Genomic DNA, 57,671 nt, shown 5'->3' with positions numbered 1-57,671 from the left:
AAATAATCCATTATCTTTTTATTTCCTTGTGCCGCTCTAATAAAGAAACCACTAAAGAATGTTCCAAGTCCTAATGCATTAGTCATAAGTTCCATATTTGAAGATGCAAGCGCTCCATCTACTTGTGAATTAGATACTACAAGTACTACTGCTGGGGCATTAAAGAATAATCTATCCCCTTTTTTCGGATCAACTTTACAATCTTCATACATTTGTACCCACATCTCTGCATAAGTTTTAATCTTCATAGTCTCTTCTGTTAAGTTATTAAGTATTCCTTGTCCCATTTGGCTTAAACTTTCTAAAGTCATTTCTCTTAAATTATCAATTCCATCTTTTATAACTATATAAGATACATCTTGACTATTACTTCCTGTTTGAGTAAATCTACCTGCTTCAATAATTTTTAGAAGTTTTTCATTTTCTACATCTTTATTTTTAAAATTTCTTATACTTCTTCTATACTTGATAAAATTAAGTAAATTATCTTCATCTATTTCAAACGCTTCTTTATTATAGTCTTTCACGTCATCCATATTATATTCATCTGTTGATACTGCATTTTTAGGACAAACTGCTATGCAATGACCGCATTTAAAACATGTAATATTATTTATATTAGCTTTCCCATCAACTAGGTTTATATCTCTTACTATACAATCATTAATACATAAACTACATCCAATACATTTTTCTTTATCTACTTTCATCATAATATATTCCCCCATTTTCTTTTGACATAACTATAAATAAATTTTATAATTATTTATCATATTAAATTAAATCCAAAATTTCATATTGTGATTATATCATTATAAAATAACATATGTCTAATTGATAATTTTCATAAAACTATAACTAATAGTTATAGTTTTTATATGATTACTATAACCTTAAAACGTACTATACTTTTGCTACATTAATTTTCTTTTATAATTCCATTAGCTAATAAGTTTTTAAACTGTCTTGTAAATTTAAATTAGATTAACTAATCTTATAAATATAATCATATACTTTACCTTAAGGAGAATAAAATGAACTTACAACAACTAGAATACTTTAAAATAATTGCTGAAGTCGAAAATTTTACAAAAGCCTCTAATTTACTTTCAGTAAGTCAACCTGCATTAAGTAAGGCAATTTCAAAACTCGAGGAAGAATTGGGAGTTCCTTTATTCGAAAAAAGTGGACGTAACATTAAACTAACAAGGTTTGGAAAAATGTTTTTATCTCATACAAAAACTGCATTACTTGAAATAAATAAAGGTATAAAAGAATTAAAAGAAATAACTAATTCTAATACTGATAGTATTTCTATATCTTCTACATCTAGTGTAGGTACATATTTTATGCCTTTTATAATAAGTAATTTTTTAAATGAAAATCCAAATACTAAATTTCAATTTAATCATGAATCAGCAAAAATATAATATGTGATTTGAAATCTGGAAAAATAGATTTAGGATTTTATGAGTGTATAGAACATATTAATATACCTTCTGAAATTGAATCAATTCCTATAAGAAAAGAAGAATATGTATTAATAGTTCCTAAAAATCATTATCTTTCAAATAAATCTGAAGTATCTTTAAAAGAATTAGAAAATGAGTCCTTTGTTGCTTTTTGCATAGATAGTAAAGATAAGATGATTTCATACTCTGAATTCTTAGGTTATATTCCTAAAATATCAATAAGACCTAGTGAAGCAAGTATGCTAGAAGGTTTAGTTGCGGCAGGCGCTGGAATATCAATAGTTCCAAACACACCAATTATCAACACAAATTCTGTTTCTATCTTGAAGATAAAAGAAAAAATTAAAGATAAAACTATTTATATGGGATGGCTTAAAGATGCATATATGTCCCCTATAGCAAAAATATTTAAAGATTTTGTTATTTCAACTATTTAAAAGTTATAAAAGAATCTATAATGTTATTAAAACAGTTAATATAGATTCTTTTAACTTTTTAACTATATAACCTTAATTGTATTATAAAAAATTACTTTTACTAATATAATTTTCTATTCTTCTTATAAATTTATCACAATCACCTTTATTACTAAATGCTCTTTTAGAAATTATCGATATTAATCTACTTTCTTTTGTAACAAAAAAATAATTATTATATTCCTTTAAAACTAGGTCCTTACTCCAGTTTAATCCTACGCAAATATCCTTATTATAGGTATAAATCCCATTTTCATTTATAAATACAACCTGATAATTAGATTCTGATTCCTCATTATCTTTATTAATAAATAATTTTCTCATTAAAGTCTTCTTTATTAGCAAAGGAATACCAATCAGATTAAAAGTTGCTACAGCTAAAACTATTAATAGAAATATCATTTTTCTATTGTCAAAATAAGAAAGCATCAAATAAATAACAAATAAAGCTAAGCATTGCATTATTATAACTGGTAATATAACTTTAATTATTATGTTTATAATTCTTTTTTGAGAAAATAAATACTTTATGGATATTTTTATATCTTCAATATCTAAGTTAAATTTATTAGTATAAATATTTTTATCCCCTAACTTTGGATCAGAATTATTATCATCATTTTTGTTAATTTCTTCTATAAATTTATCGTGTTCGTTCAAATGATTTAATACGCTTAAAGGAATGTATATATTATTTTTATCATTTTTATATGAAATAATGATAAATAAATCATCTTCTTTTATATGGCTAATATTACTTACTTTAAACATTATACTTTCTGTAGATGAAAAATAACTAAATATATTATTCTTCAGTAAATTTAAATGTATAATCCATATTATCACCTCTCCTCCTTAATATCTAAATTCTATTTAATAATTTTATATATCCTTAATATACCTTTTTCAAAATAAATCCCTAAAAGTTCTATTTAAACTTCTATTTATTATTTAAAATATAAATAATAATTTTCTCCACCCCAAACTAAAGCTCTCATTAAAATAATAAATCGAATATTATAGTTCTAAATAAAATAGAAAAAGCAGTATATAACTTAACAAAACTATATACTACTTTTTTCATTAACTATTCAATTGTATGTCCTGAATTCTCTATACAAGCTCTTATTCCTTGTTGTGTAGCTGGTTTATTATACATAACTTCGACTGAACCTCTTGCCATATCAACACAAACTTGATTAACACCTTGAACTTTTTCTAATGAATTTTTTAATTGTGTTTTCATATTTTCATTAGCTATTCCACTAATATTACAATGTAATCTTTCCATATTATATCTCCTTTCAAAATTGATACAAATATAGTATGTTCATAATACATTAATATATATTCTATAACTCTTAACAATTAATATTTCACTATAATTTATACTATTGACATCTTATATTATTTCATTCAATATTATTAGAAATTAAGTTTATCTAGATAGTACTCTTGTCTACGAAAATTTCATAATACTACTTTTAATATTATTAATTTTTATGTTCTTTACTTTATGCTTCGTATACTATTTAAATCAGAACTACATAACACTTCTAGATTTTCAGATATTTTTTCTTCGGGCCAGTTCCACCACTCTAATTCTAAAAGATATTCTATTAACTCATCATAAAATCTTTTCTTTATAAATTTAGCAGGATTTCCGCCTACAATACTATATGAGTCAACATTTTTTGTAACAACTGAATTAGCAGCTATAATAGCTCCATCACCAATTTTAACACCTGTCATTATTGTTACATTTTGTCCTATCCAGACATCATTCCACACTATAGTATCACCCTTATAAGGTAAATCTTCTATTGCAGGAGTGGATTTTTCCTATCCATTACCCATAATGTTAAATGGATAGGTAGTTACACTATTCATTCTATGATTTGCACCATTCATAATAAATTCTACACCACTTGCAATAGCACAAAATTTTCCTATAACTAACTTATCACCAATAAACTCATAATGATGAGTTACATGCTTTTCAAAGTCTTCTCCTGAGAAATAATAATAATAATCTCCAACTTCAATATTAGAATTTTTTATGGTGTTTTTTATAAAACATATAGTTTTAATATTTGCATTTGGATATATATCATTTGGATTGGGCCCTAAATTTTTTCAACATAAAAACCTCCTTCTAAATATTCACCTCTTTGATTAATATTACATAAATTGTATAAGATTAATTTCCTAATGTAAATATGAATTATTATAAGATTATATTTATTAATTGATACTCAATCCAGTTATTGGTATAATTGTGGATAATTTAAGAAACTAAAATGAAAGGAGTACTTAATAATGAATTTGAGGTAGATAAAATTAATTCTTTTCTTAATGATTTAACAAAAGAATTTAAAAAACTTAATTATGCATCTTATAAGCCTTTCAGTATCCAACTTCAATATAATCCAAACTATAGAAAATATAGAAATCCAGAAATTATATTGTCAATATTAAATAAACTAATAGATTTTTCTATTATGCATAATTTAGTTACCGGCTGTAGCTCTTGTGGAGAAAATACTGAAGTATCTCCATTTTTACTAGGCACTACTGGTATTCCTTGTTGCAAAAACTGCCAATTAGAAATTAAAAATACTATAAGTGAAAATCAAAATAACATTCAAAATACAAATAATAATATAATCGGAGGAGTTGTAGGTGGATTTATAGGAGCTCTACTTGGTTCTATAGTTTTGATCTTAATATACCAAATGAATTATATAGCTGCAATTGCCGGACTAGCTATTGCTATATGTTGCATTAAAGGTTATTAGTTGCTTGGTGGAAAGCTTAATATAACAGGAGTTATTATCACCTCTATAATCACTATTATAATGGTATATTTAGCAAACCAGATTTCATTAGCTATAGATATTTATTCAGAATTTAAAGCATATTATGAAATAACATTTTTCGACGCATTAAAATCTGTTCCAGATTTTTTATCAGAACCTTCAATTAAAGTCGAGTTTATGAAAAATTTACTTATTGGTTATCTTTTAACATTTATAGGTTCAGCATCATATATAAAAAAGTCCTATAAAGATGCTAATTTTAAGATAAAAGCTGAAGAAATAGAGTTATAAAAATGTAAAATAAAGTAAGTCAAATTTATTATTTTTCATATAATAATATTGTTATTACTTTTTGGTTAGGTGATTATCATTAAACTCTACGACGGAATAAATATAAATGAATTACAATTACTTGGTAGTGGAACTCAAGGAAAAGTGTACAAAATAGATACAGAAAAGTGCATAAAAATTTTTAAAAAGAAACAATCTTGTAGGAATGAAATCCACACCTTACTTATGGCTCAAACAAATTCACATTTCCCTAAAATATACTCATATGGTGAAAAGCACATCATAAGAGAATATATAGATGGAACAGAGTTAAATAAATATTTGTTATCTCGTCCTCTTACATCAGATATCTCAAGTAAAATCATAGAGATTTATGAGGCCATGTATTCTATAGGATATACACGATTAGATTCTGCTTTATTCCATATATTTTTAACACCATTAAATGATGTTAAACTTATTGATACCGCAAAAGCAATGAAAAAGAAAACCGTATATCCTAAGTTAATTATTAAGGGATTAAACAATCTTGGCTACAAAGAAGATTTTTTAAATTTCGTTGAAACTGAAAGACCTGAGATTTATTCTAGATGGCTAAAATATTGTAAGTAAATCTAATGCTGTTTTGCATCCAATTATTATATATATTTTTCAGTAGTATATATTAGAGACGAATATATTAAAGTACCTGCAATAACATCTAAAAAAATAAATGAATTTTAAATAGAAATAAAGTAAGGCTGTTGAAACTCAACAGCCTTTTATTATATTTTATATATTTATTATGAATTCTTCATTATTACACTTTCAACTACATTTGCTGCAGTTTCGCAAGCATCACAACATCTTTCAAAATACTTGAAAGTATCTGTCCATGTCATTAATTCAATGGGATCTTTTGAAGTAGTATAAAGATTTCTTATACTCATAATATATAACTTATCTCCTTCTTCTTCTAATCCATTTATATTTACTATTAATTTCTGAATTTCTTGTGATTTTTTATAATTACGAAATTCTTTCATTAAACCTTTTAACTCATTACAATTTTTTATTATTACATTAGCAAAATCTAAAGCTTCTTTTCTCATAGAAGTAATATTAAACATGTATATTCTCGCTAAGATATCTTCTATAGCATCCGTTACATTATCAATTTCATGAGCTAATTCTGCAATATCTCCTCTTTCGATAGGTGTAATAAACTCCTTAAGTAATTTATCCATCATATCGTGTTTTTTTAAGTCTGCTGAATGCTCAATCTTGTGCATCTCTTCTATTTTATTTTCTATTTTATTTACCTCAAAGTTTAATAAAGTATCATAAAGTAAATTTGCTGCACTACATGAATAATCTACTAACTCAGATAACATTTCAAAATAATCATTTCCTTTTTTAGTTGCCATTTTTAATCCTACTCCTTTGTAGTTTTATTTTATTAAAAAATCCAAATGAAAAACTTCGCCATTAAAAATCCGATAATACCACAACCTGGGAAAGTAAGAACCCATGTCCAAACCATCTCTTTAACAACACCCCAGTTTACAGAACTTAATCTCTTTGCTGCCCCGACTCCCATTATTGAAGTTGTTTTAGTATGAGTTGTGCTTACAGGAATTCCTGTTACGGAAGAAATAAGAAGGCACCCTGCTGCCGCTACATCTGCTGAAAATCCTTGATATTGCTCCAATTTAACCATATCCATACCAACAGCTTTTATAATTTTATATCCTCCTATAGAAGTACCTAAAGCCATAACTAAAGAACAAACTATCATTAACCATACTGGTATAACAAAGCTTTCAACTCCACCTTGTCCATTTGCTAAGAATATTCCAAGCATAAATACGCCCATAAACTTTTGTCCATCTTGAGCTCCATGCATAAATGCCATTGCAGCTCCTCCACCAATTTGTGAATATTTAAAGAAACCGCTTGTTTTTCTACGATCAAACCCTTTAAATATAAATTCTATAATCTTAACTGTTACCCATCCCATTCCAAAACCTAATCCGGTAGAAAGTACTAGTCCATAAATTACTTTTATCCACTCGCCTCCATTAATTCCGCTAAATCCACCCTGAAGAGCAATTGCCGCCCCTGATATGCCAGCAATTAATGCATGGCTTTCGCTTGTAGGAATTCCAAAATACCAAGCAGTAGTTGCCCAAACTACTATAGCAAATAATGAAGCACATAAAGCAACCAATGCATCGCCAGAGTTTCCTCCAAAATCAACCATATTATAAATGGTCATTGCTACATTTGCATTTACCATTGTCATTACAAAAACACCTAGAAAATTAAAGATAGCTGCCATTAATATTGCTGCACGAGGACCTATTGCTCTTGTAGATACACATGTTGCAATAGCATTAGGAGCATCTGTCCATCCATTTACTAAAATTACTCCTAATGTTAAAATTACTGTTATTAATAATGCAGGATTTTCTATTACTTGTCTTATAAATTCAAAGAAAGAAATAGTCATGAAATATCCCCTTTCATTTTTACGTTAATTTTTCATCTATATATGGTATAAAATTCAAATTTTATCTCAGAAATAAATATACATATATAATATTCTTCAGTATTGTAATAATATTATTCATAAAATTTTTACAATGTGATTATATAATATTTAATCTTAAAAATACAAGATAAATACACAGTTTATGCCCTTAAATCCGTGTTAAATTCTTGTTAAATAGCAAAGCATTGTAATAATAACCGTTTAAGAAGATTAAGTTAATTAATGTTAAATTCTTGTTAAAACGCTCGCCTAAAACTATTTTTTTCATCAATATTATATGTTTTCACTAGATTTTCGTAATATATTTTCTTATTTTTTGTGTATAATCTATCATTATAGAATATGATTTTTTCTAGGGTACTATTCTATCACTGATAAAAATTTAGGATATCTACAATCAATTAAAATCATGTTGTTATCATCACTTAACAAATTTTATAACAAGTTTAAAAATATTTCTGAATAGATTTTGATTTTACAAAAATAATACCTATATAATTTTTATATAGGTATTATTTTAAAAATTTATATTATGTCTTTTCGTTATCTTATTATACTTCTAATGCTACTTTAGTTTTATTTCCATATCGTATTATCTCTATAATAATTTATGCCTTGATTTGTAAGTCTCTCCCCTTGCTTCTCTAACCTAATTTTATACTCATCCCAGTTTCTAAATTCTTTAGGTGTCCAACCAATTTCAGCATACCCTAGTAATCTTGGGTATATCATAAAATCCATTTGTTCTACAGTTGAAATAGTTTCCGTCCACAATGGAGACTCTACTCCAAGAATTAAATCCTTAGGAGCATATTCTGTAGGATCCCAGCTATATGCAGTTTCTATAGGAATATATCCTGCCCATGTTAATCCATAAGGTGTATTTTCATTATACTTCATATCTAAGTAGGTTTTGGATGCAATTGAAATTATCATTTTCATATTTTTTTCTCTAGCTGCTTCATTTGAATCTTTCCAATTTTGTAATATTACACTTGAATTTATTTCTGGAGCAGTATCTATTGGATCCCATCCAATTGGAGTTTTCCCATAGCTTTGAACTATCTTAGATACTCTTCCTACAAAATAATCATAGTCAGCTTTTTTAGTGTTCTCGGCTTCATCTCCTCCTATATGAAAGTACTTTGAAGGTGATATGGCTGAAATTTCTCTAATTACATCATCAAGAAATTCATATGTTCTTTCACTATGTGCCATAAAAGAACTAAATCCTACATCTGTTCCTGTATATAACGCTTTTCTTTTTCCATCAGGATTTAAAAATCCATAAGAAGCTAATGCTGCATTACTATGTCCCGGCATATCAACTTCTGGAATTATTTCAATATACCTATCAGCTGCATATTTAACTATACTTTTAAATTGATCTTGTGTATAATAACCTCCTGGTCCGCCACCTACTTCTGTACTTCCTCCTATAAGAGTTAAATCTGGATATTTTTTTATTTCTATACGCCATCCTTGGTCATCAGTAAGATGTAAATGCACTCTGTTTATTTTATATTGTGCTGCATAATCTATTTGACGTTTAATATCATCTTCAGTGAAAAAATGTCTCGCAACATCAATCATTAATCCTCGATATGAATATTCTGGCTTATCATATATTGTAGAAACAGGAATGCTCCATTCAATATTAGTCACTAATGTACTTTTTTCAATATCTGGTGGCAGAAGCTGCCTCAATGTTTGAATTCCTCTATATACACCCTCAGGCTTATATGCTATTATCTTAACATTTTCAGAAGTAGTTATTATTTTATATCCTTCATTGCCTTGTGCTTCTTCTCCTCCAATAGTAGTTAAATAAATACTTGATTTTGAAGAATTGTTCCCCTTAATAATATTTAACTCAAATCCTGTTGAAGGCTTTAACTTTTCTCTTAATAATTCTGCAATTCTACTAAGTTCCTCTGTTTCGGCCTCATTATTTCCATTTACATAAATCGAAGTTTCCTTAGTAAGATAAAAGTTTCCTGTTCCTTTTTTATAACTTAATGGTTTAGGTATGATATTATTATTGCTACTTTCTTTTACAGATACTGATTGCAATTCTTCTTTATCTTTAAAAATTATTATTGAGGAAAAAATTAATAATATTATAGCTATCGTAGTTATAGGTATAAAACCCCAAAACTTATTAGATACATTCTTCATTGGTTCACCTTCTTTATACTTATTATAATCTTATATAAAATACATATTTAAATGTTACATCTTTATTGTAAGTTACATAACACCTTTCATTATTATCTTATAACCTAAAAATTGAAAGTATATACCATGTTTTAATTAAATTAATTTATGACTTAATCTAAGTTATTATATAAATATAGAAACCTGCTAAAATAACATGTTTCTATATTTACACCTCTAATAAAATTTAAATTATAATTAAATCATATGTACTTTATAATCTACTTATTTTTATGAACTTTACCTTCAAATATCTTTCCTTTTCCCTCAGGTATTTTTCGCTTAGTTAATATATCATAGAATCCAGAAATTATATAACTAACAGTCATAACAATTATAATGGCTACCATTTCCTCACCTCCGAAGTATTCTAATGACATTGTTATAGCTGTTATTGGTAATGATGTTGCACTACAAAAAAACCCTATCATACCTAATGCTGCACAAGAGGCTAATGGTATATTTATAAATTTTGCAATCCAACTTCCTAATGCAGCTCCTACAAAAGGAACATCATATATTACTTCAAAAGCACTTCCAACTCCACATATTACTAATGTTCTTTGTTCATCATCTGATAGTTTAAATTTTCTTGCTATAAAATCTCCTAAAGTTCCTCACATTGCTACTACTGAACCTTCTTTACCTGCAGCCCCACCACAAATAGTAGTAAGTAAAGATCCTATGAAAACTACAAATGTCATATAAAATGGGATATCCTTAGCTTCAGATTGAACTTCTGACTTTAGTAAATTTTCTCCTGAATATACATTTCTTTTTGTTTTTAAATACATAAATGTAATTATTAATCCTGCAATCGGTAGAAAATACACTAAATATTCATATTCATTTCTATAGCTATTTACAGCTTTTAAGATCATATTATATAATCCAACTACTATGCCTATAGGAATTGCCATAGCAATACTCAATATTATCCATTTAAATATTTTCCGAATTAATTTATAATAATCCTGATTTTTTTCGTTATAAACTTGTTCACTCATAAATATTCTCCTTAATCATTTTATAATTATTGCTAAACCTTAGTATTTGATATTATAAAAAACAATTCCCTATAACTAATTTTCTTTATAAATATAAAAATAAAAGTTCAATAACACTACCTCTTGTGATAGCGTTATTAAACTTTTATAATTCCATAAAAATCAAACTATTATATTAACTTATTTACTTCTTCTAAATTTGGTATGGAATCCATTGCTCCATATTTTGTACAAGTTATTGCACCAACGATATTAGCCTTTTTACAAATTTTCTTTAATTCATAATATGAATAATTCCTATGCTTTAATTCTGAAATGAAAGATAGCATTGCCCCAACAAAAGAATCACCTGCTCCAGTAGAGTCTACTTGGTTAATCTTTATACTATTAACAATAGAAATTTCATTATTATATGATAAAATCGTTCCCTTTGATCCTAATGTAACAGTAACTATTTTTGCTCCCAAACTATGTATTTTCTTTATAGCAAGCTCAATATTACTTTCTTTAGTTATTAATAAAACTTCTTCTTCACTCATTTTAACAAAATCACTTTTCGAAATAAAATGAATACAATTCTCTACAAATTGTTGAAGTAGCTCTTCTGATATTAATGAATCACGATAATTGGGATCAAATGAAATAAACATATTACTTCTTATTGCTAAATCTAGCAATTTAAAATATGTTTCTTTCAACTCACCACCAAGAAAAGCTGTTGCACTACCAAAATGAAGAATATCTTCATTTGTAAAGTAATTAGAAATTATATTATTATATTTATAATCACCATCACAACCTCTTATAAAGTTGAAATTTCTTTCTCCGCTTTCATCAATACCGACCAATGCTATAGTAGTGTTACCGCCATAAGAGCATAAAGATTTATCTATAGAATAACCATCCAAAACTTCCCCTAAGTATTCTCCAAAATAATCTTTTCCAATTTGTCCAATAAAACTAGCTCTCTTACCCATTTTAGATATAGTACATGCTACATTAGCTGGAGCTCCTCCTGCCTTTTTTTCGAACTTATCCCCATTTTTAAGCCCTTTTCCATCTATACATACCATATCGATAAGCAACTCACCTATACAATATATTTTACTCATATATAAAACCTCTCATATTCCATACTCTATAAGAATTTAATTTAAATTCCTTATCTGAACTCATCCTTAAATTCACATCTCCTGATTCAGCGAAAAATGATGAAGTCATAGTTATTTCACCATCATTAATAAATATTTCTAAAGTGCTTACATCTAGAAACATTTGTATGCTTCTTAATTTATTATCAGGCATTTTTACTTTTCTAACTCCATTTTTACCTTTATTCAAATTAGTAAAATCTAAAATTAAAATATTATCAAATGCTTTATATTCTAATATTATTTTTTCTTTTTTAAACTCTAAAATGTATTTAAAATCTGCGAAAACTTCTAATTCTAAATTTATTTCTAAACATCTATTTTTTATATTAACTTCATGTCTTTCACATATCATATTTTTATTTTCTAATATCTCTTTATCCCTTAATAACTTTATTTCTTCTAAAGGTGATTGCTTTATTCTCCCATTCTCAACTTTCAAAACTCTCGGCATTGTTAATGTATAAATATAATTATTTTTTAATGTGGGACTTTCTTTCTCAATATTATCTTCCGGCATTCCAAGCCATCCAATCATTATAATCCTATTATTATCTCTAAATACTTGAGGCGCATAAAAATCAAATCCATAATCTAATTCATAAAATGAATTATGCATAAAGGTATTATTTTCAAAATTATAGTGTCCTAATATATATCCAGACTGATACAAATTTTGATATTTAAATTCATGCTTTTCAAGTCCTTGAGGAGAAAATATTAATGCGTCATAACCATTTATATTAATTAGATTAGGGCATTCCCACATGTAACCAAAATCATCTAATTTAGTGTTAATCTCACCATAAAAATCCCATGTATTCATATCCTTAGATATATACATTACTACTCTACCTTTTAAGCTTTTATTTTGAGCACCTAATATCATACAATAAACTCCATTAATATTAATATAGAATGGATCTCTTAAATGTTCAGTATATCCATCTGGAATACCAACTATTAATGGCTTCTTCTTTATCAACATATCATTCTCATCAAATATGGCTATATTTTGATGAGGAATTCTTTCTCCATTATTTTTTACATTTCCAGTATAAAATATATTTAATTTGTCATCTATAAATTTTCCTGTTCCAGAATAACACCCATCTTTATCAATAACTGAATCTGGCGCAAGCATTATCTTTGGTTTTTTATATCTTATAAAATCCTTAGTTTTTATATACCCCCAGTGCTTATACTTATGTTCACAGGTATACGGATTCCACTGAAAGAATATATTATATTCTCCTTTATTATAGGACAATCCATTTGGATCATTTATAAGACCATTAGGTACCTCTATATGATATTTGTTCCTAAATTCACCTTTTAAAGGATATATAGCACTACTAAATTCATCATTTAATTCTACTACTGATTTCTTCATATTACTCCTTCTAGATTTTCTTTACTGATTTTCTTTCAATTAAACTAAGTGGAATAATTTCATTTTTCTCCATTTCTTTTCCATCAATTAACTTTAATAAAGCTTCTGCCGACTTCGCTCCTAAAAGTCCATGATTAAATTCTATTGTTGTAAGTGGAGGATATATTACAGCTCCTACATCATAGCCTCCAAATCCAGCAATTGATACATCATTAGGAATTGATATATTTTTTTCATTTAAATATAACATTAAACCTAAACAAATATTATCTGTAGCACATATAACAGCTGTCGGATTATAAGAAAGTACTTCCTCACCTTTTCTATATGCTTTATCAAAGGTAAAATCAGTTTCAACAAAATCAATTTTATAATCTTCTCCACTTTCTTTAAAGACATCATAGAACCCTTTTCTTCTTAAAACTCCTACTGCTTTATCCTGTTCGCTAACTCCTAAGAAAACAATTTTTCTATGATTTAATTTATAAAAATAATCTCCCATAATTCTACCAGCTTCATAATCGTCAATACTCATATAGTTTATATAGTCATTTTTAGGACATAAACATATTACTGGTATATCTATTTTATTAATTAACTCAACATGCTGCTTAGTTATCCCAAGCGTATCTACAATAATTCCATCAACCCCTTGCTGATATAATGAATTAATGTGTTCAAGCTCTTTTTGGGTACTAAGATTAGAAATTAACATAATAGTAGTATATCCTTCTTTTTCTATAACACTGTTAACTCCATTTAACACTTTACCTACTGTTGAGGAATCTATACGAGGAATAATCACTCCAATTAAATTGCTCTTTTTGGTTTTTAACCTTTTAGCAAAAAAATTCTCTTCAAATCCAGTTTTCTCGATTGCTTCTTTGATTTTTGCTCTATTTTCCTTACTTACATATCCTCCATTTAGATAGCGAGAAACACTACTTTTAGAAACTTGACACATATTAGCAATGTCTTGGATTGTGACCTTACTCATATAAACTCCTCCTAATTCTACTCTTCCGGTTTAAATACTATATATGTTAAGATAAATGAAACTACTATACTAATAGATAATATCACTAAGTATCCTAGTACTTGTCCGTTTAAGTATAGTAGAATTCCTGGCAATCCTGTCATTCCCATTCCAGTAGCAGCTAAATTCATCATTCCAGCAACCATAGCAGCTACTGCTGCACCAATACATCCACATATAAATGGTTTTATAAATCTTAAATTAACTCCAAAAACTGATGGCTCTGTTATTCCTAAAAATGCAGGAATTGCACTTGATATATATAATGAACGTTTATTTTTATTTTTAGTTTTAAATGCTACGGCTAATGCAGCTGCTCCTTGTGCAGTTGCAGTCCCTGTAACAATTGCATTATATACATTACTACCTGTATTTGCAAGCAAATCTATTTCTAAAGCACTAAAAACATGATGAACTCCAGTTACTACGATGAATTGATTCAAACCTCCAACAATAAATGCTCCTATTCCATAAGGAATTGTTATAAATGATTTAACTAATCCTAAAATTACAACTTCACTTTGATGCATTATAGGACCAACTATTAACAATCCTATTATCATCGAAACTAATAAAGTTAAAAAAGGTGTTACTATCAAATCTAGTACATTAGGTACAATTTTTCTTAAATATTTTTCTAATTTTGCGGCAATAATTGCTATTACTAATGCTGGTAATACTGAACCCTGATAACCTACTATTGGAATTGATAGTCCTAATAAAGACATATAAATAGGTTCAGCTGCCCCTGATGCTACTGAATAAGCATTTGGTAACTGTGGTGCAACAAGCATCAAGCCTAATATAAAGCCTACAATTGGAGTTCCGCCAAATCTTTTCATTGCTGAATATGCAACTAATGCAGGTAAAAAAGCGAAAGCTGTATCAGTCAGTACCTGTGATAACACTAATAAATTTCCATCGAGGTTGACACCTAAATTTGTTATTAATCCACGAATTCCCATGAACATTCCAGTTGCAACTAAGACAGGAATTATTGGCACAAATATATCTCCTAATATACGACTAATCTTTTGTATTAAAGTCATATTTTCATATGCTTCAGATTTATTGTCTGCTTTAATATTACTATTCAACTCTTTTATACAACCATATACCTTATTTACAAATCCTGTTCCTAGAATAATTTGATATTGCCCTGCAGCCATAAATTGACCTTTCACACTATCAATTTTTTCAATTTCATCTGAATTAATTTTTTCATTGTCTTTTAATATAAGTCTTAGTCTTGTTGCACAATGTTCCATAGACTTAATATTATCCATTCCTCCAATATTTTCAAGAATTGAATCTGCTACTATTTTCTCTTTACTCATAATACCATCCCCCTTAAATTTTATAAGATTATGATACCAGTTCCACATTTTCATGTCAACGTTTAATTTGTTTATTTTAATAAACTATTATATTATTTATGATATCAGTTCCACATAACTATTTTCTTGTAAAAAAATTCAAGGATATTAAATTATTATATCCTTGAACTAAAAAAATATTAATATTTAATTATATAACTACTTTCAGTTGGAACATCTACTTCATGGTTTCTTTGGAAATAATCTATTATAAGCTCACTCATATCCATATTTATTTCTTTTACCACTTCGGCATTTTCGTAAGCTGGATAAATAGCTGTATTGCTTGCACGATAATTATTTAAAACTATTGTGTAATCTTCATTTAAATCTATTTCTTTTCCATCTTTCTTCATTGAAACAACACGATTTCCGAAATCTTTATTTAAATCTATTTCATAAGTTAAACCTGCAAATGTATCATAATTATAGTTTTGTATCTTTGGCACTAAGAATTCATTATTAATTTTAACTTCATTATTTTCTAAAACAAAATATGTAGCACTTTTTTCAATAGCTTCTTTAACTTTGCTGCCTTTAATCTTAAGTACCTTTAATGTGTTTGGATATGGATAATTAATTAGTACATCTCTAATTGAAACATTTTTCTTAAATCCAATGGCAGTATCAAATAACGATAAAGCAGAAAAGTCAGCATTAGAAATATCTAATTGAACTTCATGTAAGAAATTTATAAAAGGATGGCCCTTAAGCCTTGCTATAAATATATCATCTAGTATTATATCATTTTTAAAATGACCTATTTCCTTATCTAAATACTCTTGTAACTCTTTATTTAAATTAGTAAATCTCTTTTCTAATTCAATATTTATTTCATCATTTAATTTTGATACATCTACTAATTCATAAGTTACTTCTTTAGTTTCTGTATCTATAACTATCTTAGTAAAATTTTGTCCATTATGCATAGGTTGTGTGCATATAACTCCATTAACTTTTGTTATGAAAGATCTATGTTGATGTCCACTTAAAACTATATCTATTGAATCATAATTTTCTAGTAATTCACTAGCCTGATTTTCTTTGGTTAACTTTTCTGTAGGAGTATTATTACCATCTAAACTTTTTTCAAAACCTCCATGATAACAAACTATTATCATATCTGATTTTTCTTTTAGTTCATTTTCGTATTCTCCATAAACTTTAACTGGATCTAAGAACTCTAAGTTTTTTATATTCTTCTCCTGCTCCCAATTAGGTATGAATGATGTTGTAAATCCTATACATCCTACCTTAAAGCCATTAAAATCAAAAATCTTATAAGGCTTACTATCAAATGCTAAACCTTTAATATTAGAATTTATAATCTTATTTGAAATTGTTTTATAAGCAGTATTTAAATAATCTAATCCATAATTAAATTCATGATTACCTAAAGTATATGCGTCATATCCTATATCTTCTAAAAGCTCTGTAATTGGATTGGTATCTATTTTTTGCTTAGATAAATAATGAGTTAAAGCTGAGCCTTGAATTAAATCACCACAATCTATCTTTAAAGATTCATCATAATTTTTTTCATCCTTTAAGATATAAGTTCCTATTTTTAATATTCCAAGAGATTTTTCAGTTACATAATTAGTTGGATATACAAATCCATGTAAATCACTAGTTTGATAAATAACTAATTTCATAGTACCTCCTTAATGTGCTGTGACACAATGTAAAATAAATAATGTAGAATTTAGAATTAAAGAAAAAACTCCTTACGGAGTTTTATGCATAATATAAAATATTTTCAACTTCTATAAATCTCATATTCTACATTTTAATTTGGAGCTGCCTTTAGACAGCTCCATTTATATAGAAATAATATTATATTACTCCCAAATTGAATTTAAAGTTGTTTTAAATTCTTCTAACTTTTTAGTAACATCTGTTTTAGTATCAGCTAATACTGATTCTAAAACTGTACCTGCTTCACGATATGCAGCATCAGCACCACTCATTACTGGATTTGTATATAAGTTCTTAGTTGCATCTGCTAATATTGGAGCTATTAAGCTTCCAGAATTTTTATATTCTTCTGATTCAATAGCACTTTGTCTTACTGGCATATATCCAGTTTCTGAAGCCCATTGAATTTGTTTTTCTTTGCTAGTTAAGAATTTTAAGAATTCGTATGCAGCAGTCTTTTGTTCTGGTGTTGCACTTGAGAATACATATAAATCAGTACCTTGTTGTAGTGAAGCATTTGTTGGATATGGAGCAGCGCCTACTTCAAATTTGTCACCAACACCTTGTTTAACAAAGTTTTCACCTGCATTTGAACCAACATACATACCTATAGTTTCATTTCCAAATGGTCCTGATAAATATTTATCTGTTCCTGCAATTCTGAAGTAACCCTCTTTTACACCATCTAAGTAGTAATTAACTGCTTTAACTGATGCATCACTTGTAACGTCAAAGTTATTATCAAAAGTTTTACCTTCTGATTTTAAGAATGTAGTATAATAAGTATTTAAAGAATCAAATCCAGCTCCTGGAATACCTTTTTTATCTTTGATTTCTTTTGCAACTTTTACAAGTTCATCATAATTTGTTGGAGGTGTTAAATTTAATTCATCAAATAATGTTTTGTTATACCAAATAACTTCTGTTGATTTATTAAATGGCATTCCATATATCTTTCCATCTATTTTAGCTGCTTCTCTAAGGCTTGGTAATATATCATCATAATTATCAAACTTAAGAGTTTCATTTTCTATGTATGGAGTTAGGTCAGTAACTAATCCATCTTGTATTGGGTTAAACATCCAATCAGGATATGCTTGAGTTATTGTTGGTAAGTCCTTTGGACTTGCAACTGTTGCAGTTATTTTTTGTTGTAAGTCTGGATAACTTGATTGATTTTGTAAAGTAACCTTAATATTAGGATTTTGAGCAGTAAACTCATCTGTTAATTTTTGTAGAGACTTTTCTAAATCTCCACTCATAGCATGCCAGAATGTTATCTCTACTGGATCTTTTATTTCTGTTACTATGTCTTCATTTCCTGTTCCAGCACCTTTAGTAGAACATCCAGTTAATAATCCTACTGATAGGGCTAATGCTAATAATTTTTTAAACTTCATTTTTTACCCTCCATTGTTGTTAAATTGTTTGCTTTTTCTCTGGTAATAATCTATCTCCAGATTCATTATAAAGTTTTTCAGGACGATATGAATGAATTGGAACTAATAACTTAGGTTTAATTAAGTTAATTATCTTTATTAAATCATAAGGATGAGCATGACCACTACATGAAACTCTTTCAAATTTAATATTCATTTCTTCGAATTTGTTTACAAATGGTGTGTATGCAGGATCAAAATCACCTAATGGTACTGCATTTGAGTGAATATAAATTCCACCTTCTTTTAATTTATCCATATGTTCAATGGCAAGTTTATCTAATTGCCAGAAAAAGCTACCTTCATCATTTAATAAGGCTTCAAAATCAATTTTAAGATTTTCATCTAATCCATAATCTCCATTATCTAATTGATAATAATAAGATTCATATCCTGTTGCTTCCTTTAATACATAAGAATAATATGCATCTAACACAACTTTTCTTGAATTAGTTTTTATTATGTTTAAAATTCTTTCTATATTAGAAATATAGTAATTGAATGTTATTTGCTTGTTAGGATTATTATTAACAATTTCATTTATCTTTTCTATTAATTCTGGCTCATTTGTTATTTCTTTATCGCTAACATCATCATCAAAATCTTGGAAAGAAACACTTACACCTTCTATTAATAAAACATCACAGTTTTCACTTTCCTTACAGAAATTTAATGTAGCTTCTTTTCTATATCCGTGAAGTCTTATATCTCCTGTATAAGATATTACTAAATCAGGAGTTTCAATTAATAAACCAGATGCTCCATAAGCATCATGATCTACTGGCATTACTTTAACTTTTATTTTGCCAATTTCTATAACTTCATTTTCTTTAACTCCAACTATATCTCTTGTATTTTTTCCGTTACTCTCATGAAGAGGGAAAAGGAAATCATTATTTATATTTAAAGTATTTAATAGAGATTTAGTACCTTCTAATGTATATAGAGGTATCTCTGGATTTAAATAATTTACTATTTTTGAATGATCTAAATGCACATGTGATAAAAATACTGCTGTATTTTTAAAGTTATCTTCTTTTGATTCATAACCTTTTAGTGGAATTTTAGGATCATACATATTATTTAAATATGGAACTAAATTCTCATCTAACAATTCTTGTAAATTAGTTGGTTGTACAGGTGATTTTGGATTATATTCGCTTCCAAAATCAAAGAATATATGACTATCTTCATATGTTATTTCTATTATTGTTCCTCCAATAGTTAAAATCCCATTGTGAAACGTAATCTTCGTTTTCTTATCCTTTAACGCCACTCTTAACAACTCCTCTAATAATTTGTTTTCTGAAGACTAAATATAAAATTAAAATTGGAACTATAGCAATTGTTGATGCAGCCATTTGTAAATGAACATTTGAACCGCTTTCAGTAGCAAAGGAACTTAATCCATTACTTAGTAATCTCATTTCTTTACTATTTGTTACTAGTATTGGCCATAAGAAAGAATTCCATCCATTAATAAAGCTTAAAATCCCCATTGTAAATAATGCTGGTTTTGCTAAAGGAATTAAAATTCTATTAACAAATTCCAAGTCACTACATCCATCAACTTTTGCCGCTTTATAGTACGAAATAGGAATACTTGTTAAGTACTCTTTCAAATAAAATATGTAAAACACGCTTGCTAATGATGGAACTATTAATGCTGTATATGTATCTAATAATCCAAGCTGAGCAATTGTTTGATAATTTGTAAAAACTGTAACTTCATATGGTACCATCAGTAATGCTGCCATACCAAGCACTAAAGCATTTTTATATTTAAACTCTAACTTCACTAAAGCAAAGCCTGCTAATATTGAAGTTATTATTGTTCCAATTGTTGATACTCCAGCAACTAAAATCGTATTAAAGAAATATCTAACAAAAGGAGCTTGCTCCATTGCTAAAGCAAAGTTTCCCCATTGAAACTTCTCTGGAAATAGCGTTGGTGGAATACTAGTTGCCTCTTGGTATGTCATTAAACTTGATAAAATCATATATACAAAAGGAAATAATGTAATCAACGCCATAATAACAATAAACGTCTTTGATAGAACTAAATTAACTTTTTTCATCACTTCACCTACTTAGATAATCTTTTTAATATACGATTTTGAATTAATGTAAAAATTAAAATTAAACCAAATAAGATAACTGCTGCTGCCATTCCTTGTCCATAACGGTTTTCAACATAGAACTTATTGAATATATAGAACACGGCTGTAGTGGCACTATCTGCAATACCTGCTTTTCCATTAAATATTGCAAACACTTGAGCATAAACCTTAAATGCACTAATAAAATTAACCATTAATAAAAACGTAATAATTGGTATCATTTGAGGTAACGTTATTCTAAAAAATTGTTCAATCTTTGTTGCTCCAAACATATCTGCAACTTTATAATAACTTTTATCAATATTTCTTAAACCTGAAAGTAATATAATTATATTAAATGCAAGTCCTGACCATATACCAAATATAACTAGTGTTATCATGCTCATATTAGGATCATCTAAAAAATTTATTGGTCCAACATTAAAAAGTCCTAATATATAATTTATAAATCCATATTCACCATTTAATAAAAATCTAAAAACTATACCAACCGCTATTACACTTGTTAAATACGGTATAAAGAATATGGTTTCAAAAATATCTTTATGTTTAATTCTTTCATAAATTGTAATTGCAATAAACATTGAAATAATTAATCCTACAGGTACAACTACAAAAGCAAAAATAGCTGTATTGCCTAATGCAGTATGAAACTTTGGATCTTTTAAAACAATCTCATAATTTTTAAATCCATTAAGTGTTAAATTATTTAAAGTTCCCTTTTGAAAAGACATAATAAATGTTTTAATTAATGGTAATACATTAAATATTCCAATTACTATTAAAGCAGGTAAAAGAAATAACCATGCTTGTGGTGAATTTTCTGCTCTATACTTTAACTTTCTCATTAGTATACTCTAACTCCATTCTCTTGGAATATATAGATTCCATTATAGTCGATATCAAGCCCTAATTCGTCGCCTTCAAGTACTCTTTTACTTATATCAGTAATTGATTTTGAGTTTACATCATTCACATTGAAGTTCACTATACAGTCTTTTCCTATTAACTCAACAGATTCAACTTTAACTTTAAATAATGGATTTTCACTCATTTCAAAGTATTCTGGTCTTATTCCAACAAAATACTTATTTTCACTTAAATCTTGCTTAAATCTATCTTTATTTAATAAATTTAAATCAATATTGAAATCCCTTGTCTTTAATATATTTCCTTCTTTTTCAACCTCAAATATATTAATTATAGGATTTCCCATAAACTTAGCTACAAATAAGTTTGCAGGCTCTAAATATAAATTTTGAGGTATATCAAATTGTTGAACTACACCTTCATTCATTAACACTATCCTATCACTTATAGATAATGCCTCTTCTTGATCATGAGTAACAAAAATAGTAGTAATACCTATTTCTTTTACAAGCCTTCTTATTTCTTCTCTTATTTTAAGTCTTAATCTTGCATCTAAATTACTTAAAGGCTCGTCTAATAATAAGATTTTTGGATTTTGAACTAATGCCCTTGTTATAGCAACTCTTTGTTGTTGTCCACCTGACATTTCCCCTGGCTTCTTATTAGCTAATTCTTCGATACTTGTAATTTTCATATACTTTTTAGCTATTTCAATTGCTTCACTTTTAGGCTTTTTCTTCTTTCCAACTGTAAGAGGGAACATAACATTTTCTAAAACTGTCATGTGAGGATAAAGCGCATAGTTTTGAAATACTAAACCAATATTTCTATCTTTAGGATGTTTTCCAATGATAGATTCATTATCAAATTTGATATCTCCACTAGTAGGATCTAAAAGTCCTGCAAGTAAATTTAATATAGTTGTTTTTCCACAACCACTAGGTCCTAATAGACAAACAAGTTCACCCTCGTTAATCTCAAGATTAATGCTTTTTAAAGCTTCATAACCATTGTTATAAACTTTTCTAAGTTCTTCAATATGTATCATGTTTCACCTCTAGTGTTTATTTTTTATGTTAAATTCTAAATTTAAATACAAATATAATATACTAAATTTATTAATTCCACACAATATTTATTCGCATTTTTAACTTTAAATAAATAAATTTTAACATTTGTTAATATTTTTTTACAATTATTTTAATACAATATTATATATTTCTGAAAAAGTAGTAAATTTATTCATTGTTAACATTTGCATTTAATATACTATAAAATTCATACGAATATTTTCTTAAATCAGTGACTTATTTATTCTATTTATAATAGATTTTTATAATAAATTTTTCTCTCTATAATATAATTTCCTAAAAATAATTAAATATAATGCATACAATAAGAAATTTGTAATTATTTTATGCATTTTATTCTTCTTATTTATATAATAGTTTTAGCTATGCCATTATCTAATCCACGATATGCATTATATTTTGGAACCATATAATCTTTAGCTTTTTATTTTAAATAGATATTTCAACTATGATTAATTATAAAAATTTTAATACTATTTATCTTTAAATAAAAAAAATAAGTAGTATTAAACAATATTATAATACTACTTATTTTTTTATTTTATTTTTTATAATTATTGAATCTTTTCTATTATATTTTATATTATTATAAAGTGATTCTATTTCATTTTTCTATTTAACATTTCAGCACTTTATAAAAATCTTAACATACCAATGCCCTATAAAAATCACCGTATTTATTTATCATTTCTTGAATTTCAGAAAAAGGAATTTTAAATGTTATGAACCCCGCTGAGTACGGCCCGATTTCATACGGTTGAAAATAAATATATAAATTGTTATTATCAACATAAAAATCTTGATCTTCTTTTATTCCCTTAAATTGATCTTTAAATACATATTCATATTGCTTATCATTTTCTATCATATCACTAATAATTTTATTTAATTCTCCTACCCAGTAAACTCCTCCCTTAAATAAATCTCCTAGTGAGTAAAACTTACCTGTCACTAAATCAATAGTTGGAGTTTTTCTATATGGCATTCCATGAGCTGCCCCAAGCGGATAATGATATCCCTCAATTTCCAAAACTAACAAATTATTACTAAAGTATTTTATATTGAAATCACCATAATAATTATAATTAAGAACATCATTTTCTGTAATAGTTAAATTACCTTGAACACCATTATTTTCACTAGGGCTAAAATAAGACATTCCCCTTAGCTTATTATTAATTTCAATTTCTACGTTCTTATCTTTTATTCCTTGTACTACAGGCATATATATTAAATAGTTGATATTAGGCTTATATTTTTCTTTTAATATACTATAACGATTATCTAGATATATAATGTCATTAGGTTTATAAATTATGTTATCAGACCTATCTAAATAATATGGTGAGTAATCTATATTAGCATAAATTAATCCACTCTTTATTGATAATTCACCACTACCGCTAACCTTAGGTAGATTTTCATCCCGATTTCCAGATAAGTCGATAAAGAAGGTATCCATTTTATCTGATGCATATGCTAATCCATTATTATAATCACCAACTGCTAAATAATTAAAATCTGTTAATCTATTTCCACTTGTATCTCCTATTGCATATATACTTCTAAGTTTTAAGTCTTCATCTCCTATTGGAATGCCTAAAGCTACCCTTCCTTCCCCTAGAATCTTAATATCACTAAAATTAGGTTCATATATATATCTTCCAGTTTTATCAATAAGTCCATATGGACCTTGAAAGCTGTCTGACTCACTAACTATTGCTACATTATCTCTAAATCCTTGTGCTGATTTAAATTTTGGTTTAATTACTACTTCTCCATTAATATTTATATAACCTAAAGGACCTTCAAATGAATTTCCAAACACCAGGAGTCCGTCTCCATATTGAGATACATAGCTATAGTTATACGTATTTACAATTTGACCATAAGGATTTATTAACCTATATTCCCTTTCATTAAATTTAACTAAAGCTACTCCTTCATTAAAGCTATTAGCTTCTAAATATATTGGTGCAATTATATCATATCCTTCTAAATCAATGTATCCATACCTAAAGCTACCATTATTATTACTGAATCCAACAACGGCTCTTCCTTCGCTGTAATCACTTATAAAATTGTATCTTTTATTTGTTATAACATTCCCCTTTTCATTAATAACTCCCATATAATTATTAAATACCCAAATTGCTCTATTTTCCTTGAAATTGCTGATACTATCATAAATTGGCTTAATAACGTATTCCCCATTCTTATTAATTGCTCCGAATTTTTCTCCTACCCTTACTATAGCTAATCCGCCACTATTAAAATCATATGCACTTGAGTAAGCTGGTTCAATAGCAAACATTCCTCTACTATTTATATATCCATAAATTTCGCCTTCCTTTGTATTTCTTAAAGCTGGATATAGTCTCTCGCCATTTATTCTATTTTTTATTGTAAAACTTTCTATTTTATTATTTTTATTTGAATTCACTTTAATTCTCCCAATAAATTACTCTTAATACAATATATGAATAGTTCGGATATAAAGTGGCTAATTTATGAAAAAAGTGTATAAAATACGTTTATTTTATACACTTTCTTATTATTAATCTATTTTTATTTAATTTTCTTATATTAAATCTTCAACTTATAAAGCAGCTTTATATATATTTAATACATCCTCAGCATTAAGTGGTTTAAAGTTGCCTATTGTTTTTCTTATTCTTACTGATTGATTTGCCATTTCTTCAAGTTTTTCCTCATTTATTCCAACTTCTCTTAATGTAGTAGGTATATCTAATGAAATGAAAAACTCTCTTGTTTTATTTATAGCTTCTTTAGCTAAATCATATTTTTCTTTGCTTCTATCTAAATCCCACACATTAATAGCATATTCAACAAACTTATCTACTGTATTATCATCTAGAACATATTCCATCCAAGCTGGTGTCAATATTGCAAGGCCTACACCATGAGTAATATCATAATAAGCACTTAATTCGTGCTCCATTGGATGAACACTCCAATTAGTTTTTTTTCCATAAGTTAAAAGTCCATTTATAGCTAAACTTGAAGCCCACATAAGATTTGATCTTGCTTCATAATTTTCAGGTTCATCCATAGCTATTCTTCCATAATTAATGCAAGTTTTTAAAATTGATTCCGCCATCCTATTTTGAATATAAGCTCCTTCTGTATTATTAAAATATACTTCAAAAATATGACTCATTATATCTGCTGTTCCAGCTGCAGTTTGATTTTTTGGTACAGAAAAAGTATATGTTGGATCTAATATAGAAAACTTAGGCGCCATTTCTGGATTTCCTGTTCCTAATTTCTCATTAGTCTCTATATTGGTAATTACTGCTCCTGTATCCATTTCTGAACCTGTTGCTGAAAGAGTTAATATACTTGCTATTGGAATTACACTCTTTATTTTACTTGGATCTAAAACTATATCCCAAGCATCACCTTCATAGCTAATTCCTGCTGCAATGACCTTTGCACAATCAATAGTACTACCACCACCTACTGCAAGAACTAAATCTATATTATTTTCTCTACAAATATCAATGCCTTTTCTTACACTTGTTATTCTTGGATTTGGCTCAATACCTGAAAGTTCAAAGAAACTTATATCGTTATCCTTTAAAAGCTTAATAACCTTATTATAAAGCCCTATTTTCTTGATACTTCCTCCACCATATGCTAATAGTATTAATAAATTACTTTTTATATAAAATAGATTCAGTTTCAAATAATTTAATGAAAACATAGACTTTATAAAATACAAAAATTATATTTAAATAATAAAAAATCTACGAGCTTATATCGTAGATTTTTTTATTATTTATCATATGTTGCTTTTCATACTTACTTTGAAATAAATATACTATTCTAAGAATAAAATTGAGCGTTCAGGTATTCTTAAATATAAATTTAATTTATTTTTTCTACTATCCCACTCTTCTTTTTTTACTTTATATATCATTACACTATTTTCATTCTTTTCAATTGAATTTTTATTTACAAACATTATATTATATTCAAATACATTTTCTACTACCTTATTTATTTCACACTCTATAATGTTTTTTTCATTATTTATATCATAATTATCAACAAACTCAAAATTATGAGCTCTAATACCAATATAGTTAGTATTTTCAGGAATTACTTTTTCTGTTTTTAAAATGATATCCCACTCTGTAGCATGAATCTTGTTTGAAGATAAAACTTTGCATTTTGAAATATTTTTGCATCCAGTAAGTATTGCAGCTTCCTTAAGCTTTGGATTTTCAAAAATCTCCTTAGTATTTCCTAATAATATTGAATTTCCTTTGTCAATAATAGCAATATTTTTACAAAACTTATAAACTTCGTCTCTACTATGAGTAACCATAAGAACTTCACCATTATATAATTTCAAAAATTCTAGGACCTCTGTTTGCAGCTGTTCTTTTAAATATGAATCTAATGCTGAAAAAGGTTCATCAAGCATTAATATATCTGGTTTATATATTATACATCTTGCTATAGCAACTCTTTGCTGCTGGCCACCAGAAAGTTGACTTGGATATTTCTTTTCAAGACCTTCTAGATGAAAAGACTTTATGATTTCTTTTACTTTTATTTCTTTTTCTTTTTTATATTCTTTTATACCTATTCCAATATTTTCTTCCACAGTCATATTAGGAAATAAAGCATAATTTTGAAATAAGTATCCAATATTTCTTTCTTGAGGTTTTAGGTTAATCTTTTTTTCAGAATCAAATAGCACTTTCCCATTGAGTATAATACTGCCTTCATCTGGAGTTTCAATTCCAGCAATACATTTTAGAGTCATGCTTTTCCCACTGCCTGAAGCTCCTAAAATACCAAGATAATCACCATTTGTTTCAAAAGAAACATCAAGAGAAAATCCTTTTAGTTTTTTCTTTATATTAACAAATAAACCCATTATCTTCTTCCTTACTTAATATATTTTCTTTCCTTAAGAGTAAAATAATTTGTTAAAACAACAACTGCAAAAGAAATTATAGTAACAATTAAAACATAATTAGTGGCTGATGCCATATCTCCCGCTGCTACATCTGCATAAATCGCTAGTGGTAAAGTCCTCGTCTTATTTGCTATATTTCCAGCTATCATCGCTGTAGCTCCAAATTCTCCAAGACCTCTTGCAAAAGCTAATATCCCACCAGAAGCAACTCCTGGCAATGCCAGCGGCATAATAATACGCCAAAAAATTTTCCTTTCTGACATTCCTAATGTTCTTGCAGCCATTATTAAATTTTGATCAACTTGTTCAAATGCTCCTCTTGCAGATCTATACATAAGAGGAAATGCTATAACTACCGAAGCTATTACAGTTGCTGACCATGAAAAAACTATTTTTACTCCTAAAAATTCTAATAAAAGTTTACCTATTGGTCTATTTACTCCAAATATAAGTAAAAGAAAAAATCCCATTACTGTAGGTGGTAAAACTAATGGTAATGTTAAAATTCCATCTAAAATCATTTTTATTTTTTCAGATTTTATTTTTACAATAGCCCTTGCTATGAATAGTCCTAATAAAAATGTAAAAACCATAGATACAGTTGCGGTCTTTAATGAAATTATTATTGGTGATATATCCATTATATTCTCCTATTTATTACCTGAAAATCCGTAAGATTCAAATACTTTTATTGCTTCTTCAGATTGTAAAAACTCAGTAAAGCTTTTTGCTGCTTCTTGATTTTTAGTAGCCTTCACTATTCCTAATGGATAAATCACCTTAGAAACGCTTCCTTCTGGTGCTTCTAAAACTACTTTTACTTTATCATTTGATGCTGCATCTGTTGAATAAACAATTCCTGAATCAGCACTTGCCTCAGCAACCCAAGTTAAAACCTCTGTGACATTTGTTCCAAGGCTTGCTTTGGAGGACACTTGGTCCCAAATTTTAAGATTTTCAAATAACTGTTTTGCATATTGTCCAGCTGGTACACTTTCTGGATCTCCTATAGCTATTTTATCAGATTTTAATATATCTTCAAAAGTTTTTATATCTTTACTATTCTCTTTTGGAACTATAAGTACAATTTTGTTTTCAAGAAGTTCGACAATAGAACTTTCTTGAATTAAACCCTTTTTATTTAATTCATCCATTTGTTTTGTTGCTGCAGACATAAATACATCTATTTCTGCTCCCTCTTCAATTTGAGTTTGCAACTTTCCTGAGCTATCATAAGTTGCTTGAACCTTAATATTAGGATACTTTTCATTAAACATAGGAATTAACTTATCATCCATGCAATTTTTTAAACTTGCTGCTGCTGCAATAGTAATAGTTGATTCTTTTTCTTGTGAGTTATTTGTATTATCTGTAACATTATCCTTACTACACCCAACTACAGAAAAAGCTAATAAGAACATACTTAAAATTAATGATATTTTCTTTTTCATTTTACACACTCCTAATTTATAAAATACTATCGTTATAATAAAATAAAACCAATTTAATTTTAATAAAACAATTCAAAACAGAATAAAACAGAACAAAACTGAACAACCATAATTATATTGTAAACATTTCCCATTGTCAATGAATTTTAATTTTATATTTCTTTTCATCTAACTTTATATTTAGAGTTAACAGATATATAAAAAATATAATAATAACTATAAAAATAGTTATTAAATTCTTCAATCCATTTACTAATTGTTATATTTTAAATAATATGTTAAATTATTTTTATACTAATAAAATGAAAAGGTGAATGAAATGAATGAAGATATCTTATATACGCCAGATGAGATTGCTCAAAAATTAAAGATAACTAAAAGTACAGTATATGAAATGATAAAGCGTGGAGATTTAGATGCTCATCGTATGGGGAAACACCTTCGTATATCTAAATCCCAATTTGAAATTTATCTTTTAAAATCCAAAGGTTATGAAAATAGCTATGAAGCAACTTTAATTTCTGAAGATGAAGAAACTTTTGCATTAATTGATTCTGTAAAAATACAAGTAAGTACTGAATTAGAAGGTAATGTTAGAATTTCTATTCGTCCTGAAGATATTATCTTAAGTAAAGGTACATTTATAAGTAGTGCAAGAAATGTTCATAAAGGAATTGTGACTGATATTATATTAGATGGTAATAGCGCAAAGGTAGTTTTAGATATTGGTATTCCACTAGTGGCATTAATAACTAAAAAATCTTTAAATGAAATGGCTATAGAAAATGGACTTGAACTCTACTCTATTTTTAAAACCATGTCTGTAAAAGTTTATAAATAATACTAATCACTCAAACTTTAACCTCATATTATTTATGGCAAATTAAATATTAATTATTTTTAATCAAAATAATAAGCCTAAGAATGATTTTAGTTTTCACTCTTAGGCTTGTTTTTAAATTTATAAAGACTTCAATATTTCTGTATTTTTCAAAATATTCATTAATGCAATATCTTTTATTAGTAGCTTATCTACTCTAAAATAATTATTAGCTGCATTATCTAATAATTAAATATCATATTGACTAAGGAATACTTAATCAGCAACTTTATTTATTTTCTTCTTTTTCAAATATGATACTAATTCATCATAATTATTTTCAGCTACTGATTCTTTTGATTTAAAATCATCTATTTTTTTATTTGAATTTATAATACTTTCATAGTTTGATAAAGTATCTAATATTGCAGCTTTAAAAAGCGGAATGACATCTATTATTCTTTTTATTCCATATACATATTCGTCATCACTAATATTAAAGCACTTAAATAATCCTGATGTTAATCTGCCATCGGAAAACATATAGATATATCTATCTTTCATTTCATCTGATAAATCTACTTCAACTTTGTGCTTGTACAATCTAAATATTATTCCTTTGTCTTTTATAAATATAGGAAATATCGTTGAAAAAAGAATAACTACATCTTCCTCTTTATCTGCTACTCCACTAAAATCATGTTCATTAAGCTTTGTTAAAACTTCATCCGTAAATATAGAATCCTTTATTTTTTTACCTAATTTTGCTTTTAACTTTTGTTCTTTTTCTTCAATTAGAAAATTATCAATTGAACTAAATAATTTACTGATTTTACTTATATTTTTTTGTGAATTATTCATACTATACATCTCCTTAAATAGTTCAATAAAAAGTCATTACAATACTTTCATTTATTTTACTTAGCAATAAATTTATTAATTATAACTTTATTATAATATACTTTATAAAACCACACAATTTTACCAACTAATTTTATAATTAAAACGATAAAAATATTCATTCTCTAAAAATATTTCCCTTTAAATTTACTTTTTACAGCATCAGTAACTACTTTAAAATCTTCTTCATTTTCTGAGAATAATTTTATAAGTTTTTCTTTTGCATCAATATGCTCTTCATTATTTTCATCAAGGTGTACTATTGGTCTAAATAGCTTATGAAATTTCATAAATAATATCGGATGCTTCTTTGCAAAAGCCTCCATCTCATCTATATGCCTTTCCTCCTTAGTTGCATTTTTTAACCATTTAAAAATATAATCATATTTTTCTTCCATACAAACACTTCCTTCATTAGTTTTACTTTTATACTTTTCTCAAATTTGTATACTTTTATGTTAATATAACAAAATCTAAATATAAAAACTATATTTTTCCCATATCCAGTCTAAAAACTTTATTCTATTGGAATATTACTTCTTTTACTTCAATTAAGTTGTTAAAACTTTTATAAGAAAGTTTTTTTATTTGTTCATCAGCTTCTTTTAAATCAACTATATGTACTACCTTCATATTTCCATTATATGCAGCCTTAATTCCTGCTAGTGAATCCTCTATTACAATACAATTTTCAGGATTCACATTAAGCTTGCTTGCTGCCTTTATAAATATATCAGGATTAGGCTTAGTTTTCTCAACATCATCTTTACACACTAAATCATCAAATAAATGCTTAATTTTTGCTTTATTTAATTGCTTTTCCATTCTCTCTTTTGTTGCTGAAGTAGCTAAAGCTATTTTGTAATTATTTTTTCTTAAATATGTAAGCAACTCATAAGCTCCTTCTTTTAATGGTATATTCTTTTCTATTTCTTTAGCTAAAGCCTCATCTTTTTCTTTATACATTTCTTCTATTGGAATATCACTACCAAATTCATTCTTAAATACCTTCTTAACATTTTCACGACCAGTTGCTATAACTTTACAATATATTTCCTTAGTCATTTTATAACCGTACTTTTTACAAACCCTTGTCCAAACATTTAAATATATTCTTTCTGTATCAAATAGAACTCCATCCATATCAAAAATTACTGAGTCTATCTCATCCATATTAAGCTGCATATTATCCTCCGAATTTTCCTACAAATAATTAATTAATTTTCTAAATCTCACTATATCTAAGCTATACAATAGTAAAGTTAATATATTTGGTTACAACCAAGAATAAACTCTTAGATAATCAACTATTAATTATCTTTGAGTTTATTTTCTGTAAACATATTATTAATATTTTATTTTTCCTTAAGCATTTTATCCATTTCATTATTAATCACATTATAGATGGCCTTAGCAACGCCTAAATTATCATTACTATCTGTTATATATTTAGCTATAGCCTTCACCTCTGGTATAGCATTTTTCATTGCAACAGTTTCCTCAAATATTTCAAACATTGAATAATCATTAAAGCTATCACCTAATATCATAACATCTTCTCTTGCTATGTCCATCTTAGTAGCAACCTTTTCTAAGATTATTCCCTTTTGAGCATTTATATCAGTTATTTCTATATTATCTCTAAATGATGATGAAATAGCTAATCCCTCAATTTCTCCAAGAACTTTTTTCATCTTATCTATAAGCTCTATATCACTATGGAAAGCAACAAACTTTCTTACTTCTACTCCCTCTTCAAAAAACTTATCTAAATCATCAATAAATTGTAAGCAAGTAAAGAAACCTAAATTTTCAGCAACTTCTCTTGCTTCCTCTTCTGTTAAAGACGGATTAAAACTCATTGTTCTAAAAATAATTTCTTGAAGTGCCATTTCTCTTGTAGATGTCGTAAACACACCCTTTTCTGTAAATATACGAGCTGACATTTTATTTTTATCTAATATTTCAATTATCTTCTTTGCACTTTCTTCTTTTATATTTATTACATCTAAAATATTTCCATCTTCATCTCTATATTCTGCTCCATTTGAAAGAACACATTGAGCCTTTATGTTATGTTTGTCTAATAAAACCTTAACACTGTCATATTCCCTGCCTGTAGATATTGCAAATATTATACCTGCTTCTTCTGCTTTTCTAATTGCCTCTACAGTTTCAATATCTATGTCATGGTCATTATTTAATAAAGTTCCATCCATATCTGATGCTATTAATCTTATCATAAATATTCCTCCGTTTTAAATATATTTGATTCTATATTATATAATATCATACATTTGTAATTTTATATAAATTTATACTAATTACTTTTTAACTTTTAATATATATCTTGATTTATAATCTACCTAATTAAAATAAATGGTGTATTAAATAATTAATATATTTATTTATGTAAAATAGCAAACTTGAAATTATTGATTATTTAAACTTTTATTTCATTATTCTAAATTTCCCAGTGAATCTCCTATTTACCAAATAATAAATATTACATTTTATTAAAGAAGTAAATTTTAAGATCTATAAGCGCTTTAAAGTTTATATAAAAAAATATGCATAAAAATACTCCCATACCTAGTTGATTTTATAGATATGGGAGTATTTTTACTATTTATTATATTGTGGTTCTTGTTGTTTTACAAAATCAAGTCTTGATTGAAGTGATTGCTCAACACCATCCATTGTACTTGCAAGTTGATTAAACATTTGTTTTGCTTGTTCGTTATCTGTATCTAAAGAAAATGTCTTCATATCGGCAGCTAATCCTTTTGCGCTAGCTAGAGCTGTTTCAAGTTTAGTTCCTGTTGGCATAGTATTTCCTCCTTTATATTTTGTATCGCAACTTTATTTTGTTCATTATCTAACTTAATATTCAATATAAATATTCTTTTTATTTTGAAATATATTCCTTTCAATCTAAATTTCATTTGATTATCTTTTTTTATAATTCATCCAAATATTTATATTAAGAAATGAATTAAAACCAATCTTACTGGTTAAAGTAAGTGAGAAAGATTTTATAAATATAAAGGAGGCTTTTATATGACTGCTATTTCCAAGGTAAAACAAACACTAGCTACATTAAAAGGCGCTGAATCTACTTTAGAAATGTATTCATTACAAGAACGTGATAAAGAATCTAGAAATATATATATTGAGGCATCTAAGGAAATAAATAAGATAAAAACTGATTTAGAAAAAAGAATAGGTGTTATGGAGTTTGAAGAACCCCAATATAAAGGTAACTAAATGAGGTGGCATATGAGTTCTTGGTTAATAATATCATTTAAATCAATAGTTTTATTTTTTTTAGCATTAGTCATAACAAGATATATAAAAAAGAAAACCCTTGCCAGGTCTACCCCATTTGATTTTATTTCTTATTCAGTAATTGCTATTATAATTTCTTTACTTTCTTTAAATGTAATTAACAATATTTACTTGGGATTAATCCCATTAGCTGTTTGGGCTTTAATGCCTCTTATCTTAGACTATGCTTCAATGAAGAGTAAATATATTTATAATATAATCCATGGTAAAGAAAGAGTATTAATTAAAAACGGAAAAATAATGGAAGATAACTTATCTAAAGAAAGAATTACAGGTCAAGAATTTTTACAACAATTGCGTTCTAAAAAAGCATTTAATTTAGCTGATGTAGAATTTGCTCTTATGGAAACAAATGGAGATATAAACATAAGTTTAAAAGCTGATAAAAAGCCCGTCACTTCATATGACTTAGGGAAAAAAGTAGCTCCTAAAGTTGAGCCACAAACAGTTATTCTAGACGGAAACATATTAAATGAAGGACTTACTAATGCTGGGCTAAATCATGGATGGCTTACAACCCAACTAGAAATCAAGGGCGTTTCACTTGAAAATGTTTTTTTAGGTCAAGTTGATTCTTCTGGAGACTTATATATAGATCTATTTGATGATATGATACAAGTCCCTAAAAATGAAATTAAAGAAATGCTATATGCAAGTCTACTAAAAAGTCAATCGGATCTTATGTCATTTTCTCTAGATACTGACAATAAAGATGCAAAAAACATGTACTTAAATGATGCAAAAAAATTAGAACAAATTCTATTAAAATTAGAACCCTATTTATTACGTTAGAAGGTGAAATAGATGTCAAATATGAAAAAGAAAAAAATGACTACCTCTCAGCAACAATATGATGCATTGGTAAAAAGCATAGAACCTAAAAGACCTATTTTTAAAAATTGTATTAGAGCCTTCCTTGTAGGTGGAGCAATCTGCACTATTGGTCAAGGCTTTCAATGGATATTTATTAACTATTTCAATTTTGATGAAAAAACATCAATGGCTCCTACATATATAGCTTTAATATTTTTTGCTGCTTTATTTACTGGTCTTGGAATTTATGATCATCTTAGTCAATGGGCTGGATGTGGATCTGCTGTTCCAATTACAGGATTTGCTAACTCTATAGCTTCTGCTTCAATTGAGCATAAAAGTGAAGGCTTTGTACTTGGAGTAGCTGGAAACATGTTCAGTCTTGCAGGTGCAATAGTTGTTTATGGAGTTTTTTCTGCTTTTATAGTTGCAACTATAAAAATGATAATAATATGGTTGGGGGCGATGTAAATGCTTAAAGGACATCAATCTTGGGTTTTTGATTCTAAACCCACAATACTATCTTCTGCAGCTGTTGGTGGGCCATTTGAAGGCAACGGTGCTTTAGCTGATGATTTTGATATACTTACTGAAGATTTATGGCTTGGTCAAGATAGCTATGAAAAAGCGGAAAAAGCGCTTCTTGAACATGCTTGCCAAAGGGCAATACAAAAAGCAAATTTACAAAAAGAAGATATTAACTTTTTCTTTAGTGGAGATTTAATGAATCAAATTATTTCTAGTAGCTTTGCTGCAAGAACTTTAGGTATTCCTTATTTGGGTATTTTTGGTGCTTGTTCTAGCTCAATGGAAGGTTTAGCATTAGCAGCTCAACTTATAGATAGTAAGTCTGCAAAATATGTTGTGACAGCTGCAAGTAGTCATAATGCTGCTGCTGAAAAGCAATTTAGATATCCTACAGAATATGGAGTTCAGAGGCCCCCTACTGCTCAATGGACAGTAACTGGTGCTGGAGCAGCAGTACTTGCTCCAAAAGGAAATGGTCCAAAAGTAACTTCTGCTACTATAGGAAAAGTTGTAGATATGGGAATTTCGGATCCCTATAACGTTGGCGCTGCCATGGCTCCAGCAGCTGTAGATACTATTGAAGCTCACTTTAGAGATTTAAATATTGATGCTTCACATTATGACCTTATTGCTACTGGTGACTTAGGAAAAGTTGGGCATGAAATTGCTAATGCTCTATTTGAAAAACACAATATAAATATGCCAGTAGATATATTTACAGACTGTGGACTTTTGATATATACAAAAGAGCAACCTAGTTTTGCTGGTGGAAGTGGTTGTGGTTGTTCTGCTACTGTAACTTATGGACATTTACTTAACCGCATGCGTAAAGGAGAATTAAAAAAGATATTAGTTGTAGCAACAGGTGCTTTAATGTCTCCTATTTCCTTTCAACAAAAGGAAAGTATTCCTTGTGTTGCTCATGCTGTTTCCATAGAAATGTAACAAAGAAGGTGTGATTTAACTTATGGAAAAATTTATTTTTGCATTTATAATAGGTGGTATAATTTGTGTCATTGGGCAACTTATAATGGATACATTAAAAATAACTCCTGCACATACAACTTGTACTCTAGTGGTAGTTGGTGCAATTTTAGGAGGATTTGGCTTATATGACCCTTTAGTTAAATTTGCTGGTGCTGGGGCATTTGTTCCTATAAGTAGTTTTGGAAATACCCTTGTAACAGCAGCTATAAATGAGGCTCAACAAACAGGATTTCTTGGAATATTTAGTGGCCTTTTAAAAACAGTAAGTGCAGGGGTTTCATCTGCAATAATATTTGGTTTCTTTGCTGCTATAATATTCAAACCTAAAGGATAGATAAAAGTGAAAGAGTTGAGGTAATAATTCATCTTCGCTGAATTATAATGAAAGAATTAAAAAATTAAAGAATTAAGGTGATAGTTCAGCTTTGGTGAACTATTTTAAAATCAATTCCTCCAAAAATCCTATAAGGATTTTTTCACCTTAATTCTTTCTTTTTATTATTAATTTAGATATTTAATATAAGGTTGCGAAGATAAATAGAATATGTGGAATAAACATATTTTATTTATTGTAGACTTTATATTAATTACTAAACAACCCTGCTCCCTTTATGATTTCTTGTTCATTGAATAAACTTGCAACTGCTTCGTTATAATCATCTACTTTTTGTGATTTTTTTATTTTTTTAGCGTATTTTTTATTATCTGAAAATATGTAAATCATGTATCCCCATAACTCTTTCATTCTATAAATTGCAATTTTATCATCTTTAAATACATTTCTATAATCATTAAAGATTTCGTCATGGAACTTTTTTAATACTTCTTTATTTAAATTTGCGTTATTTCTAATTTCATTAATTAGTCCTGGATTTGCTAATACTCCTCTTCCTAACATTATTGTATTTAATTCCGGAAATTCTTTTGATAATTTATTATAGTCATCCAATGTAAAAATATCCCCATTATAACATACAGGACTATTACTTAATGTTAAAGCATCTTTAAACACTTCTAAATTAGGTTTATTTCCATAGAAGTCTTCCCTAGTTCTAGGATGAATAATTAACTCTTCTAAAGGATATTTATTATAAATTTTTATTAATTCATAAAACTCTTCTGAACTATCTTTTCCTATTCTAGTTTTTATTGAAATTTTCATATCATCTATTTTATAAATTTCATCTAAAAATTTATCAAGCTCTTCTCTTTTAGCTAAAAACCCAGATCCTCTATTCTTTGAAACAACTGTTCCTGAAGGACATCCTAAATTCAAATTAATTTCACTATAACCTAATTGTTGTAGCTTTCTAGCAGTAGTAATAAAGCCATCAGAATCATTAGTAAGTATTTGAGGAACTATATTCATCCCCTTATTATTTTCAGGTAAAATATCTCTTAGTTCCTTAGTCTTAAAGCTTTTACTACTAGTTGGAACAATAAATGGTGTAAAATACTTATCAACATTATCAAAAAACTTTTTATACGTATTTCTATATATGAATCCAGTGATTCCTTCCATTGGTGCTAAATAATATTTCATAGAATAACTCCTTACTATATTCTTTTATAAAGATTTCAAGAAACATTATATCAGCCTTGTAGTTTCTTATCTACTCAATAGTATTATTTTGCGAAGCAAAATAGTGAAGAGTGAAATAGTTAATAGAGAAAAAATTAAGGAGAAAATCCTTACAGGATTTTTTTAATAAAAGGTGCTTTTCACTCTTTCACTCCTAACTTTTCACTAATAAATTGCTTCGCAATTTACAACCAATGATTACGTATCTTAAAGATTCTTAATCCATTCAACAGCTAATTTAAACCAAGTTCCTGCATGTTGATTTATATGTTCACTTTGTCCGTTCATTGCAGTAAGCTCTTCACAAAGACTTAATCCATGTACACCATTTGGGTATATATGAAGTTCAAATGGCACATTATTACTTGCTAATGAATTTGCAAAAAACAATGAGTTTTGTACTGGAACTGCTCCATCATCAAAAGTATGCCATAAAAATGTTGTTGGAGTATTTTTTGATACTAATTTTTCTAAAGAAAGCTTTTCTCTTTCAACTTCACTTACATTTTCACCTAATAAATTATCAAAGGAACCTTTATGAGCAAACTCACCACTAGTTATAACTGGATAACAAAGTATCATTGCATTTGGTTTTATGTTATCTTTATTTATCTCTAAAGCTTCTTCTAAAATTTTATTATCCCATAAAACACCTAAGCTTCCTGCTAGATGTCCACCCGCTGAAAAACCACACACTATAATTTTATCTTTATCAACATTCCACTCTTTACTCTTACTACGAACATAATCAACAGTAGCTGCAAGTTCTATTAATGCTTTAGGAAATTTATTAGGAGCAACACTATATCTTAAAACTACTACATTGAATCCTTCTGCAACAAATTTTAATGCAACTGGCTCTGCTTCTCTATCCGAAGTCATTACATATCCTCCACCTGGGCACATAATTATTGTTTCTCTTTTTTTATTTATATTAATTTCTTCACTATTTTCTGGAATATATATGCTAATTACAGCATTACTCTCTTTTAATTTACTTGAAATATCTTTTAATTTTATTTTCTCATATATCATTTCTACTTCCCCTTTTATAACTTTTATTTTTCCTTTCATAATAATTATATATCTTTTATTTTACTTTTTAAATTTATATATATTAACTCTAAAATTTTATTAATATTAACATTTAAATGAAGAAGCTATATACTTATATATCGAAAAAATTCTCCTACTTAAAAATATGTTAATATTGCTGATAATTATTTAATAATAACCAAGAAAATCTCCTGGCTATAAGCAACCTTTAAATGGCTTTAACGAAAAACAAGCTAAGTGCAACACTTAGCTTGAAAGTTCCTCTTATGCTCCTTCATTTAAGAATTTATACTGTGTCATGTATAAGTCATAGTAGCTACCTTTATTATTTAGTAATTCATTATGGTTACCTACTTCTTCTATTCTTCCGTCATTTATAACCATTATTTTATCGCAATCTCTTATGGTGGATAATCTATGTGCTACTACAAAAGAAGTTCTTCCATGAAGTAATTTTTCTATACCTTCTTGTACTAATTTTTCTGTTTCTGTATCTATATTAGATGTTGCTTCATCTAATATTAATATTCTAGGATTTGCAAGTAATGCTCTTGCAAAAGATACTAACTGTCTTTGTCCTAATGATAATCTAGTACCTCTTTCATTTACTTCTGTGTTATATCCATCTTCTAATTTTATAATAAATTCATGAGCATTAACTGCTTTTGCTGCATTAATAACTTCTTCATCAGTTGCATCTAATCTTCCGTATCTTATATTTTCCATTATAGTTGTTGAAAATAAAAATGTATCTTGAAGCATTATTCCCATTTGACTTCTTAAAGATTCTAAATCTACATTTTTTATATTTTTTCCATCTACTAAAACTTCTCCAGATGTTGGATCATAAAATCTACTTAATAAAGAAACTATAGTTGTTTTTCCTGCACCTGTTGCTCCAACTAATGCTATTTTTTCACCTTTATTAACTTTAAAGTTTATATCTTTTAATACTTTTGCATTTTCATCATAAGAAAAATTAACATCTTTAAATTCTACAACCCCTTGGATTTTTCCAATTTTCTTTGCATTTTCTTCATTTTTTATTACTGGCTTCATATCTAAAATATCAAATATTCTATCTGCTGCTGAAAAGTTTGTGATTAAGGTATTATAAAAACTTGAAAGATTCATTATAGGTCTCCAAAACATTCCTACATACATTGAAAAGGCTATTAATGTTCCTATCTGTATTTCGTTATTTATAACTAATTTATATCCAACTGCAAATACTATTAAAGTACCAGCTCCCCATGATAATTCTACAAGTGGCCAAAAGAAATCATTTAACATAACAGCTCTTACAAAAGAATTACTTAATTCCTTTACCATTGATTTAAAATTATTTTCTGTTCCTTTTTCCTTAGCAAACCCTTGAACTATTTTTATTCCTGAAAAATCCTCATGAGTAAAACCATTCAAGTTTGACCTCTTATTTCTATAAATTTCCCATCTTCTTCTTGAATATATTTCAATACAAAACATAGCTATACCAAGTACTGGTAATAATGCTACTGAGGCTAAAGCTAATTTATAGTTAAGAAAAAACATAATAATAGCTACACATAAAAGATTTAATAATTGCGGTATAAGCGATTGAATACTTTGAGAAAATAAATTTTTTAATGAATTAACATCTGAAACTACTCTTGAAAGTATTTTCCCAACGGGTCTTCCATCAAAAAAATCAAATGATAAATATTGTATATGACTATATAATTCATGTCTTATATTTACTAAAATATTATTAGTTATTGAAGTTATCATATTCCATCTAATTTTTGATAAACCCCATGCAAGTAGGTTTAATACTATTAGTATTATTCCTATTAAAATCAATCCCGTTACATCCTTATTTACTACATACTTATCTATTGCTATTTTTAAAAGCAATGGATTAACTATTGAAGATATCATAACAAATATCATAAGTAGTATAACTATAAAGGATTTAAATTTATAAGGTTTAAGATATTCTAAAAGCTTTACTGTTATTTCGCTTTTACTTCTTCTTATTACTTCTTCATCTTTTTTTATTAAATTTGTGTTTTCCATCTTAAACCACCTCCTCTTCTATTTCATTAAAGTCTTTAAATTGGTTGCAACAAATATCAAAGTACTTTCCCTTAAGCTTTAATAGTTCTTCATGGGTTCCTTTTTCTTTTATTTCACCATTTTCTAAATAAATTATTATATCTGCATTTTTTACAGCAGAAATTCTGTGAGCTATAATAAAGGTTGTACTCTTTACATCCCTTTTTGATAGATTTTTTAGTAATTCATGCTCTGTTTCCATATCTAAGGCAGATGTAGAATCATCTAATATTAATACTTTAGAGTTTCTTACTAATGCTCTAGCTATTGATATTCTTTGTTTTTGTCCTCCTGATAAACCAAGTCCTCTTTCTCCTATTTCTGTATATAGCCCTTCTTCTAGTTCTTCTATAAAATCTAAGGCACATGCTAAGGAAGCCGCTTTTTCAACTTCTTTTGTTTGTGCATTTTCATTACTAAATTTTATATTGTTAATTATTGAATCTGAAAATAAAAATGTATCTTGTGGAACAATAGACATATTTTTTCTTAAAAAGTCTAAATCATAGTCTTTTATATCCACATTATCTATTTGTATACTTCCTTCACTTAAATCATAATATCTTCCTATCAAATTAATTAAAGTTGATTTACCTGAACCTGTAGTTCCCATTATAGCTACTGTATCTCCAGCCTTAATATCTAAATTTATATTCTTTAAAACATATTCATCATTATATTTAAAGCTAACGTTATTAAAGGTTATATCTCCTTTTAAGTCATCATTTTTATAGCTTTTTTCCTTACTTTTAATTTCAGGTTCTCTATCCATTATTTCAAATATCTTTTTAGCTGAAGCACTATTTCTAGAAAGTAAATCTATTAGCTCTCCTAACATTCTCATAGGCCATATAAGATTCCAAATATACCCACTAAATGCTACTAGAACTCCTATAGTAATATTTTCTTTCATAACAAGATATCCACCAAAAACTATCATTATAACCAATGATATATTTGTTAAAAATTCTATTGGCGGAAAAAAATCACCGATTATTTTAGCTTGTTTCATGTTTAAATCATAGTAACTTCTATTCATCTTTAAAAATTTAGTTATTTCATATTTTTCCCTTGAAAATGCTTTTACTAATCTTACCCCAGCTATATTTTCTTGAGCTGTTGTATTAATCTTAGCCGTTTGATCACTTATCTCTTCATAAGATTTCCCAAATTTATTTTCTAACTTTATTGCTATAAAACCTATTGGTATCATTATGATAAAGCAAGCTAAAGCTAAGGTAAAATTTAATTTGAATAAGATAACTGTAGAAACTACAAAGTATATTATATTTTCTATAAACAATCTAAGTCCAAACCCTATAGTTTGCCATATATTTTCTACATCTTCTCCTATTCTTGACATTAGCTCCCCAGTATTAATATTATCAAAATACTTAAATTCTAATTTTTGAATATGATTAAATAAATCATTTTTTATATCTTCATGAACTTTTACACTTAAAAGATCATAAATAAATTCTTTTAAATATCCAAAAATAGCTTTTACTATTGTAATTAATAGCATTCCTAACAAAACTTTAATTATTATATTGTTGTTTCCTGCTATAACTCCATCATCTATAAATATTTGTTGCAAGTATGGTATAAATAAATCTACCCCAATTACTGCAAGCATAAATAATGTTCCAATTATTAGCATCGACTTGTATTTTGAAACATATTTTAGTACTCTAGTCATAAAATTTTCCCCCTTTAATTCATTACTAATATTCTTTTGATTATTTGTTATACATACAACCCTCTCCCCTTTTTTTAAAGACAAAAAAGGCCACAGTTATCCGTGACCTTTTACTTATCTGTTTTTATAATTTAAAACAAAATAAAAAGCCAGGAGTAATAACCCGTGGCCCTAATTACCTTAATATAAATCTAAGTAATATTCTAATATTTTTAATGAATATATACTTTTATAAAGTAATATTGTATAAATATCATCTACCATATAAATTTACACAATGAGATAGGATTATTAATATAGTTTTTAATATATTTACTTTTATTATCTTCAACTAACATTTCTAAATTAAATATAAAGTTTGACATTTTCCTACCTCCTTTTCTTATTCTTACTTTATTCTTTTACCATCATATTCCTATTTGTAATTTTTGTCAATATATTTTATTACTTTAAAATACTTTTTTCTTTAATTTAACTTTTTCATACTAAATTTAACTGTAAACTCAATTTTTTCTTAATTAAATTTAAATAACTAAGAGAAAATATAAATCATTTTTTATTAACTAACTGCCATCTATATTAAGTAACTCCTTTTATAATATCTTTAATTCTATTTCATGCTAAATAAAAAAGGCTACCACTAACGGATTTTTATCCGCTAACTGATAGCCTTTTTACTAATTGATATTCATTACCTAAACTATTAGAAATTTATATACAATTTTTAATAGTTATTATTCTGTTTTATTTACTTTAGATAACATAATTGGTACTGTAGTAGCTATAACTAAAATCACTAATAATATTATAGCCATCATATTACCAGAAGCAAATCCAACTGGAGTTTTAGGAGTTATTAAACCTGTTACTTGTAAGATTATTCCTACTAGTCCTATTATTGAACCTCCTGCAACCAGGCCAGAAGATAAGCTTATTCCATTTGCAACTTTAGTTTCTTTTTCTTTTTCATTCTTACTCATTTTTTCAATAAATACACGAATTAATGCTCCAACTAATATTATTGAAGTTGTTGATATAGGTAAATAGAATCCAATTGCTATTGTCATTATTGGTAAATTTAATAAGAATAAGAATAATGCCATAACAATACCTACAATTATCATAGGCCAAGGTAAATCACCTGACATAATACCTGATGTTAATGTAGCCATTAAATTAGCTTGTGGTAATGCAAATTGTGCATCTACACCTGTAACTGCTAATTGCTCTGAAAGTATTTTTATTGTTCCTGTAACAACAACAACACCTACTATACTTGAAATTAAAAAGCTATTTTGCATTTCTTTTTTACTTCCACCTATTATGTAAGATACTTTTTGAGATTGGCTGTATCCTCCAGCTACTGATATAGCAACAACCATAAATGCTGCAAATAAAAGCAATGATTTATTATCTGCTTGACTGCTCCATCCCATTATAACAAAAACTAATGTTAATATAACTAATGATGCTATTGTCATACCTGATACAGGAAGATTTGATGTTCCTATTGTACCTGTTAGACGTCCAGAAACTATTACAAATAGTAAAGATAATAATAAAGATACAATAACAGCTATTATAGCCATTTTAATACTTTGAGATATCATAAATCCTGCTATAAATGCAACTACACTACCTGCTAAAAGTATTATTATTTCACTTGAATTGCTTTCTGAGTTACTATCCTTGCTTGATTTTGCTTTTAAAGTTTCTTTAATTGAAACAACTATAGTTGGTATAAGCTTAATAGCTCCTATTAAACCTCCACAAAGCATCATTCCAGCACCTATGTACTTAACATAACTTCCTGATATTGCATTTACATCCATTTGATTAAGTAATAGAGAAGCATCATTCCAAGAATGCATATTATTTGCTGCCATATCAGTAAAATATCCTATTAATGGTGCTACACCAAAGTTAGCTAATATTGAACCTGCAAACATAGTTAATGATACTTCTAATCCAACTATAAAACCTATACCTAGTAAAAGTGGATTTACTTCAGTAGAAAACTTCCACTTATAAAATTTACTTCCTACATAAGTAATGCTGTTATTAATAATATTTAAAAATGATCCTGTTAATACATTTATAATACCGCTTATTACAAATCCAATTCCCATGAACTTTATAGCATCGCCATCACCTTCTGAGGCAATAAGTGTTTCAGATATAGCCATAGATTCTGGATACATAAGTTTTCCATGCTCTTCTACTATTAGATATTTATAAACTAATGATAGACAACCCATTCCAAATAGAACTCCACCTACACCTACAATTAATCCTTCTAAAAATGTAATACTACTTCCTATTAAGATAATTGAAGGTAATACATAAATCATACCACTTGCTACAGATTCTCCACCACTTGCCATACCTTGTGTTATATTTTTTCCAAGAATACCTTTATTACGAGCAAAAGCTCCTATAAGCATTGAACCTATTATAGCTCCTGGTATCCCTGCCGCAACAGTTAATCCTGATTTCATTCCAGAATAAGCAGTTGATGCCGCAAATACAGCAGATAATAATATTCCTATTATTATTACTGATAAATTTGTTCCACGCTTTGATTTATCAGTTATGTATGGAACATAATCTTTACCATGAACGCCTCCATATGCTTCTTTAGATAATTTTTTCTTCATATGTACTCTCCTTCTTTTGTTTTATTAAAGCTATATATCTTTAGTATGTCCATTTTATAATTTAACATAATTCATATTATATTATTTATAAAATACTTATTTATTATGCCAAAGATATAAAAAAAAGAAAAGTCTTTTTATGTAATATAAAAGTATGAAAAAAATATTAATATTAAAATTTTATAGTATATATTCAAAACAGTATAATATTATTTTAAACTTTATATTTATAATTAATAGTTCTATTTTGAACAATAAAAAAATGAAAGAGCTTAGCAAAAAATTTAACTACATTGAAATTCTTACTTTACTCTTTTACTTTTTGATTTTTTCACTATTTTAAATTATCATTACCTATTAATGTAACTAGCTATCGGTGTTCTTGGATGTGCTTTAGAAATAATATCTGGATATCCAACATGAAGAATAGCTACAACCTTTTCGTCTTTCCTAACTCCAATTTCTTCTCTAAAATCCTGTGATTATAGATAAGTATCCCTCTTCCAAAACACCCCTAGACCTCTTTCCCAAGCTGCAAGTTGAAAGTTTTGTATTAATGCCCAATTAGCTGCATAATCTTCTTCTTTTAATACTTCATTACTATCTTCAGGCATTATTACAATAATGTGTGCTTGAACAGATGAAAAATAAGCCTTTACATCTTCAATACTTTTTCTAATAATACTGTCAATACTATTATCGTAAATAGTAGTATTCTCAGCACTTCCATTAACAGATGTAAACTTAGAAAAATTTTTCAAATTAGTTTCAGCTATAGCATTAGGTTCAATACCATATACCTTACTGCCTTTTTCAAGTAGTTGCTTAGTTAAAATGCCAGTATCAGAGCCTATATCAGCAATAATTTAAGCACAATTTATTATTTGTCAATATAAAACTATACATATAATCCAAAAGTTATAAATTCTTCTTCATTTATATTATTTAAAATCATTTCATAATAAAAGTGGATCATAAATGATCCACTCCCATTCTATTGCTAGACATTAAAATTTATCTTATTAATATTTTAAAATTTAGGATCTATTTCTGTCATTTGTATTCTTTTCAAATCCTTTTGTCTTAATCTTGTTTCTTCCATTATTTTATCCCAAGATTCTCCTGCTATTATCATTTCCTTTGCTTTTGCATAAACTTGATTTTTAGTTTCTCTATTCATGGTATTCCTCCAAGTCTAAATTAAGCTTTTAAGGCTTAATTTAATTTTATTTACATCTATATTATTTGAATAACTTAAATAATTATTACATTTAAAATCAAATTTATAATATTTGTAATATATTCATCTTATATTTGTTATTTTCATCTTAATAAATTTAAAAGGGTACTATTTCAGCACCCTTTTCCTTACACTCTAAATATATTACTAACTTTTTATACTAGTCCTATATCATTCCTAAAATACTTATCTTTAAATTCTACTTTTTCTATAGTCTTATACGCATCTTTTCTTGCTTTTTCTATTGTTTCTCCAACTCCAACTACTGAAAGAACTCTTCCCCCATTAGTTTTCAAAATTTCATTTTCAAGTTTTGCACCTGCTAAGAAAACTTTATCTTTTATATCATCATCTATAGTGATTTCATATCCCTTAGTGAAGCTTCCTGGATATCCCTTTGATGATAAAACTACATTTACACATGCTCCATTTTTCCATTTTACTTCTGTATTTTTCAAATCTTCTATTAATGAAGCTTCTATAAGTTCTAGCAAATCACTTTCCATTAAGTTAAGTACCGATTGTGTTTCTGGATCTCCCATTCTTACATTATATTCTAAAAGATATGATCCTTTTTTAGTTATCATAATACCAAAGAATATTATACCCTTATAATCAAATCCTTCTTCTCTTATTCCAACTAAAGTCCTATTCATTATATTTTCTTCAAAATCCTTTAAAACCTCTTCTGTTACATATGGATTAGGTGCTACAACTCCCATACCTCCAGTATTTGGACCCTTACCACCATCAAAAATTTGCTTATGATCCTTTGCAGATATAAATGGTATAATAGTTTTTCCATCTGTAATTGAAAGAATAGATGCCTCTACTCCTTCTAAAAACTCTTCTATAATTATTTTTTGCCCTGCTCCATTAAATATATCATCAACCATAAAAGATTTTACTGCAGCTATAGCTTCTTCTTTATCATTACAGATAGCAACTCCTTTTCCTGCAGCTAATCCATCAGCTTTAACTACAGTAGGATATGGACATTTTTCTAAATAATTTAAAGCTTTATTAACATCATAAAAAACTTCATACTCTGCGGTTTTAACTCCATACTTTTTCATAAAATCCTTAGAAAAACTCTTACTACCTTCAAGCATTGCAGCTTTTTTACTAGGTCCAAAAATCTTAAGTCCATTCATTTTAAACTTATCAACAATTCCCCTAGTTAAAGGATCTTCGGGCCCAACTACAGTTAAATCAATAAAATTCTCCAAAGCAAATTCTAAAAGCTGATCTATTTCAATTATATTTACATTCTCACACTTACTTTCCCTAGCAGTTCCCCCATTACCAGGAGCAACAAATATCTTTTCTACCTTCTCATTCTTAGAAAGCTTCCAAGCAATAGCATGCTCCCTACCACCAGAACCAATTAATAAAATTTTCATAATAAATTCCCCCTGCCAGTACTTTTTTACTTCTTTCCTAATGAAATTTACTTCTAATAACTATAAATCATTTATTTACTATATAGAAAAAAGAGAAACTATTGCGGAGGGCTATATCACAATGAGCTGTTTGTATTTCATTGTTGTTTGAGGCATAATTGCGCTAAGAATTTCAGTTGTTTGAGCGAATGCTAGTTAAGTGAGAATTTAAATCTCTGATTTATCCTTTCGAACTTACTACTACGACTTTTGAGTAGTAGTTTCATTAAAAATATCACAATTCTGCTAAAAACAACAATAGAAATACTCAGCGAAATTATGTAATAGCCTGAAGTAATAGTTTCTTTTTTTCTTAGTTAGCATTAATGTTTAAAGTGTCTAACTCCTGTAAATATCATAGATATTCCATGCTCATTACATGCATCAATAGATTCTTGATCTCTTATTGAGCCTCCAGGTTGTATTATTGCTTTAATACCATTTTTAGCACATTCATCTACTACATCTCTAAATGGGAAAAATGCATCTGACGCTAAAACAGTTGCCCCTTTGCCTCTTTGAAGTGCTTCTTCTGTAGCCCAGATTCTATTAACTTGTCCTCCACCTATTCCAATTGCTACACCATCTTTTATAGCAACAATTGCATTTGATTTAACATACTTAACTACCTTCATACCAAATAATAAATCTTTCATTTCTTCTTCAGTTGGTTCTTTTTCTGTTACTACTTTTAAGTCATCAATTAGCTTTTTATCTTCTTCTTGAACTAATATTCCACCATCAACTGTAACCATATATTTTTTATCCTTTGGATTATTGTTACATTTAATTACTCTTAAGTTCTTTTTAGTTTTTAATATTTCTAAAGCATCTTCATCAAAATCTGGTGCTGATACTACTTCTAAGAATATTTTAACCATTTCTTCGGCTGTAGCCTTATCTATTTTTCTATTTATTGCAACTATTCCACCAAATATTGACGTTGGATCTGCATCATGTGCTTTTTTATAAACTTCAAGAATAGTTTCTCCAATAGCTACTCCACAAGGAGTATTATGTTTAAGTCCACAACAAGCTACTTCATCAAATTCAGAAACAACTTTCCAAGCTATGTCTAGGTCTTTTATTATTATTATAAGATAGCTCTTTGCCGTTTAATATTTCAAAACTATTCATAGCTCCATCAAATTCTGTTGAACTATAGTATGCTGCACTTTGATGTGGATTTTCTCCATACCTTAAGCTTTGCTTCTTCTTATATGATATTGAAAGGTATTCTGGATATTCTTCATCTTCTAATAAGAAGTTAGATATTGCTGCATCATAAGCACTCATTAAATTAAATACTTTACCTGCAAGTTTTTTTCTTAACTTTACTGAAACATCTCCATTTTCAGATATTTCCTCCATAACTGCCTTATAGTCTTCTTTATCCGAAATCACTACTACATCTTTAAAATTCTTAGCTGCTGCTCTAAGCATTGTAGGTCCACCAATATCTATAAACTCTACCTTTTCATCAAAGCTTAAATTTTCCCTAACCTTTTGAAAAAATGGATATAAATTAACTATAACCATATCTATAGAATTAATATTTCTTTCTTTAATAGTTTTCATATGTTCTTCATTATCCCTTATAGCAAGTATTCCTGCATGAATAATTGGGTGAAGAGTTTTAACCCTCCCATCTAGCATCTCAGGAAAATTAGTAACTTCATTAACCTCAATAACACTAACTCCATTATCCTTAAGATGTTTATAAGTACCACCTGTAGATATTATTTCAACACCTTTACTTTCTAAAAAATTAGAGAATTCTAAAATACCTTCTTTATCAAAAACACTAACTAAAGCTCTTTTTATCAACTAAAAAACCCCTTTCTTTTAATGGAAAGAATTAAAAAGTTAATAATGAAAAAATTATGGTTCAAATTCCTACGGAATTTCTTATTTAATTTCATAACTCAACTTTGTTAAGTTGTCTCCTTAACCTTTTCATTTTTTTCATTCCTTCATTATTTCATTTTATTCTCGTTTTTCCATTTATAATTTCAACTTTATTTTTACTAATCAAGTCAATTACTTTTGGTAATATCTCATGCTCTTTTTCTAATACTCTTTTTTGCAATGCTTCTTTTGTATCTTCAAAATAAACTGGTACCACTTCTTGAAGTATTATTGCTCCGCCATCTACCTCTTCATTTACAAAGTGAACTGTACATCCTGAATATCTTACTCCAGAATTTATGACTGCTTCATGAACCTTTAGTCCATACATTCTTGGTCCACAAAAGCTTGGTATTAATGATGGATGTATATTTACTATCTTATCTTTAAACTCTTTAAGAATATTTCCTTGTAATATTGAAAGATATCCCGCAAGAACTATTAAATCAACTTTTCCTTTAGTTAACTCTAATATCCTATCACATGTAGTATCTTTATATTCTTTTTTAGATACTACATAAGTCTTTATTCCTTTTTCCTCCGCTCGTTTTAAAGCAAGTATCCCCTCTTTACTTCCTATGACCATTTCTATTTTACAATTTAAACTTCCAGCTTCTATTGAATCTATTATTGATTGAAGGTTTGTTCCTCCTCCTGATGCAAGTACTGCTATCTTAAACAAACACCTTCACCTCCAGATGTTACATAACCTATATCATAAGCTTTTTCTCCCATTTCAATTAAAGCTTTTGTAATAGGTTCAGCATCCGCTTCATTAACACATATTACAAACCCAATCCCCATATTGAAAGTATTGTACATATGATCCTTATCTACACCTTTTTCTATTATCTTTTCAAATATTAATGGTAATGGATAGCTATCTTTTTTTATTACTGCTGTAAAATTTTCTCCATTAAACATTCTTGGAATATTTTCTATAAATCCACCGCCTGTGATATGTGCCATTCCTTTTATTTCAAAGCTCTCAAGTAATTTCAAAATTGGCTTAACATAAATTTTTGTTGGAGTTATTAAAGTTTTCCAAGCTTCTTTTCCACCTAAATCTTCATTTAAATCTTCAAATAATTTTCTAACTAGTGAATAACCATTGGAATGTAAACCAGAAGATGCAATACCTATAAGCTTGTCTCCTTCTTTTATGTTCTTACCATTTATTATTTTATCTTTATCTACAATCCCTACAGCAAAACCCGCCATGTCATATTCACCCTCTCTATAAAAGCCTGGCATTTCAGCAGTTTCTCCTCCAACTAAAGCACAATCTCCTTGAATACATCCTTCTGATACACCTTTTACTAAATCTGCTGCAACCTCGGCTTCTAGCTTTCCACAAGCTATATAGTCTAAGAAGAATAATGGTTTTGCTCCATGACATAAAATATCATTAACACACATTGCAACACAATCTATTCCTACAGTATCATATTTTTTAGTTTTAAAGGCTATATCAAGTTTAGTTCCAACTCCATCTGTCCCAGAAACTAAAACTGGCTTTTTATATCCTTCTGGAAGCTCAACCATTCCTGCAAAGCTTCCAAGGCCATTTAGTACATAATCACTCATTGTTCTACTTGCATATTCTTTTATAAGCTTTACTGATCTATATCCTTCTTCTATATTAACTCCAGCTTCTTTATAAGTTATCATTTAACACACTACCTTTCAGCTTTTATTTTGCTCCTTCTATAGGTGTTGCTACTGGATATATTCCATTAAAGCAACCAACACAATATCCACAGTTTTCTTTAAAGCAACTATACATACCTTCCATACTTAAATATCCTAAACTATCGCATCCTATTGCTTCTCTTATTTCTTCAATTGATTTTTTGGCTCCTATAAGCTCACTTCTATATGGAGTATCTATTCCAAAGTAGCAAGGAAATTTAACTATTGGTGAAGCTACTAAAAAATGAACTTCCTTTGCTCCTGCCCTTCTTAGAGAATCAACTAAATGTTTTGATGTTGTACCCCTAACTATTGAATCATCAATTAACACAACTTTTTTTCCACTTATATTTGATTTAAGTGGATTTAACTTTACTGCTACGGCTCTTTCTCTAATTTCTTGAGAAGGCGTTATAAAGGTTCTACCTACATATCTATTTTTCACGAAACCAGTATCATAAGGTATTCCTGAAGCTTTTGAATATCCTATAGCTGATGGAATCCCTGAATCTGGAACTGCAACTACAACATCTGCATCTATTTTATATTCTCTAAATAATTGCTCTCCCGCTCTAACTCTTGACTCATGAACATCTAATCCATCTATTGTTGAATCTGGTCTAGCAAAATAAATATATTCAAAAGCACATGTTTGACATTGTGTGTTTTCTGAATACTTATATGATTTAATTCCATTATCATCTATAATAATTATTTCACCTGGTTCTACATCTCTAATCAATTCTGCTCCTATTGCATCTAAAGCACAACTTTCTGATGATAATACATAGCCTTCCTCAGTCTTTCCAAGACATAAAGGTCTAATTCCATGTGGATCTCTAACTCCTATAAGTTTATCCTTTGTCAAAATTACCATTGCAAAAGACCCTCTTATTGCTTGGATGGAATCATAGATTGCCTTTTCTATCCCCTTTTTAGCTCCTCTTGCTATTAAATTTGCTATAACTTCTGAATCTATTGATGTATGAAAGACATGTCCACCATCTTCTAAAAGTTCTCTAATTACATCAGCATTTACTAAAGTACCATTATGAGCCATTGCTATTGAACCAAGCTTAGTTTGACTAAGTAATGGTTGTGCATTTTCAATTCTAGTATCTCCACATGTAGAATATCTAACATGTCCTATTGCTGCAAAACCTTTAAGTCTGTTCAAATCCTCTTTAGAAAAAGCCTCTGTTATAAGCCCCATCCCCTTATGAATATCAACACCCTCGCCATTTGCTACAGCTATTCCAGCACTTTCTTGTCCTCTATGCTGAAGTGCATATAACCCATAATAAGTCATTGATGCAACATCCATAGGCTTATTTACATAAACACCAAAAACACCACATTCATCCTTAAATTTATCATTATCCGGATCCAAAATTAAATTTGAGTTCAAAAAAACACCCCCACTAAAAGTTAGAAAGTAAAAAAGTGGAAAAGTTATAGATATAATTCAGACAAGCTGAATTGTTTAATTTTAACTTCTAAAAAACTCTGTAAGAGTTTTACCCTAAACTCTTTCACTCTTAATTTTTAACTCCTTCACTATTTCTGTATTCTGTTTAATATTTCTACATAAGCGTCTTTTACATTTCCAAGGTCTCTTCTAAATCTATCCTTGTCTAATTTTTCTCCTGTTGTTGCATCCCAAAATCTGCATGTATCTGGTGAAATTTCATCTGCTAATAGAATTTCCCCATTGTATCTTCCAAATTCTAATTTAAAATCTATTAATCTTATATTTTGCTTTATGAAGAATTCTTTTAGTAAGTCATTAATTTTAGCAGTCATTTCATAAATCTTGTTTAGTTCTTCAAATGTAGTAGCTCCTATCCCAACTGCGTGATAGTCGTTTATTAATGGATCTCCTAGTGAATCATCTTTATATGACAATTCAAATACTGTAGTTTTAAGTTCAAATCCCTCTTCTAAGCCCAATCTTTTGGCCATTGATCCAGCTGCTACATTTCTAACTATTACTTCTAAAGGTACTATTTCTACTTTCTTACAAAGTTGTTCTCTTTCACTTAACTTTTCTATAAAGTGTGTCTTTATTCCATTTTCATTTAACATTTCAAAAATCATTGAAGTAATTGAATTATTTAAAACACCTTTTTCTTCAATTTGACCTTTCTTTTCACCATTAAATGCTGTTGCATCATCTTTATAATAAACGATAACTTCATCTGCCTTTTCTGTAGCATATATTTTTTTTGCTTTTCCTTCATACATCATTTCTAATTTTTTCATTATAACTCTACCCCATCTCCATTTTCTTCTATAAACTTACTTTTCATATCTAATCTAAATTTATTTAATTTTTCTCTTAATGAACTATCCTTTATAGCAAGCATTTGTACTGCAAGCATTCCTGCATTATAACTGTTATTAATTCCAACTGTTGCAACTGGAATTGATTTTGGCATTTGTACTATTGAAAATAAAGCATCTAACCCCTCCACTGCCCCTTTTATTGGAACTCCTATTACAGGCATAGCAGTTTGAGAAGCTATAACACCAGGCAAGTGAGCTGCAAGTCCAGCCCCTGCAATAACAACTTCACATCCATTTTCCTCAGCTTTCTTTAAAGTCTCCGTCAACTTTTCTGGAACCCTATGAGCTGATAATACATAAGCCTTAAACTCTACTCCAAACTCTCTTAAACAATTAGCAGCTCCCTTCATAACATCAGTATCAGATTTACTTCCAAAAAATATAGCTACCTTCATATAAAAACCCCCCCGTTTTATTAATTAATAATTGACAATTATTGAAAAAATTCAGTAGACTGAATTTTTTAATTTATATATTTAAAGTATCGATATATCAATAATCCAATATTTTAAAATTCATTTCTGATCAAATAGTTTTCATATTATATACTTAAAATCAATAACTCAGTTTGTCTGAGTTATCTCCTAAATTATCCATTGTGCATTATTCATTTTCCATTACTTAAAGTACTTTACTCCTGCTTTGAATATCTTTTGATCAAAGTTTCCTGGTACATTTTTATATAGGTTTTCTCCTATTCTTTCTGAATGCCCCATTTTACCAAGTATTCTTCCATCTGGACTCGTTATTCCTTCTATACCTAACATTGAACCATTTGGATTAAAAGGCATATCAATAGATATTTCACCATTTAAATCAACATATTGTGTTGCAATTTGTCCATTTTCTCTTAATTTCTCTATTAAATCTCTTGGAGCAACAAACCTTCCTTCTCCGTGAGAAATTGCAATTGAATGTATATCTCCTAGGTTTACTTGGTTAAACCATGGTGATTTGTTTGATGTTATTTTAGTTCTAACTATTGAACTAATATGTCTATTGATTTCATTGTAAGTTAATGTTGCCATATCTTCTTCTATATCTACAATTTCACCATAAGGTACTAATCCTAGTTTTATCAGTGCTTGGAAGCCATTACATATACCAAGCATTAATCCATCTCTATTTTTTAATAGATCCATTACAGCATCTTTGATTCTTTCATTTCTAAATACTGTTGCTATAAATTTACCTGATCCATCTGGTTCATCTCCAGCTGAAAACCCCCCTGGTAACATAATTATTTGGCTTTCTCTTATGCTTTTTTCCATTTTTAAAATTGATTCATTCAAAAGTTCTTTATTCATATTATTTAAAACTAACTCTGAAACTTCTGCACCTTCATCCTTAAAGGCTCTTGCACAATCATATTCACAGTTTGTTCCTGGGAAAACCGGAATAAATACTTTTGGTTTTGCAACCTTTATTAAAGGTGTCTTTACTTCTTTAGATTCATATAATACTGTTTCAATTTTTTCTTTTTTATCTTCTGTTTTTACCTTAAATACATTTGATAACTTTTCTTCTAGTATCTTTTCTAAAACTTCTATATCAAAATTAATGTCATATTCCTTTGAAACTATAGCCCTATTTTCTGTTGTATTGCCTATTACTTTATAAGCGCAACCATTAAATTCTTTTTCTATTTCAACATCATTATTAACTTCTAAAACTAAGCTTCCATAATTAAGTTCAAATAACGCTTCTTTACTTAATCCTTCAAACTCTACCCCAATTCTATTTCCTAAACTCATTTTAGTTAAAGCTTCTGCTACTCCACCAAATTTTAATGATGAAGCAGAAATAACTTTTTTATCTAAAATAAGTTCATGTAACTTTTCTAAGTTCTTCTTATATCCATCTACTTTTAATGTCATATCTTCATTTTTTTCAGCTATTAAAAGTACTATCTTAGAATTATTATTTTTAAATTCTGGAGATATAATATCTTTAGCTTTAGCAACATCCACTGCAAATGCCACTAATGATGGAGGTACATCTAAATCCCCAAAAGTACCTGACATTGAATCCTTTCCACCAATAGCTGGTATTCCTAAATCCATTTGTGCTTGATATGCTCCAAGTAATGCTGAAAAAGGTTTTCCCCATTTATTTTTATCTTTTCCTAATCTCTCAAAATACTCTTGCAATGTAAGTCTTGCTTTCTTATAATCTCCACCCATAGCTGAAAGTTTTGTTACTGCTTCTATCACTGAATAATATGCCATATGGTATGGACTCCACATCCCCATGTCTGGATTAAATCCATATGTCATTAATGTTGCATCTTTACTTTCTCCATTTAAAACTGGTATCTTAGCTGCCATACCTTCTGCTGGTGTTGTTTGATATTTTCCACCAAAAGGCATAAGCACAGTTCCTGCACCTATAGTTGCATCGAATCTTTCAACTAAGCCCTTTTGCATTGATACATTTAATTTTCTTAATATATTAATCCACGCTTCTTTTACATCCACATCTTTTATGTTAAATGGATATTTCTTTGGCGATTTCACTTCTACTTCAGTTGTTTGTCTTGCCCCATTTGTATCTAAGAATTCCCTTTTTAAATCTACAATGTTTTTTCCTCTCCAGATCATTCTAAGTCTTTCATTATCAGTTACTTCAGCTACCTTAACAGCCTCTAAATTTTCTTCAGCGCATAAATTTATAAATTTTTTCTCATCTTCTTTATTAACTACAACGGCCATTCTTTCCTGTGATTCTGAAATAGCAATTTCCGTTCCATCTAAACCCTCATACTTTTTAGGAACTTTATCTAAATCTATATCTAAACCTCTTGTTAATTCTCCAATTGCAACTGAAACTCCACCTGCTCCAAAATCATTACATCTTTTTATCATCTTTGAAACTTCTGAGCTTCTAAATAATCTTTGAATCTTTCTTTCTGTAGGAGGATTTCCTTTTTGAACTTCTGCTCCACACTCATTAATTGAATCTTCTGTATGTTCTTTAGAGGATCCTGTTGCTCCACCTAGTCCATCTCTTCCAGTTCTTCCACCTAAAAGAATTACAACATCTCCCGCCTTTGGTTCTTCTCTAACTACATTTTCTTTTGGTGCAGCTGCTATAACAGCTCCAACTTCCATTCTTTTAGCAACATAATTAGGATGATATATTTCTGAAACTTGTCCCGTAGCAAGA

Annotated in this window: 51 protein-coding genes and 3 pseudogenes (2 of these 54 cut by a window edge); 10 read left to right on the top strand and 44 right to left on the bottom strand. The window is 28.0% G+C overall.

The window, feature by feature from the left end; translation table 11 throughout:
• Positions 1-713: the 5' portion of a nitroreductase family protein gene (locus CSBG_RS05010; RefSeq protein ID WP_008677612.1), read on the bottom strand. 109 nt of this gene lie to the left of the window's left edge; only the first 713 of its 822 coding nucleotides appear in the window; its start codon is at positions 711-713; its stop codon lies beyond the left edge, outside the window.
• 321 nt (positions 714-1,034) lie between these two features.
• Here CSBG_RS05010 and CSBG_RS05005 point away from each other — a divergent pair.
• A pseudogene (locus CSBG_RS05005) lies at positions 1,035-1,909 on the top strand (LysR substrate-binding domain-containing protein).
• 81 nt (positions 1,910-1,990) lie between these two features.
• Here the strand turns inward: CSBG_RS05005 and CSBG_RS05000 are convergent.
• The 3 genes and pseudogenes from CSBG_RS05000 to CSBG_RS04990 form a co-directional block, all read right to left on the bottom strand.
• Positions 1,991-2,794 (bottom strand): hypothetical protein, encoded by an 804-nt coding sequence (locus tag CSBG_RS05000; protein WP_008677611.1) that lies wholly within the window; start codon positions 2,792-2,794, stop codon positions 1,991-1,993.
• Positions 2,795-3,035: 241 nt separating this feature from the next.
• Entirely contained in the window at positions 3,036-3,239 is a 204-nt protein-coding gene (locus tag CSBG_RS04995) for a heavy-metal-associated domain-containing protein (RefSeq protein WP_008677610.1), read from the bottom strand.
• 218 nt (positions 3,240-3,457) lie between these two features.
• A pseudogene (locus CSBG_RS04990) lies at positions 3,458-4,057 on the bottom strand (Vat family streptogramin A O-acetyltransferase).
• Positions 4,058-4,248: 191 nt separating this feature from the next.
• Here CSBG_RS04990 and CSBG_RS17695 point away from each other — a divergent pair.
• The 3 genes from CSBG_RS17695 (at position 4,249) to CSBG_RS04980 (ending at position 5,670) form a co-directional block, all read left to right on the top strand.
• Positions 4,249-4,746: a hypothetical protein gene (locus CSBG_RS17695; protein ID WP_008677609.1), complete on the top strand. Its 498-nt coding sequence runs from the start codon at positions 4,249-4,251 to the stop codon at positions 4,744-4,746.
• A 60-nt stretch (positions 4,747-4,806) separates the two neighbouring features.
• Positions 4,807-5,058, top strand: a complete 252-nt coding sequence (locus tag CSBG_RS17690) for a hypothetical protein (RefSeq protein ID WP_147567999.1) — start codon at positions 4,807-4,809, stop codon at positions 5,056-5,058.
• 69 nt (positions 5,059-5,127) lie between these two features.
• On the top strand, positions 5,128-5,670 hold the full coding sequence (locus tag CSBG_RS04980; protein ID WP_008677607.1) for a hypothetical protein: 543 nt from the start codon (positions 5,128-5,130) through the stop codon (positions 5,668-5,670).
• A gap of 170 nt (positions 5,671-5,840) precedes the next feature.
• Here the strand turns inward: CSBG_RS04980 and CSBG_RS04975 are convergent, their stop codons facing one another.
• From CSBG_RS04975 to modA, 20 genes are all read right to left on the bottom strand, one after another.
• The gene (locus CSBG_RS04975; protein WP_008677606.1) at positions 5,841-6,464 is read right to left on the bottom strand and encodes a DUF47 family protein; all 624 of its coding nucleotides are present in this window, start codon (positions 6,462-6,464) and stop codon (positions 5,841-5,843) included.
• A gap of 32 nt (positions 6,465-6,496) precedes the next feature.
• The gene (locus CSBG_RS04970) at positions 6,497-7,549 is read right to left on the bottom strand and encodes an inorganic phosphate transporter (RefSeq protein ID WP_008677605.1); all 1,053 of its coding nucleotides are present in this window, start codon (positions 7,547-7,549) and stop codon (positions 6,497-6,499) included.
• 618 nt (positions 7,550-8,167) lie between these two features.
• The gene (locus tag CSBG_RS04965; protein WP_008677603.1) at positions 8,168-9,769 is read right to left on the bottom strand and encodes a family 20 glycosylhydrolase; all 1,602 of its coding nucleotides are present in this window, start codon (positions 9,767-9,769) and stop codon (positions 8,168-8,170) included.
• A gap of 260 nt (positions 9,770-10,029) precedes the next feature.
• Positions 10,030-10,329: a chloride channel protein gene (locus CSBG_RS18680; RefSeq protein WP_276508064.1), complete on the bottom strand. Its 300-nt coding sequence runs from the start codon at positions 10,327-10,329 to the stop codon at positions 10,030-10,032.
• A gap of 96 nt (positions 10,330-10,425) precedes the next feature.
• Entirely contained in the window at positions 10,426-10,815 is a 390-nt protein-coding gene (locus CSBG_RS18675) for a hypothetical protein (protein WP_051005275.1), read from the bottom strand.
• 170 nt (positions 10,816-10,985) lie between these two features.
• The gene (locus CSBG_RS04955; RefSeq protein WP_008677601.1) at positions 10,986-11,927 is read right to left on the bottom strand and encodes a carbohydrate kinase; all 942 of its coding nucleotides are present in this window, start codon (positions 11,925-11,927) and stop codon (positions 10,986-10,988) included.
• Positions 11,920-13,359 (bottom strand): sucrose-6-phosphate hydrolase, encoded by a 1,440-nt coding sequence (locus tag CSBG_RS04950; RefSeq protein WP_008677600.1) that lies wholly within the window; start codon positions 13,357-13,359, stop codon positions 11,920-11,922. Before CSBG_RS04950 ends, CSBG_RS04955 begins: the two co-directional genes overlap by 8 nt.
• Before the next feature lie 10 nt (positions 13,360-13,369).
• On the bottom strand, positions 13,370-14,356 hold the full coding sequence (locus tag CSBG_RS04945) for a LacI family DNA-binding transcriptional regulator (protein WP_008677598.1): 987 nt from the start codon (positions 14,354-14,356) through the stop codon (positions 13,370-13,372).
• A gap of 17 nt (positions 14,357-14,373) precedes the next feature.
• Positions 14,374-15,732, bottom strand: a complete 1,359-nt coding sequence (locus tag CSBG_RS04940) for a PTS transporter subunit EIIC (RefSeq protein ID WP_008677596.1) — start codon at positions 15,730-15,732, stop codon at positions 14,374-14,376.
• 179 nt (positions 15,733-15,911) lie between these two features.
• Positions 15,912-17,426, bottom strand: a complete 1,515-nt coding sequence (locus tag CSBG_RS04935) for a bifunctional UDP-sugar hydrolase/5'-nucleotidase (RefSeq protein ID WP_008677594.1) — start codon at positions 17,424-17,426, stop codon at positions 15,912-15,914.
• A gap of 186 nt (positions 17,427-17,612) precedes the next feature.
• A complete protein-coding gene (locus CSBG_RS04930; RefSeq protein ID WP_008677592.1) occupies positions 17,613-18,869 on the bottom strand; it encodes an ABC transporter substrate-binding protein in 1,257 nt (418 codons plus the stop codon).
• A gap of 19 nt (positions 18,870-18,888) precedes the next feature.
• Positions 18,889-20,184: an MBL fold metallo-hydrolase gene (locus CSBG_RS04925; protein ID WP_008677591.1), complete on the bottom strand. Its 1,296-nt coding sequence runs from the start codon at positions 20,182-20,184 to the stop codon at positions 18,889-18,891.
• Complete coding sequence (locus CSBG_RS04920) at positions 20,168-20,986, bottom strand: carbohydrate ABC transporter permease (RefSeq protein ID WP_008677589.1); 819 nt, start codon at positions 20,984-20,986, stop codon at positions 20,168-20,170. Before CSBG_RS04920 ends, CSBG_RS04925 begins: the two co-directional genes overlap by 17 nt.
• A gap of 8 nt (positions 20,987-20,994) precedes the next feature.
• Complete coding sequence (locus CSBG_RS04915) at positions 20,995-21,876, bottom strand: sugar ABC transporter permease (protein ID WP_008677587.1); 882 nt, start codon at positions 21,874-21,876, stop codon at positions 20,995-20,997.
• Complete coding sequence (locus CSBG_RS04910) at positions 21,876-22,946, bottom strand: ABC transporter ATP-binding protein (protein WP_008677586.1); 1,071 nt, start codon at positions 22,944-22,946, stop codon at positions 21,876-21,878. Before CSBG_RS04910 ends, CSBG_RS04915 begins: the two co-directional genes overlap by 1 nt.
• 686 nt (positions 22,947-23,632) lie before the next feature.
• Complete coding sequence (locus tag CSBG_RS04905; protein WP_008677584.1) at positions 23,633-25,432, bottom strand: WG repeat-containing protein; 1,800 nt, start codon at positions 25,430-25,432, stop codon at positions 23,633-23,635.
• 156 nt (positions 25,433-25,588) lie between these two features.
• Positions 25,589-26,716, bottom strand: coding sequence for an iron-containing alcohol dehydrogenase (locus tag CSBG_RS04900; protein WP_008677581.1), 1,128 nt, complete (start codon positions 26,714-26,716; stop codon positions 25,589-25,591).
• 117 nt (positions 26,717-26,833) lie between these two features.
• A complete protein-coding gene (locus CSBG_RS04895) occupies positions 26,834-27,901 on the bottom strand; it encodes an ATP-binding cassette domain-containing protein (RefSeq protein WP_008677580.1) in 1,068 nt (355 codons plus the stop codon).
• Positions 27,902-27,912: 11 nt separating this feature from the next.
• Positions 27,913-28,584, bottom strand: a complete 672-nt coding sequence (gene modB / locus CSBG_RS04890; RefSeq protein ID WP_008677579.1) for a molybdate ABC transporter permease subunit — start codon at positions 28,582-28,584, stop codon at positions 27,913-27,915.
• A 9-nt stretch (positions 28,585-28,593) separates the two neighbouring features.
• Positions 28,594-29,394, bottom strand: a complete 801-nt coding sequence (modA, locus tag CSBG_RS04885) for a molybdate ABC transporter substrate-binding protein (protein WP_008677576.1) — start codon at positions 29,392-29,394, stop codon at positions 28,594-28,596.
• Between the two features lie 319 nt (positions 29,395-29,713).
• Here modA and CSBG_RS04880 point away from each other — a divergent pair, with 319 nt between their 5' ends.
• Positions 29,714-30,235 (top strand): excisionase family DNA-binding protein, encoded by a 522-nt coding sequence (locus CSBG_RS04880; RefSeq protein WP_008677574.1) that lies wholly within the window; start codon positions 29,714-29,716, stop codon positions 30,233-30,235.
• Between the two features lie 255 nt (positions 30,236-30,490).
• Here CSBG_RS04880 and CSBG_RS04875 read toward each other — a convergent pair whose 3' ends face one another.
• The 5 genes from CSBG_RS04875 to CSBG_RS04855 form a co-directional block, all read right to left on the bottom strand.
• Entirely contained in the window at positions 30,491-31,075 is a 585-nt protein-coding gene (locus CSBG_RS04875; RefSeq protein ID WP_008677573.1) for a hypothetical protein, read from the bottom strand.
• A gap of 164 nt (positions 31,076-31,239) precedes the next feature.
• Positions 31,240-31,512, bottom strand: a complete 273-nt coding sequence (locus tag CSBG_RS04870; RefSeq protein WP_008677572.1) for a hypothetical protein — start codon at positions 31,510-31,512, stop codon at positions 31,240-31,242.
• A 124-nt stretch (positions 31,513-31,636) separates the two neighbouring features.
• The gene (locus tag CSBG_RS04865; protein WP_008677571.1) at positions 31,637-32,299 is read right to left on the bottom strand and encodes an HAD family phosphatase; all 663 of its coding nucleotides are present in this window, start codon (positions 32,297-32,299) and stop codon (positions 31,637-31,639) included.
• Positions 32,300-32,469: 170 nt separating this feature from the next.
• The gene (locus CSBG_RS04860; protein ID WP_008677570.1) at positions 32,470-33,357 is read right to left on the bottom strand and encodes a Cof-type HAD-IIB family hydrolase; all 888 of its coding nucleotides are present in this window, start codon (positions 33,355-33,357) and stop codon (positions 32,470-32,472) included.
• A gap of 382 nt (positions 33,358-33,739) precedes the next feature.
• Entirely contained in the window at positions 33,740-33,943 is a 204-nt protein-coding gene (locus CSBG_RS04855; RefSeq protein WP_008677568.1) for a DUF1657 domain-containing protein, read from the bottom strand.
• Positions 33,944-34,174: 231 nt separating this feature from the next.
• On the opposite strand from CSBG_RS04855, the gene CSBG_RS04850 reads away from it, so the two are divergent.
• From CSBG_RS04850 to spoVAE, 5 genes are read left to right on the top strand one after another with little or no spacing between them, the layout of a single operon-like run.
• Entirely contained in the window at positions 34,175-34,381 is a 207-nt protein-coding gene (locus CSBG_RS04850; RefSeq protein WP_008677566.1) for a DUF1657 domain-containing protein, read from the top strand.
• 12 nt (positions 34,382-34,393) lie between these two features.
• The gene (locus tag CSBG_RS04845) at positions 34,394-35,254 is read left to right on the top strand and encodes a DUF421 domain-containing protein (protein WP_008677563.1); all 861 of its coding nucleotides are present in this window, start codon (positions 34,394-34,396) and stop codon (positions 35,252-35,254) included.
• 12 nt (positions 35,255-35,266) lie between these two features.
• Positions 35,267-35,746 (top strand): stage V sporulation protein AC, encoded by a 480-nt coding sequence (spoVAC, locus tag CSBG_RS04840; protein WP_008677561.1) that lies wholly within the window; start codon positions 35,267-35,269, stop codon positions 35,744-35,746.
• Positions 35,747-36,748, top strand: a complete 1,002-nt coding sequence (gene spoVAD / locus CSBG_RS04835; RefSeq protein WP_008677560.1) for a stage V sporulation protein AD — start codon at positions 35,747-35,749, stop codon at positions 36,746-36,748.
• A 22-nt stretch (positions 36,749-36,770) separates the two neighbouring features.
• Entirely contained in the window at positions 36,771-37,124 is a 354-nt protein-coding gene (gene spoVAE, locus CSBG_RS04830) for a stage V sporulation protein AE (RefSeq protein ID WP_008677558.1), read from the top strand.
• A gap of 249 nt (positions 37,125-37,373) precedes the next feature.
• On the opposite strand, the gene CSBG_RS04825 is transcribed toward spoVAE, so the two are convergent.
• From CSBG_RS04825 to CSBG_RS04760, 15 genes and pseudogenes are all read right to left on the bottom strand, one after another.
• Entirely contained in the window at positions 37,374-38,333 is a 960-nt protein-coding gene (locus CSBG_RS04825) for a tRNA-dihydrouridine synthase family protein (RefSeq protein ID WP_008677557.1), read from the bottom strand.
• A 246-nt stretch (positions 38,334-38,579) separates the two neighbouring features.
• The gene (locus tag CSBG_RS04820) at positions 38,580-39,407 is read right to left on the bottom strand and encodes an alpha/beta hydrolase (RefSeq protein WP_035285654.1); all 828 of its coding nucleotides are present in this window, start codon (positions 39,405-39,407) and stop codon (positions 38,580-38,582) included.
• Between the two features lie 285 nt (positions 39,408-39,692).
• Entirely contained in the window at positions 39,693-41,483 is a 1,791-nt protein-coding gene (locus tag CSBG_RS04815; RefSeq protein ID WP_008677553.1) for an ABC transporter ATP-binding protein, read from the bottom strand.
• Between the two features lies 1 nt (position 41,484).
• Entirely contained in the window at positions 41,485-43,221 is a 1,737-nt protein-coding gene (locus CSBG_RS04810; RefSeq protein ID WP_008677551.1) for an ABC transporter ATP-binding protein, read from the bottom strand.
• Between the two features lie 734 nt (positions 43,222-43,955).
• Positions 43,956-45,878, bottom strand: coding sequence for an oligopeptide transporter, OPT family (locus CSBG_RS04805; RefSeq protein WP_008677548.1), 1,923 nt, complete (start codon positions 45,876-45,878; stop codon positions 43,956-43,958).
• Between the two features lie 482 nt (positions 45,879-46,360).
• A complete protein-coding gene (locus CSBG_RS17675) occupies positions 46,361-46,732 on the bottom strand; it encodes a hypothetical protein (protein ID WP_270852521.1) in 372 nt (123 codons plus the stop codon).
• 176 nt (positions 46,733-46,908) lie between these two features.
• Positions 46,909-47,058, bottom strand: a complete 150-nt coding sequence (locus CSBG_RS18470) for a hypothetical protein (protein ID WP_008677544.1) — start codon at positions 47,056-47,058, stop codon at positions 46,909-46,911.
• Between the two features lie 215 nt (positions 47,059-47,273).
• Positions 47,274-48,521: a phosphoribosylamine--glycine ligase gene (gene purD / locus CSBG_RS04795; RefSeq protein ID WP_008677542.1), complete on the bottom strand. Its 1,248-nt coding sequence runs from the start codon at positions 48,519-48,521 to the stop codon at positions 47,274-47,276.
• Positions 48,522-48,883: 362 nt separating this feature from the next.
• Positions 48,884-50,387: pseudogene (gene purH / locus CSBG_RS04790) on the bottom strand (bifunctional phosphoribosylaminoimidazolecarboxamide formyltransferase/IMP cyclohydrolase).
• Positions 50,388-50,541: 154 nt separating this feature from the next.
• The gene (purN, locus tag CSBG_RS04785; protein ID WP_008677541.1) at positions 50,542-51,150 is read right to left on the bottom strand and encodes a phosphoribosylglycinamide formyltransferase; all 609 of its coding nucleotides are present in this window, start codon (positions 51,148-51,150) and stop codon (positions 50,542-50,544) included.
• Complete coding sequence (purM, locus tag CSBG_RS04780) at positions 51,138-52,139, bottom strand: phosphoribosylformylglycinamidine cyclo-ligase (protein WP_008677539.1); 1,002 nt, start codon at positions 52,137-52,139, stop codon at positions 51,138-51,140. The genes purN and purM overlap by 13 nt, the downstream gene beginning before the upstream one ends.
• Before the next feature lie 22 nt (positions 52,140-52,161).
• Positions 52,162-53,568 carry an amidophosphoribosyltransferase gene (gene purF, locus CSBG_RS04775; RefSeq protein ID WP_008677537.1) on the bottom strand — a complete coding sequence of 469 codons (1,407 nt, stop codon included), beginning with the start codon at positions 53,566-53,568 and terminating at the stop codon, positions 52,162-52,164.
• Between the two features lie 149 nt (positions 53,569-53,717).
• Positions 53,718-54,422, bottom strand: a complete 705-nt coding sequence (purC, locus tag CSBG_RS04770; protein ID WP_008677535.1) for a phosphoribosylaminoimidazolesuccinocarboxamide synthase — start codon at positions 54,420-54,422, stop codon at positions 53,718-53,720.
• Positions 54,422-54,901, bottom strand: a complete 480-nt coding sequence (gene purE, locus CSBG_RS04765; RefSeq protein WP_008677533.1) for a 5-(carboxyamino)imidazole ribonucleotide mutase — start codon at positions 54,899-54,901, stop codon at positions 54,422-54,424. Before purE ends, purC begins: the two co-directional genes overlap by 1 nt.
• Before the next feature lie 222 nt (positions 54,902-55,123).
• On the bottom strand, positions 55,124-57,671 hold the 3' portion of the coding sequence (locus tag CSBG_RS04760) for a phosphoribosylformylglycinamidine synthase (protein WP_008677531.1). 1,196 nt of this gene lie beyond the right edge of the window; 2,548 of the gene's 3,744 nt are visible here — the last part of the coding sequence; its start codon lies off the right edge, out of view; the stop codon is at positions 55,124-55,126.

It is taken from the genome of Clostridium sp. 7_2_43FAA (assembly GCF_000158375.2).
In the GTDB taxonomy this organism is placed as follows: domain Bacteria; phylum Bacillota; class Clostridia; order Clostridiales; family Clostridiaceae; genus Clostridium; species Clostridium tertium.
The sequence above is the reverse complement of the archived record's forward strand: the minus strand, read 5'-3'. Positions and strand labels throughout refer to the sequence as shown.

Coding starts and splice junctions, on each gene's coding strand:
- CSBG_RS04930 (WP_008677592.1), bottom strand. CDS start 18,869: ATGAAGTTTAAAAAATTATTAGCATTAGCCCTATCAGTAGGATTATTA.
- CSBG_RS04955 (WP_008677601.1), bottom strand. CDS start 11,927: ATGAGTAAAATATATTGTATAGGTGAGTTGCTTATCGATATGGTATGT.
- purE (WP_008677533.1), bottom strand. CDS start 54,901: ATGAAGGTAGCTATATTTTTTGGAAGTAAATCTGATACTGATGTTATG.
- CSBG_RS04895 (WP_008677580.1), bottom strand. CDS start 27,901: ATGGGTTTATTTGTTAATATAAAGAAAAAACTAAAAGGATTTTCTCTT.
- CSBG_RS04995 (WP_008677610.1), bottom strand. CDS start 3,239: ATGGAAAGATTACATTGTAATATTAGTGGAATAGCTAATGAAAATATG.
- CSBG_RS18470 (WP_008677544.1), bottom strand. CDS start 47,058: ATGAATAGAGAAACTAAAAATCAAGTTTATGCAAAAGCAAAGGAAATG.
- CSBG_RS04810 (WP_008677551.1), bottom strand. CDS start 43,221: ATGACTAGAGTACTAAAATATGTTTCAAAATACAAGTCGATGCTAATA.
- CSBG_RS04950 (WP_008677600.1), bottom strand. CDS start 13,359: ATGAAGAAATCAGTAGTAGAATTAAATGATGAATTTAGTAGTGCTATA.
- CSBG_RS04910 (WP_008677586.1), bottom strand. CDS start 22,946: ATGATACATATTGAAGAACTTAGAAAAGTTTATAACAATGGTTATGAA.
- CSBG_RS04855 (WP_008677568.1), bottom strand. CDS start 33,943: ATGCCAACAGGAACTAAACTTGAAACAGCTCTAGCTAGCGCAAAAGGA.
- CSBG_RS04870 (WP_008677572.1), bottom strand. CDS start 31,512: ATGGAAGAAAAATATGATTATATTTTTAAATGGTTAAAAAATGCAACT.
- CSBG_RS04880 (WP_008677574.1), top strand. CDS start 29,714: ATGAATGAAGATATCTTATATACGCCAGATGAGATTGCTCAAAAATTA.
- CSBG_RS04815 (WP_008677553.1), bottom strand. CDS start 41,483: ATGGAAAACACAAATTTAATAAAAAAAGATGAAGAAGTAATAAGAAGA.
- CSBG_RS04860 (WP_008677570.1), bottom strand. CDS start 33,357: ATGATAAGATTAATAGCATCAGATATGGATGGAACTTTATTAAATAAT.
- CSBG_RS04920 (WP_008677589.1), bottom strand. CDS start 20,986: ATGAAAAAAGTTAATTTAGTTCTATCAAAGACGTTTATTGTTATTATG.
- CSBG_RS04825 (WP_008677557.1), bottom strand. CDS start 38,333: ATGAAATATTATTTAGCACCAATGGAAGGAATCACTGGATTCATATAT.
- CSBG_RS04865 (WP_008677571.1), bottom strand. CDS start 32,299: ATGCAGCTTAATATGGATGAGATAGACTCAGTAATTTTTGATATGGAT.
- CSBG_RS04845 (WP_008677563.1), top strand. CDS start 34,394: ATGAGTTCTTGGTTAATAATATCATTTAAATCAATAGTTTTATTTTTT.
- purC (WP_008677535.1), bottom strand. CDS start 54,422: ATGAAAAAATTAGAAATGATGTATGAAGGAAAAGCAAAAAAAATATAT.
- CSBG_RS18675 (WP_051005275.1), bottom strand. CDS start 10,815: ATGAGTGAACAAGTTTATAACGAAAAAAATCAGGATTATTATAAATTA.
- CSBG_RS04945 (WP_008677598.1), bottom strand. CDS start 14,356: ATGAGTAAGGTCACAATCCAAGACATTGCTAATATGTGTCAAGTTTCT.
- CSBG_RS04915 (WP_008677587.1), bottom strand. CDS start 21,876: ATGAGAAAGTTAAAGTATAGAGCAGAAAATTCACCACAAGCATGGTTA.
- modB (WP_008677579.1), bottom strand. CDS start 28,584: ATGGATATATCACCAATAATAATTTCATTAAAGACCGCAACTGTATCT.
- CSBG_RS17695 (WP_008677609.1), top strand. CDS start 4,249: ATGAAAGGAGTACTTAATAATGAATTTGAGGTAGATAAAATTAATTCT.
- CSBG_RS04965 (WP_008677603.1), bottom strand. CDS start 9,769: ATGAAGAATGTATCTAATAAGTTTTGGGGTTTTATACCTATAACTACG.
- spoVAD (WP_008677560.1), top strand. CDS start 35,747: ATGCTTAAAGGACATCAATCTTGGGTTTTTGATTCTAAACCCACAATA.
- CSBG_RS04805 (WP_008677548.1), bottom strand. CDS start 45,878: ATGAAGAAAAAATTATCTAAAGAAGCATATGGAGGCGTTCATGGTAAA.
- CSBG_RS04935 (WP_008677594.1), bottom strand. CDS start 17,426: ATGAAATTAGTTATTTATCAAACTAGTGATTTACATGGATTTGTATAT.
- purD (WP_008677542.1), bottom strand. CDS start 48,521: ATGAAAATTTTATTAATTGGTTCTGGTGGTAGGGAGCATGCTATTGCT.
- CSBG_RS04900 (WP_008677581.1), bottom strand. CDS start 26,716: ATGTTTTCATTAAATTATTTGAAACTGAATCTATTTTATATAAAAAGT.
- CSBG_RS17690 (WP_147567999.1), top strand. CDS start 4,807: ATGGTATATTTAGCAAACCAGATTTCATTAGCTATAGATATTTATTCA.
- CSBG_RS04850 (WP_008677566.1), top strand. CDS start 34,175: ATGACTGCTATTTCCAAGGTAAAACAAACACTAGCTACATTAAAAGGC.
- CSBG_RS04970 (WP_008677605.1), bottom strand. CDS start 7,549: ATGACTATTTCTTTCTTTGAATTTATAAGACAAGTAATAGAAAATCCT.
- spoVAE (WP_008677558.1), top strand. CDS start 36,771: ATGGAAAAATTTATTTTTGCATTTATAATAGGTGGTATAATTTGTGTC.
- CSBG_RS04940 (WP_008677596.1), bottom strand. CDS start 15,732: ATGAGTAAAGAGAAAATAGTAGCAGATTCAATTCTTGAAAATATTGGA.
- purM (WP_008677539.1), bottom strand. CDS start 52,139: ATGATAACTTATAAAGAAGCTGGAGTTAATATAGAAGAAGGATATAGA.
- CSBG_RS04975 (WP_008677606.1), bottom strand. CDS start 6,464: ATGGCAACTAAAAAAGGAAATGATTATTTTGAAATGTTATCTGAGTTA.
- spoVAC (WP_008677561.1), top strand. CDS start 35,267: ATGTCAAATATGAAAAAGAAAAAAATGACTACCTCTCAGCAACAATAT.
- CSBG_RS04820 (WP_035285654.1), bottom strand. CDS start 39,407: ATGATATATGAGAAAATAAAATTAAAAGATATTTCAAGTAAATTAAAA.
- modA (WP_008677576.1), bottom strand. CDS start 29,394: ATGAAAAAGAAAATATCATTAATTTTAAGTATGTTCTTATTAGCTTTT.
- CSBG_RS04875 (WP_008677573.1), bottom strand. CDS start 31,075: ATGAATAATTCACAAAAAAATATAAGTAAAATCAGTAAATTATTTAGT.